The 57,671-nt window shown below is 37.9% G+C and carries 40 protein-coding genes (1 of these 40 running past the window's edge); 16 read left to right on the forward strand and 24 right to left on the reverse strand.

Features of this window, described 5'->3' with window-relative positions:
- Positions 1 to 63: 63 nt before the first annotated feature.
- From BP549_RS10740 to BP549_RS10750, 3 genes are all read left to right on the forward strand, one after another.
- On the forward strand, positions 64 to 1,203 hold the full coding sequence (locus BP549_RS10740) for a radical SAM protein (RefSeq protein ID WP_292380490.1): 1,140 nt from the start codon (positions 64 to 66) through the stop codon (positions 1,201 to 1,203).
- A 464-nt stretch (positions 1,204 to 1,667) separates the two neighbouring features.
- Positions 1,668 to 2,147, forward strand: a complete 480-nt coding sequence (locus BP549_RS10745) for a hypothetical protein (protein ID WP_292380492.1) — start codon at positions 1,668 to 1,670, stop codon at positions 2,145 to 2,147.
- A 329-nt stretch (positions 2,148 to 2,476) separates the two neighbouring features.
- Positions 2,477 to 3,520: a hypothetical protein gene (locus BP549_RS10750; RefSeq protein WP_292380493.1), complete on the forward strand. Its 1,044-nt coding sequence runs from the start codon at positions 2,477 to 2,479 to the stop codon at positions 3,518 to 3,520.
- A gap of 961 nt (positions 3,521 to 4,481) precedes the next feature.
- Here the strand turns inward: BP549_RS10750 and BP549_RS10755 are convergent.
- Both BP549_RS10755 and serB read right to left on the reverse strand, forming a co-directional pair.
- Entirely contained in the window at positions 4,482 to 5,339 is an 858-nt protein-coding gene (locus BP549_RS10755) for a coiled-coil protein (protein WP_292376593.1), read from the reverse strand.
- Positions 5,340 to 5,388: 49 nt separating this feature from the next.
- Positions 5,389 to 6,093: a phosphoserine phosphatase SerB gene (serB, locus tag BP549_RS10760; RefSeq protein ID WP_292380495.1), complete on the reverse strand. Its 705-nt coding sequence runs from the start codon at positions 6,091 to 6,093 to the stop codon at positions 5,389 to 5,391.
- Positions 6,094 to 6,500: 407 nt separating this feature from the next.
- Here serB and BP549_RS10765 point away from each other — a divergent pair, with 407 nt between their 5' ends.
- Positions 6,501 to 7,331 (forward strand): F420-dependent methylenetetrahydromethanopterin dehydrogenase, encoded by an 831-nt coding sequence (locus BP549_RS10765; RefSeq protein ID WP_292376597.1) that lies wholly within the window; start codon positions 6,501 to 6,503, stop codon positions 7,329 to 7,331.
- Positions 7,332 to 7,467: 136 nt separating this feature from the next.
- On the opposite strand, the gene BP549_RS10770 is transcribed toward BP549_RS10765, so the two are convergent.
- Complete coding sequence (locus BP549_RS10770; RefSeq protein WP_292376599.1) at positions 7,468 to 7,893, reverse strand: DUF2111 domain-containing protein; 426 nt, start codon at positions 7,891 to 7,893, stop codon at positions 7,468 to 7,470.
- Between the two features lie 79 nt (positions 7,894 to 7,972).
- Positions 7,973 to 8,635, reverse strand: coding sequence for a DUF166 domain-containing protein (locus tag BP549_RS10775; protein WP_292380496.1), 663 nt, complete (start codon positions 8,633 to 8,635; stop codon positions 7,973 to 7,975).
- Positions 8,636 to 8,806: 171 nt separating this feature from the next.
- Between BP549_RS10775 and tmk the strand changes: the two genes are divergently transcribed.
- Positions 8,807 to 9,424 (forward strand): dTMP kinase, encoded by a 618-nt coding sequence (tmk, locus tag BP549_RS10780; RefSeq protein WP_292380498.1) that lies wholly within the window; start codon positions 8,807 to 8,809, stop codon positions 9,422 to 9,424.
- A 41-nt stretch (positions 9,425 to 9,465) separates the two neighbouring features.
- Here the strand turns inward: tmk and BP549_RS10785 are convergent, their stop codons facing one another.
- Positions 9,466 to 9,726 carry a hypothetical protein gene (locus BP549_RS10785; protein ID WP_292380500.1) on the reverse strand — a complete coding sequence of 87 codons (261 nt, stop codon included), beginning with the start codon at positions 9,724 to 9,726 and terminating at the stop codon, positions 9,466 to 9,468.
- Between the two features lie 113 nt (positions 9,727 to 9,839).
- The gene (locus tag BP549_RS10790; protein WP_292380503.1) at positions 9,840 to 10,574 is read right to left on the reverse strand and encodes a HisA/HisF-related TIM barrel protein; all 735 of its coding nucleotides are present in this window, start codon (positions 10,572 to 10,574) and stop codon (positions 9,840 to 9,842) included.
- A 112-nt stretch (positions 10,575 to 10,686) separates the two neighbouring features.
- On the opposite strand from BP549_RS10790, the gene BP549_RS10795 reads away from it, so the two are divergent.
- Both BP549_RS10795 and BP549_RS10800 read left to right on the forward strand, forming a co-directional pair.
- Positions 10,687 to 11,391, forward strand: a complete 705-nt coding sequence (locus BP549_RS10795; RefSeq protein ID WP_292376608.1) for a (5-formylfuran-3-yl)methyl phosphate synthase — start codon at positions 10,687 to 10,689, stop codon at positions 11,389 to 11,391.
- 96 nt (positions 11,392 to 11,487) lie between these two features.
- On the forward strand, positions 11,488 to 12,060 hold the full coding sequence (locus tag BP549_RS10800; protein WP_292380506.1) for a metal-dependent hydrolase: 573 nt from the start codon (positions 11,488 to 11,490) through the stop codon (positions 12,058 to 12,060).
- Between the two features lie 56 nt (positions 12,061 to 12,116).
- Here BP549_RS10800 and BP549_RS10805 read toward each other — a convergent pair whose 3' ends face one another.
- Both BP549_RS10805 and BP549_RS10810 read right to left on the reverse strand, forming a co-directional pair.
- The gene (locus tag BP549_RS10805) at positions 12,117 to 13,904 is read right to left on the reverse strand and encodes a hypothetical protein (RefSeq protein WP_292380509.1); all 1,788 of its coding nucleotides are present in this window, start codon (positions 13,902 to 13,904) and stop codon (positions 12,117 to 12,119) included.
- 666 nt (positions 13,905 to 14,570) lie between these two features.
- Complete coding sequence (locus BP549_RS10810; protein WP_292376614.1) at positions 14,571 to 15,467, reverse strand: polysaccharide deacetylase family protein; 897 nt, start codon at positions 15,465 to 15,467, stop codon at positions 14,571 to 14,573.
- Between the two features lie 942 nt (positions 15,468 to 16,409).
- Between BP549_RS10810 and BP549_RS10815 the strand changes: the two genes are divergently transcribed.
- Both BP549_RS10815 and BP549_RS10820 read left to right on the forward strand, forming a co-directional pair.
- Positions 16,410 to 17,915 carry a right-handed parallel beta-helix repeat-containing protein gene (locus BP549_RS10815; RefSeq protein WP_292380812.1) on the forward strand — a complete coding sequence of 502 codons (1,506 nt, stop codon included), beginning with the start codon at positions 16,410 to 16,412 and terminating at the stop codon, positions 17,913 to 17,915.
- A 617-nt stretch (positions 17,916 to 18,532) separates the two neighbouring features.
- Positions 18,533 to 20,620 carry a disaggregatase related repeat-containing protein gene (locus BP549_RS10820; RefSeq protein WP_292380510.1) on the forward strand — a complete coding sequence of 696 codons (2,088 nt, stop codon included), beginning with the start codon at positions 18,533 to 18,535 and terminating at the stop codon, positions 20,618 to 20,620.
- A gap of 221 nt (positions 20,621 to 20,841) precedes the next feature.
- On the opposite strand, the gene BP549_RS10825 is transcribed toward BP549_RS10820, so the two are convergent.
- Positions 20,842 to 22,443, reverse strand: a complete 1,602-nt coding sequence (locus BP549_RS10825) for a glycosyltransferase family 2 protein (protein ID WP_292376619.1) — start codon at positions 22,441 to 22,443, stop codon at positions 20,842 to 20,844.
- A 1,973-nt stretch (positions 22,444 to 24,416) separates the two neighbouring features.
- Here BP549_RS10825 and BP549_RS10830 point away from each other — a divergent pair.
- Both BP549_RS10830 and BP549_RS10835 read left to right on the forward strand, forming a co-directional pair.
- Positions 24,417 to 26,354: a hypothetical protein gene (locus BP549_RS10830; protein ID WP_292380512.1), complete on the forward strand. Its 1,938-nt coding sequence runs from the start codon at positions 24,417 to 24,419 to the stop codon at positions 26,352 to 26,354.
- A 105-nt stretch (positions 26,355 to 26,459) separates the two neighbouring features.
- Positions 26,460 to 27,905, forward strand: coding sequence for an oligosaccharide flippase family protein (locus BP549_RS10835; protein ID WP_292376623.1), 1,446 nt, complete (start codon positions 26,460 to 26,462; stop codon positions 27,903 to 27,905).
- Between the two features lie 174 nt (positions 27,906 to 28,079).
- On the opposite strand, the gene BP549_RS10840 is transcribed toward BP549_RS10835, so the two are convergent.
- From BP549_RS10840 to BP549_RS10865, 6 genes are all read right to left on the reverse strand, one after another.
- Positions 28,080 to 29,087 (reverse strand): GNAT family N-acetyltransferase, encoded by a 1,008-nt coding sequence (locus BP549_RS10840; RefSeq protein ID WP_292376624.1) that lies wholly within the window; start codon positions 29,085 to 29,087, stop codon positions 28,080 to 28,082.
- Between the two features lie 74 nt (positions 29,088 to 29,161).
- Positions 29,162 to 30,379 (reverse strand): glycosyltransferase family 4 protein, encoded by a 1,218-nt coding sequence (locus BP549_RS10845; protein ID WP_394339078.1) that lies wholly within the window; start codon positions 30,377 to 30,379, stop codon positions 29,162 to 29,164.
- Positions 30,380 to 30,425: 46 nt separating this feature from the next.
- The gene (locus BP549_RS10850; RefSeq protein ID WP_292376626.1) at positions 30,426 to 31,352 is read right to left on the reverse strand and encodes a glycosyltransferase; all 927 of its coding nucleotides are present in this window, start codon (positions 31,350 to 31,352) and stop codon (positions 30,426 to 30,428) included.
- Positions 31,342 to 32,391, reverse strand: a complete 1,050-nt coding sequence (locus BP549_RS10855; protein ID WP_292376628.1) for a polysaccharide deacetylase family protein — start codon at positions 32,389 to 32,391, stop codon at positions 31,342 to 31,344. The genes BP549_RS10850 and BP549_RS10855 overlap by 11 nt, the downstream gene beginning before the upstream one ends.
- Positions 32,375 to 33,448 carry a DUF354 domain-containing protein gene (locus BP549_RS10860; protein ID WP_292376630.1) on the reverse strand — a complete coding sequence of 358 codons (1,074 nt, stop codon included), beginning with the start codon at positions 33,446 to 33,448 and terminating at the stop codon, positions 32,375 to 32,377. The genes BP549_RS10855 and BP549_RS10860 overlap by 17 nt, the downstream gene beginning before the upstream one ends.
- A 597-nt stretch (positions 33,449 to 34,045) precedes the next feature.
- Positions 34,046 to 34,324: a hypothetical protein gene (locus BP549_RS10865; RefSeq protein WP_292376632.1), complete on the reverse strand. Its 279-nt coding sequence runs from the start codon at positions 34,322 to 34,324 to the stop codon at positions 34,046 to 34,048.
- Between the two features lie 263 nt (positions 34,325 to 34,587).
- Here BP549_RS10865 and BP549_RS10870 point away from each other — a divergent pair, with 263 nt between their 5' ends.
- The gene (locus BP549_RS10870) at positions 34,588 to 35,871 is read left to right on the forward strand and encodes a UDP-glucose dehydrogenase family protein (protein ID WP_292376635.1); all 1,284 of its coding nucleotides are present in this window, start codon (positions 34,588 to 34,590) and stop codon (positions 35,869 to 35,871) included.
- A gap of 91 nt (positions 35,872 to 35,962) precedes the next feature.
- Here the strand turns inward: BP549_RS10870 and galU are convergent, their stop codons facing one another.
- Positions 35,963 to 36,841 carry a UTP--glucose-1-phosphate uridylyltransferase GalU gene (gene galU, locus BP549_RS10875; RefSeq protein ID WP_292380514.1) on the reverse strand — a complete coding sequence of 293 codons (879 nt, stop codon included), beginning with the start codon at positions 36,839 to 36,841 and terminating at the stop codon, positions 35,963 to 35,965.
- A gap of 193 nt (positions 36,842 to 37,034) precedes the next feature.
- On the opposite strand from galU, the gene BP549_RS10880 reads away from it, so the two are divergent.
- Positions 37,035 to 37,994 (forward strand): NAD-dependent epimerase/dehydratase family protein, encoded by a 960-nt coding sequence (locus BP549_RS10880; protein ID WP_292380515.1) that lies wholly within the window; start codon positions 37,035 to 37,037, stop codon positions 37,992 to 37,994.
- Positions 37,995 to 38,052: 58 nt separating this feature from the next.
- Here BP549_RS10880 and BP549_RS10885 read toward each other — a convergent pair whose 3' ends face one another.
- The 5 genes from BP549_RS10885 to BP549_RS10905 all read right to left on the reverse strand — a co-directional run bounded on the left by BP549_RS10885 (position 38,053) and on the right by BP549_RS10905 (position 49,652).
- Positions 38,053 to 39,522, reverse strand: coding sequence for a flippase (locus BP549_RS10885; protein ID WP_292380518.1), 1,470 nt, complete (start codon positions 39,520 to 39,522; stop codon positions 38,053 to 38,055).
- A 776-nt stretch (positions 39,523 to 40,298) separates the two neighbouring features.
- Positions 40,299 to 42,356, reverse strand: a complete 2,058-nt coding sequence (locus BP549_RS10890) for a disaggregatase related repeat-containing protein (RefSeq protein WP_292380521.1) — start codon at positions 42,354 to 42,356, stop codon at positions 40,299 to 40,301.
- A gap of 945 nt (positions 42,357 to 43,301) precedes the next feature.
- The gene (locus tag BP549_RS10895; protein WP_292380523.1) at positions 43,302 to 45,278 is read right to left on the reverse strand and encodes a right-handed parallel beta-helix repeat-containing protein; all 1,977 of its coding nucleotides are present in this window, start codon (positions 45,276 to 45,278) and stop codon (positions 43,302 to 43,304) included.
- Between the two features lie 756 nt (positions 45,279 to 46,034).
- Entirely contained in the window at positions 46,035 to 47,483 is a 1,449-nt protein-coding gene (locus BP549_RS10900; RefSeq protein WP_292380526.1) for a right-handed parallel beta-helix repeat-containing protein, read from the reverse strand.
- A 984-nt stretch (positions 47,484 to 48,467) separates the two neighbouring features.
- A complete protein-coding gene (locus tag BP549_RS10905; RefSeq protein ID WP_292376649.1) occupies positions 48,468 to 49,652 on the reverse strand; it encodes a glycosyltransferase family 4 protein in 1,185 nt (394 codons plus the stop codon).
- 204 nt (positions 49,653 to 49,856) lie between these two features.
- On the opposite strand from BP549_RS10905, the gene BP549_RS10910 reads away from it, so the two are divergent.
- Complete coding sequence (locus BP549_RS10910; RefSeq protein WP_292380529.1) at positions 49,857 to 51,062, forward strand: glycosyltransferase; 1,206 nt, start codon at positions 49,857 to 49,859, stop codon at positions 51,060 to 51,062.
- A 183-nt stretch (positions 51,063 to 51,245) separates the two neighbouring features.
- Here BP549_RS10910 and BP549_RS10915 read toward each other — a convergent pair whose 3' ends face one another.
- From BP549_RS10915 to BP549_RS10925, 3 genes are all read right to left on the reverse strand, one after another.
- The gene (locus BP549_RS10915) at positions 51,246 to 53,279 is read right to left on the reverse strand and encodes a hypothetical protein (RefSeq protein WP_292380531.1); all 2,034 of its coding nucleotides are present in this window, start codon (positions 53,277 to 53,279) and stop codon (positions 51,246 to 51,248) included.
- Between the two features lie 187 nt (positions 53,280 to 53,466).
- The gene (locus BP549_RS10920) at positions 53,467 to 54,480 is read right to left on the reverse strand and encodes a glycosyltransferase family 2 protein (RefSeq protein WP_292376654.1); all 1,014 of its coding nucleotides are present in this window, start codon (positions 54,478 to 54,480) and stop codon (positions 53,467 to 53,469) included.
- Positions 54,481 to 54,505: 25 nt separating this feature from the next.
- Positions 54,506 to 55,402 carry a glycosyltransferase family 2 protein gene (locus BP549_RS10925; RefSeq protein WP_292380816.1) on the reverse strand — a complete coding sequence of 299 codons (897 nt, stop codon included), beginning with the start codon at positions 55,400 to 55,402 and terminating at the stop codon, positions 54,506 to 54,508.
- Positions 55,403 to 56,306: 904 nt separating this feature from the next.
- Between BP549_RS10925 and BP549_RS10930 the strand changes: the two genes are divergently transcribed.
- Positions 56,307 to 57,194 (forward strand): DUF1616 domain-containing protein, encoded by an 888-nt coding sequence (locus tag BP549_RS10930; protein WP_292380533.1) that lies wholly within the window; start codon positions 56,307 to 56,309, stop codon positions 57,192 to 57,194.
- A 2-nt stretch (positions 57,195 to 57,196) separates the two neighbouring features.
- Positions 57,197 to 57,671, forward strand: the 5' portion of a protein-coding gene (locus BP549_RS10935) for a CPBP family intramembrane glutamic endopeptidase (RefSeq protein ID WP_292376658.1). 368 nt of this gene lie beyond the right edge of the window; the window shows 475 of its 843 coding nt (coding positions 1-475); the start codon lies at positions 57,197 to 57,199; its stop codon lies beyond the right edge, outside the window.

Consider the following 57,671-nt stretch of genomic DNA (forward strand, 5'->3'; position numbering starts at 1 on the left):
TAAAAGAGTAAAAAAGAACGGAACCGACACGGATATTATCAAATGCTAGGTGCAGGAAACAATATGCAATACGATTTCTATAAAAGTCCCCTTTTCAGAGTTTATGCTGAGATCGAAGATGGACAGATGAAGATGAAAACCAGCGGGGCTGCGTCCATCCTTGTGAGAAAAACTCTTGAGAAAAACCTAACAATTTTTGAAGGCGAAAAGCCTGCAAAAGTCGAGGCTGACCAACTCATCTGTTCAACCTGGATGCCTCCTGTGCCAAGCTTGGGTTTTGACCGCCTGGTAAAAAGCCAGATTTATTCTATTCTAGGAAAAATGATTCCTGACCAGGTAACAATTTCCATTACTGAAGAGTGCCCGAATAACTGTATTCACTGCGCTTTGCCTGACACGAAAAATCGGGAAAAGCTTGACCCTGAAATCGTAAAATCTACAATTGACCAGGTGCTCGAAATGGGCACGACTTTCGTGATCTTTGACGGGGGCGAACCCCTGACCTATCCTGGCCTTGAAGACCTGATAAGATATGTAGACCCTGAAAAAGCCATTACAGGCATGTTCACCTCTGGGGTAGGACTGACCGAAGAAAGAGCCCGCCACCTGAAAGAAGCAGGCCTTCATTCCCTTACTGTTAGTTTTGACAGCGCGTATGAGGATAAACACGATCACGTAAGGGGCAGAAAAGGAGTTTTTAAAAGCGCCGTTGAAGCCGTCAAAAATGGAATTAAGGCAGGACTGCTTGTAAACATATATGTGGTGCTTTCCAGGGACAATGTGAACGAGCTTGAAGAACTGTATGCGCTTGCATCGGAGCTTGGAGTCCATGAACTCTCCTTCTACGAAATAGTTCCTACGGGCAGGTGGATGGATCACGCCTCTGAAATCATGACTCCAAAGGATCTGAGAAAATTTGAGAATTTCGTATCCGAAGCCAGGGAGAAAGAAGGTCCCAGAATTTTTCCTATCCCGCAGGTCATGAAAACTACAGGCTGCATGGCCGGCCGGAAGTGGCTCCATATTACCCCGGAAGGGAATATTCTTCCCTGTGCCTGTATCCCGATCCCCTATGGAAATGTTCATAGAGACAGGATAAAGGATGTGTGGAAAAAGATCAGGGAAGACCCTGCATATAATGCAAAGTGCTGCCTTATGAGAAATCCCGAGTTCAGGGAGAAATACCTGAAAATTTCAGAATAAACCAAGAACAAGTGAAGGTTTTAAGGTAATTTGGGGCAGTGTCCACGTACCAAAGACCTGTAATTGTATTAACTTCAAAAATAGGCCTGAACTTCATTGAAATGAAATTAACAAATCGATCGTATTCTGCTACTGTGAGAACCTTGGTTCCATCAAAGGTTACAAGTCCATTATTCATGAACAGCTCATACGAACCAAATATGTTAGGGTTCATATTTAAGGATGAATTTCATAAAAATTGACCGAAAAGTCAGTGATTTTTTGGTTAAAACCCGAACTTTGTATATCAAAAAGTTCGGATTTTAAGTATCTTGTAAAATCAAATTTTTAGTGATGATTATTGTGTTAATTATCTTGTTTTATTTAGAATTAGAGTGAAATCAAAGGTTTTTAAAGTTGTTATCACATCTAAGTATTAAAAGAATACGCTGATTTTTTAAGTAATCTCTTAAATATAAACTATAATGACAGAAAATACATTACTGCATTTTATAGGTATTTTAACATCTTTAGTAGGATTAAGTCTTTCATTTTATTTTGGTAGATCAACTAAGCGCATTCTTATAGAGGATATTTGCCATTTTAATGGCAAAAAACAAACAGATGAGTTTGATGTTCCTGTTAAATCCATTCTGAAGGTAAAATTGAGAGGTAAACGAAAACAAAAAGTTCGATTTACATTATTTAAAGTGAAAGTTACTCAATGGAGGGGAGGAGGGCAATATAGAGAGGTCACAACCATAAAAGAAAACATGAAGGGTAATAGTAAGTGTGAATTCGATTTAGAAGGTGATTTAAAGTATCATTTTGTTGTTCAGCCTGATCCTTATGTACCTATTACAGCTGAATTTAGTGTGATTGAATACAGATTCCATTCGGATCGAATTTTTCAGTTTGGCTTAGCTTTATTCACATCGGGACTTGTGATTTATTTTGCAAAATAGAAGGGTTTTTTAAAGGTCTATAGAGTTCAAAATCAGTTAAAAATTCATTATGTTCAGATAATTGCTTCTTTTTTCTGTTCTCCCTTTAATTCTATTTTTTACCATATTTATTAAGAATATTTTCTAATTCAGATTTAATATCTGTCATGAAAATCACCTGATAAAAAAGCGTTCAGTATAAAAACGCAAACTTTTTTTCCAGGCTGTTTCATATCCTACTTTTATTCATAAAAACAATAATTTGAATGTGAAGCTGTTACCGGAAATAATTGCACGAAATTTTTATGGAAAGTGTGATAATACTCAGAATTTATGGGTCGTAGAGTAACTTGGGAAGTAACAAAAAACCGCTTGAAAAAAGGCAGCAATTTTTCAAAACAAGATATGAACAGAAAGTACAGTTACTTGAAAAAGAACTTGAGAAAAGAGAACGTTTAATTCAAACATATCTCATTGTTTTTGGTTTGTATTTAGCTTATGATAAATCTCCCTCACTTCAAGTGACCGCTATGAGGCAGTTCTTAGGGTTCATATTTTTTGCTTTGATGTATTATACTGGCCTCACAAAATATACATATTATATGAAGAGTCGCCCAGAAAAACTTCTTTTCTATCTTATAAACGTATCATCGTTTTTTTGTTCACTGATTTTCAGTTGTACTTTGATTGATTACATTTATCAAATCGGTACTAATGGTCTTGGACTTCCATTGCCGAAGACATTTGTAGTTTTTGCACTAATTTGCATAACTTGGTTGCCATTGTATCTCTCAAGCGATCTTCAGATTCAATTCCCTGAAACTTTGCTGATAGAAGAATCGAGAATAATATATAATAATTATATTTCAAATGCCAAAAAGATTTTTAATTTTTTACTTTATTTGATATTAATTTTAATTTTTTCAACCATAGCCTATATAATTTTACTTGTAGCGTTAAACATAATAGGTGAGAGTTCAAATTTAAGTTTATTTAAGCTTATAATGTTATTATTTGCATTTTTTTTAAATTCAGTATTGTTGTCTAAAATTATATCAATCAGGTCTAATTGGCCCGGTCTAACATTTTCAATATCTGATAATGATCTTACGTTTTTTAAATATGATCACATTGTTTTTTGGAGAAAGATATTCAAAAAAGGTTTTCCGTACATCCTATTGTGCACTTTTTTAATTGTTTTCTTTATTAATACATCATCTACCATGATTTACACTGCTTATATGCAGTATCAATCTCAATTCTTTACTAATCAACAAAAAGCAATAATTTTTATTTTATATGCTATGATTGGCAGTGCACTTCATTTCGAAATATTGTTTTCTCTATCCCCACAGGTAGTTAATATTTTGCGAACCGAGCATTGGATAGATTAAACTTCAAATTCTATTTCCTCTAAAAACTGGATGGAATAAGGGGAGTTACCGTAACACTTCGTTCACTTAGAACTTCAATTCAGAAGCCTGAATAACGGAACTTATTAATTATTTTTTTAGCAAACGTTTTGAAAATTTTGTTCTGAGCATACAACCTATAAATCGTTATCCGTACACGTAATGAAATATTGGGTATGTTTTTCATAAGATTTTTGTATTTAATGATGGGTTAATCGAAGGAAATAAGCATATTCCTATATGATTTGAAACAATTGAGAAAACAAACACACAGGCAATTGTAGAAAAATCAGCCCGAAATTGGCAATTTTCATTATAATAATCAGAAGATAAAACCAAAATAACATTTTTTGTACTACAGCTTTTAGCAAAGTTCTGTCAGTTATGCATACTAGAGGTATTTTGTAATTTTTCAAAATCTGAAACTTTTAGAGCTGATCCCAAAACTCAAAATCGCGTATCTTAATCCTGTATTCCTAATAATAAATCAAGTTTCTGATCATGAAAACAACCCTGAAAATTTTTGATGATTAAGAACTAAATGGCTTTTGGGATAGGCTCTTAGAATATCCATAGGTTTCACCATGAAACCTATGAAAACTAGAAAGTAAATTTACAGAAGAATCAGTACATTACCGCATAGTGTATATTGAAAAATTATAGCAGGTCACCACTTTTCGGATAGGCTCTAAGTTACAATTCTGCTTATTCAATTTTCTAGTTTTATTGCTTTGATTTTTTGAAAAAATAAGAGCGGTAAGCTAACAAAGCTTAAGTTAACAGTAATACAGAGCAATAGAATATAGAACAGCCAATCAGACAAAAACAGAATGAGTAACAGTATAGAATGGGCTGAAATGAACCGAAAAATTGGGATGCAGGTTGAAATATACCTGCAACGGAAATTGAAGCCTTTCAGCTAAATTTTTGTTTGTGAGATGAATCAGACTAAACCCGACCTCTGAAGAGTCATCAGGTCTTCTGTTGTGAGTTTTGCTCCGCCCTTGAACTTTTCGAAGATGGACTTGGCATCTTTCTGAAGCTCGGACTTGACAACGCGGGATTTTCCTTCTTTGTCTTTCTTCTTGAGTTTGAAGATTTCTTTGTCAAGGTCCCGGATTTCTTTCTGGGCATTGATGAAAGCTTTGTGCTGTTCGTCAGCTGCTTCCTGGGCTTTTACAAATTCCCTGTGGGCAATGTCAGACTCTGCCCTGGTTCTGTCAGCCTCTTTGAAAGCGGTAATCATTTTCTCATGATATTCCTGAGCCTGTCTGGCATATTCGGCCAGCTCGTTGTGGAATTCTGAGGCTTCATCTCGGATTTTCTGGGCTTCGTCCAGAAGATCCTTCAGTTCGGAGTTACTCTCGAGCTGGACTTTTTTGACCTGATACTGTTTTTGAAGCTGAGTGATCTTCCCAACGAGTTCCCTTTCCTTGCTTGTGCTCAGAACCTCAGTCTGCTGGGCAAATTCAAGGCGATCAATATCTTTTCTCAGAGCTTTTATTGAAGGGCCACCCAGATTGCTCTGCTTCCTGATGGAATCGGCCTTTGCAAAGAGCTCGTTTGCCTTGGCATTGGTGTCATCGCGCTTATTCTTATATTCGCTGACCTTCTCATTAATTTCGTCCCTGAGAACTTTTAATTCCTGGGCTTCGTTGATAAGGTCTTTCGTCTTCTTGTTCAGGTCGTTACGCTTTGCAGCTAGGGCACTGGCCTCTGCGTTTAAAGCATTCCTTTTTTCCTTAGCTTCTTCAGAAATGTCCTTCAAATCTGATCTTTTTTTCTGCAGTTCCTTTAGCATCTCTTATTGAGCCTCCCGATCCAGCAAAAAAGCTGGCATTTTAGTAGTTCTATTGTTCGATGTCGACATGCTGTGCCTGATTACAACATTGATAAGAAAGAGATTCAAGAACAGGGATAACGGCTCTAAGGTCTTTTTTTGTTATGACCACGTCCGCATATTCCCTTAGGATGGGCTTGGGATTGAAAGCTATGGCAAAACCTGCTCTCTCAAAGACACAGGCATCGTTTGCGCCGTCCCCAACAACTACACATTGCTCTGGCCGAACCCCGTTGAGCTGGGTAAGTTCTTCGAACGCCTTTGCTTTGGAGTCGCTTTGTGTGATTGGGCCTACAACTTTGCCTGTAAGGCAGCCGTCTTCCACAAGCAGTTCGTTGGAAACAATGAAATCAATGCCAAGCGCTTTGCCTATTGTATCGGCAGAGATTGTAAATCCGCCAGAAATCATTGCAGTTTTATAGCCCCTACTTTTGACATAGAGGATAAGTTCTGCCGCTCCCGGCATCAAATCGATCTTGTTTACCGCATCAAGGGCAGTTTCGAAGGGAAGTCCCTTAAGAAGCTTGACCCTTTCAATAAGCGCTTGCTCAAAATCAAAGTCTCCATACATCGCTTTCTTCGTAATCTCCTCAACTTTGCTTACAACACCTGCAGCCCTGGCGAGCTCATCGATAGTCTCAGCGTCTATAAGGGTGCTATCCATATCAAAAACAATCATTTTGTTTCTAGTAAAATTATGTATAGGACAGTTCACTCAATCAAAACCTGGACCTGAATAACTATTAGATATAGCGGGATAATTTCCCGAAAAAGGGCATGCTGCTTGGTGTACCTTCTTCAGGGGTACCCCCCCGCAACTTAATATAATACATTTGCCCTGACATTAAAAGCCCACCAACGGATAAAGTTTTCAAATTATAATACGAGTTCTGTGAAACAAGACCACAAAACAACAGCATTGATGTCAACGTTTTTGAGTGAGATAAATCACATCCTTTTTAAGCTTTTCGGAGGGGGAGTGAAACATATTGAATAATAGTTATAGATATATCTAATATTTATAAAATAAAGGTGATAAGGAAAGAGACTCGCCAAAAGGATTATAAACCCATTAGGAATTCCATTATTGAATAAATTGGTTAACAAAGGATTTAGAGAAAAATGGTCAACATAGGTTTTATAAAAATGGGCAACCTGGGAATGAGCCAGGTTATTAATTTGATCCAGGATGAAATTGCAGCCAGAGAAGGAATTACAGTACGTGTATTTGGCACAGGTGCCAAGATGAGCCCTGCCGAGGCTGCAGATACTGAAAGTTTCAAGCAGTGGAATGCAGACTTCGTGATAATTATCAGCCCTAACGCAGCAGCTCCAGGTCCCACAGCAGCTCGTGAGCTATGGAAGGGCGTTCCATGCATTGTAGTCTCAGATGGCCCAACAAAGAAAGAAGCCAGAGAAGCTCTTGAGCAGGAAGGCTTCGGATATATGATCCTCCCAGTAGATCCCCTCATTGGAGCCAAGAGAGAGTTTCTTGACCCCGTAGAGATGGCATCATTTAACTCCGATGCAATGAAAGTGTTATCTATTTGTGGTGTTGTTAGACTTATCCAGGAAGAGTTGGACAAGGTAACTGACCAGGTTGCTTCCGGAAGATCAGGAAAGGAACTGGAGCTTCCACATATTTTTGCAAAACCTGAAAAATGTGTAGAGCACGCAGGCTTCGCAAACCCTTACGCAAAAGCAAAGGCTCTTGCCGCCCTTCATATGGCTGAAAAAGTAGCACAGGTTAACTTCCCTGCATGTTTCATGTTAAAGGAAATCGACCAGGTATGCCTGACAGCTGCAGCTGGACACGAAATAATGGGAGCTGCTGCACAGCTTGCAATACAGGCAAGAGAAATTGAGAAATCCAATGATACTGTATTCAGGCAGCCCCATGCAAAGAATGGTACTCTGCTGAAAAAGGTAAAATTATACCAGAAACCAGAGTAAACCTTGGAAAACCTTAAGGTTTAAAACCGGAAGGTTAATTGGAGGAACAAAGAATATCCCTAGAAAATAAGCGGGAACAGATCCTCCAATAATCACTTTTTTAATTTATCATTATGAATATCAGGTCATTTTTTGTTTATTTTTTTGCATCTTCAACTTCTTCCAGTACAGATGTATATTCCTGAAAAACAGAGTGGAGATCTATAGTAGCTAGTATATCCACGACCCCAAGAGCTGCAATAGCTTTCCCGTCTTTTGAGTGAATGGGAGCAACAACCACAGGTTTTCCACTGTACACACCTTCCGTAGGGACCTCGTGGATGACTTTGTTTGTTTTTAAGACTTCTTCGAGCACAGGCCCTGTGTAGTCTCTGTCAACGATTTGACCCTTTTCCAAGCGAAGTCCCTTCCGCTTGAGACTGCGAATGGTTGTAGGAAGTCCAATGACCGAGTGTACTGCGACTGCTAGTGCCTCAAGATCTTCGGGCCCTGAATCTTCTGAGATAGTTAGGGAAGTAATTTTTTCACCCCCGTAAATTACTTGAGACCGGGCAGGACACAAAGCAAGGGCTTCTCAGAAATGAAAAGCTGGATCCCACTTTCCGGCCATATTTAGAATATCTTTTTCAAAGAATATATAATCACTCCTCATTTTCAAGGGCTTTTATAAACGCCTGTTTATGTAATTCCCCTGACTCGTGGATTCCCCCAAGGTCGCCGCGTGCCGCCCTACACGGATAATGCTGAATATACAGTCCGGCTCTGGGAGGTGCATCTTTTACCTGCATTCCAACAATTTCTTTTGCCATATGCCAGGTACTCCCACATGGAGCTCCTTTTATTACCTCCACGTTGGCAATTTTTCCATCTTTTGTCTTTATTCTCAAGATAGGAGACCCAAAGATATCCGTAAATGGTCTGTTGAAAGCATTGGGCTCAAGACTGCAGCATATCTCATCTACCTCGATATCCATACCTGAAACTTCGGATAGCTTTTTGAGTTCGGAAACCGAAGCCCTGGATGGTCCCCCTGGAACTATAAGAGAGCGCACACCAGCTTCTGCCGCAAGCTTCGCAATTGCAGATGTCAGATCAGGATGTAAAGAGTAAGTAATTATAATTTCTGCAGAAAAAACATGCTTATCGAAATTAAGAGCTTCCAGAAACTCATCAGGCTCTTCAATAAATACAGGTACGAACTCAGGCAAATCAGCAGTTACGATCGAAAAATTGCTGTGTTCCCTGACAGTCTCAATCAGACGGTGCCCGTATTTGCCCCGCGTAATAACTCCTATTACAGTCATTACTCTAAGCTATTTTTAATATTGCATAAATAGATGCTTATTTTATCTGAAATCTGCCCTGACTCGCCAGCTATACAGGGAATTGGGATTTTACCATGAATCCAGAAAGCCTGTAGAGTATAAATACAGATAAAACATTTCACTAAAAATCTCTAAAAAAAGACGATATTTATGAGAGGAAAACTAATCACACTTGAGGGCATTGACGGCTCAGGCAAAAGCACGGTTGCAGAAAAGCTTCAGAAGAATCCTGAAATTAAGGCCTTTAATCCTGTTTTTACCCGGGAACCGACAAGGGGCACTCTGACTGGAAATGCCGTGGAAAAAGCAATTCAGTCGGATACCGACCAGCTTGCTGAGCTCTTCCTTTTTACAGCGGACCATGCGGAACATCTGTCAAAGATTATAAAGCCTGCGCTTAAAAGTGGAAGACTAGTGATTTCTGATCGCTATTCCGACAGTCGATATGCTTACCAGGGAGTGACCCTGAAAACTCGCTTGGAAAATCCTCTTGAGTGGGTAAAGGACCTGCACCGAGGATGGACCATTGTTCCGGACCTGACCTTTCTTTTTGATATCAGGCCAGAAGTTTCAGTTGAACGTTGTGGGAAGCGAGGAGAACAAAGCAAATTCGAAAAATTAGAGTTTTTACGGAAAGTCAGGGAGATTTTCCTCAGGCTTGCGGCAGAAGATCCAGAACGTTTTATTGTAATCAATGCCTCCCGCTCCTCTGAATACGTAGAAAAAGAAGTCACCGAAAAAATTCTGGAGTTCCTGAACAGGAACTGACCAGATATAAAGATTTAACCGGAAAATTAAACCAATATCCGTTAGAGGCCGTTGTCATCAGCAAATTTTATCAGGGCTTCACCTAACATCCTGACATGAGTGGGGTTAAGGTTGAACCTGGCCTTCTTTACGCCTCCACGCTCCTTTGCAAGCTCGACGTATTCCTTCTCAAAACGCTCACTGTGTGCAAGGGAGATCGTCATGTACCAGCCTCCTCCCATCTTAATCTCCACATATCCGTCTCCACTTATCTCCTCAGCGTTTTCTTCAATACTCTCTTCAGATGTATTCTTCTTAACCATATTGTAAACCTCATAATCTCCTGGTTTAAAGTGAAATTTGCAGATTTAATACTAAATACTCGATTATATACAAGACATATCGGAGCTGAGATAAAAGGATTCCCAAGTGAGAGTTATTTTTTGTTATCGGATTTAATCCCTAAACTCAGAACGGCCGGAGGAACCAATCCCGAATGAACAGCAGTTGCGACCAGGGCTCCTTTTATCCCAAGCTTATCAAGAGTAAAAAGATCTTCCATATCCTTGACGCCTCCGGCAAGTAGCACACTATGCCTGGAACACTCAACCAGTTTTTGAAGGAATTCAGGATCAAAGCCTGAAGCCGTTCCAACCCTGTCAAGGTCAAGGAAAATAAGGTCTTTTAAGGGCAAATCATTTAACAGCTTTACTATTTCAAAAGGGGATTCAGGAAGCTCAGGATCGTTTTTCAGAACTTTGCCGTGCTTTATATCAATGCTGACACTGATCCTTCCGGAATTTCGATAGGCGGCATCCTTTATTGCCGAAAGCGTTCCTGTCTCTGTACCGATCACGGCAGTTCCTGCAATGGAAAGAGCCTTGTCCACGTCTTGTGGAGACGAAATCCCGAAATCAAGCATTGTGTCTGCCTTTAAGCTTACTTCTCGAATTACTCCAGCATTCGTTTCGCGAGGGCCTTTGCCCTGAAGCACGTTAAGGTCGGCAATATAAACTTCTCTGGGACGCAGGAGTTCTACTATGTCTACAGGATCCGAGCTGCTGCATACAGTACTTGAATCTGAAACAGGGCGGTATTTTTCCCTGTCCCCGCCCTTGGCAAGAACTACGCTACGGTTAAATATATCCATCACAAAAATTACTCGGAACATACTTATTCAATAGCTACATCATCCTATAAAAAAATATAAAATAAAACATATTGTATAAAAGAAATAATATTCATTGAAAGATTTTAATTCGATGTTTAGTTAGAGGATTTTTATGAAACTGCTTATAAGTCCAATCAATAGAGAGGAAGCAATAATCGCTTCCAGAGGCGGCGCGGACATTGTAGATGTCAAAAACCCGAAAGAAGGCTCCCTTGGTGCTAATTTCCCATGGGTAATAAGGGATGTAAAAGAAGCTGTGGAAGGCAGACAGCCTATAAGCGCAACCATAGGAGATTTTAATTACAAGCCAGGAACTGCTTCCCTTGCCGCATTTGGAGCAGCCGTTGCAGGAGCAGACTATATTAAAGTTGGCCTTTACGATATCCAGACTGAAGATCAAGCTTTAGAGCTTATTACAAAGATAACACAGGCTGTAAAGGACTACGACTCTACAAAAAAAGTTGTTGCCTCGGGATATTCGGACTACAAGCGCATCAATTCGATCTCTCCATTACTGCTTCCCTCAATCGCCGCAAAAGCTGGGGCAGATGTGGTGATGGTCGATACGGCAATTAAGGATGGGAAATCTACCTTCGAATTCATGGACGAGAAAGAACTTAAGAAGTTCACTGATCTTGCCCACGAGTCTGGACTTGAAAACGCAATTGCAGGTTCGTTGAAATTTGATGATCTTCCGGTGCTTGAAAGGATCGGACCAGATATTATTGGAGTCCGCGGCATGGTCTGCGGGGGGGACAGAACAACTGCGATCCGGCAGGAACTGGTAGAAAAACTCGTAGCTGAATGCCAGGCTTGAGAAATTCTTTTTGAGTGAATCTAAAAATTTGTGCCGGCCGGCTATTAGGCAGGCCGGCCGAAAGATAAATATAAACAGATAACTATTTTTAGTCTGATGTTTGTTTTTGGACATATTGGGATTACTCTGGGAATCTTTTATTGCCTAAGCCGCATATCTTCAAAAAAGAGCTTCTGGGTAAATGCTCCGTGGATTGCGCTCGGGGCGCTCCTTCCGGACTTTATTGATAAGCCTCTTGGAAGGATAATTCTTGCTGACACTATAGGAAGCGGGAGAATTTATGCTCATACTTTGCTTTTTGGCCTTCTGCTGGGCTTAGCAGGATACTATCTCTATAGCCAAGGGAAACCTGAACTCCTGATTATTGCAGGAGCATCTTTTTGCCACATTCTTGAAGATCAGATATGGAATAGCCCTACAGTATTTTTTTGGCCGCTCTTAGGCTGGGAATTTCCAAAGGATACGATTTCAGGAAACTTTATTGAGTATCTTATGATAATTTTTAGTAGATCATATGATCCCGGATTTACAGAAGTTTTTATCTCAGAAATCGTCGGACTGCTCATTATAATTGTCCTTCTTATTGTCAAATACATTAACGAAAATCATAAAGAAAAGAAAAAAGAGAATTCTCTGGTACAACAAAAAAGAAAAAATTCAAATTTTTAAAAACTGGAAGTTCCTTCCTCAGAAGCCTGACCTCCAGACGAAACTGAGGAGGGAATTTAAGGCATATGCTCATAAATTTCTATGTTAAGGGAATCATAGATCTTATACACAGGATAAGCGGTCTGAGCCTTGGAGGCGCTTCCCGTAGAAACTGATGTTTCATCCGATTCCCGTTCACTGGCAGTCAAAGCCTCAGAAAAAGTAGTTTTGATAACATAGAAAGGTTCGTTTTCCACCGCTGTTTCTACAGATATGCCGTTTTTCAAATCATTTTTGTATATATAAAGAGGTTTTTTGGGAACATCAGCAAGCCCAGTAGTCCAGTTCATATTGCTACTAAGGATCCCAGACGTTCTGCTTAAATCTGTATCTACATCAGATGTAAAATATAGATAAGGTTCTCTTACACCGGATAACCACTGAATACCGTCTACCTCATTTTCCGAAATTGATTCAGAAATTCCACCTGTATATGGCGAGCTGAAACAGGTGAAGAATCCTAGTGTCCATAGAAGACAAAGAACCAGCACTGCAGAGCCAAGGCCAAGAGTATACCCTTTTCTAAGAAAAATAATGTAAAGGGAATACCCCAGCAAAGGAATCTGGGCAAAAATAATGAAGCTCAAATTTGCAAACCTATCTGGAGAGTAAGGAATGAAGGGATTTAAAAGGAAAACAAGCTCCAGGCAGAAGGTTACGATATAAAGGCCCAGAAAGCGTGGGTATCTGCGAACGAAATGGTGACAAAACCTTTTACGGTTTTGCCATACAATTACGGAATTGATCAGGATAAAAACTAAAGGAATATAGTATTTGCCGTAATAAAGATTCAAAAGATGCACAAAATCGAGAAATCCATTTTCAGTCGATGGTATCGTAGAAAAGCCTGCAGCTACTAACGTTTTAGCGCGCAGGATGACATTCGAAATAGATGTATCAAAGAACTGAGAGATATATTTGGTACAAAGCAGGAAGCCTACTAAAGTAAGTGACAAGACAAACACGGGCATTTTCCTTCCTGCAGAGTGTGAAGCGTCAGAGAAGAGAAATTTGAGACTCAGGATATTACGGAGAAATCCAGGCTTCAGTACTTTGCTCGAACATAAGAGGAGCAGGGAGAAACAGGCAAGATATGCAAAAATGAAAGGATGAGCTAAAGGAATCAACGGCATCATAAAAAGAAGGCAAACAGCCATTGCCCTGTTTTTATCCGAAATTGCACTTCTCAGCACAAGAAGATATAGAGGTATCAGACAAAAACAAAGATAATAAGGAACTGATGAGGTCTGGAAATGACCAAAATATGGAATAAGCGAGGAGAGAAAAGTTGTTAAGACTAATTTTTCCCTGCTCATGAAAATGCGATAGAACAGGTACATTCCGATGATAAACAGTATTGAAAAAAATACTGGCAAAAAGTATGAAAGCGCCGATGTTTTCAGACCTGAAACCTGAGCTAGGGCTGAAACGAGCAGAGGACCCGTGGGAGAAAGGTCTGAGAAGCTCAAAAGGTTACAAAGTGAAACCTGTCTTGCAAGATCGAAGTACGAAAATCCCCCCCTGCATATTGAAACATAGCCAAGCATGTGAGGAGTTATTAGTACTGTAATGTGAACAAGAAGCAGTATAAAAACTGCACTCATTTTTCTGTATGCAAGGAGAAGAACGCAGGCTGAAAGGTAGCAAAGGAGCAGAGTAAGGTAAAAGTGAAAAGGAAGCTGCTCATAAATATTAACTGTATACCCTTCGGGCTGAATTCCCCTGAGAATAAAGAGACTGTAAACCAGTAGTAATAGAGAAATCGAAGTTATAAGGTTTAATATGTTATTAGTGATTTTAGACAATGTGTCCCCCATCCTTTTTGAAAGTTGCAGAGTCCAGTTTCAGCACCTAAATATGAATTATCCCTGAGAACGTGGTTTCACTCTTAAAGAGTTGTTACAGGCCGCGCACAGGCCCAAAAACTTTCGTTCGTTAGATTTTGTTTATTTGTTTCTCCTCTTTCGCATTATTCTTATATCCAATCGGCCAACAAATAATTAATAGTTGCGCCCGAAGTGCAGTTTGATATATTGTCTCGACCTAAATAATGTTTTTATGAATTAAAAATTTTCAACAATTAAAGGCTTTCGGGTACTATCTCGCTGTCCAGAGACTTTTAGCATTTCTGTTACAATAACTCACGGAACATAAATAATATTCCTCTTAAATACAAATCCTGCTGATATTAATACATACGGTCTGAACCTTACAGGGAAAATATTTATTAAATTCACTGTTGATTCCTGCTGGTGTTGGGATAATCCCGAATTAACCCTCCAGGAGAAAACAAGCATTTAAGATATGGATAAAAAGATGTTTCCTCTTAGAATAAAGGAAATGGAAGAGATTATGGAACACTAGCCATAAAACTATGTAACTCAGACTTAAACGTTTAGATTATCAAAAAATTTCAGCTTACCACATAAATCTATGAAACTTTCCTCCTACAGTACTATATTTCAGGGTAATCATATTCCTTGATAATCTCTCAGGCACACTTTTTTAACATTACTTAGTGTTTTCAGAATATGACGAATTCTACGTTCCACAGACTTTCCTTTTATGCACCAGTAAAATGGCCTGTTGTTTCCTATAGAAGGAAATTTGGTATAGGAAATGTCGAGAGGGTGGAAATAGAAGATGGTATGTCCTCTTTTCAAACTCTGGACAAGCCCATTCAATACTAAAGGGGTTCCTAAAAAGCGGAGTATTGGACCTCCAGACGTTGGAATTTTCAGTATATTCTGATAATAGGCCCAGGGAAATTCAACAAAATTTCTATCATCACCTGCTTCAAGGCCGCTCTTTAAGGGATAGTAAGGAAAAGAAGAAACTGTCTTAAGGGACGAGTCCGTTTTATTATAAAGAGAATTTACTGATACTGAAGAGTCATATTTGAAACCAATACGTTCAAGTGAATCAACCATCCATCCACCTATCAGGGCATTTGGTGCTCTGTAGCCTACTACTCTCTCCCCGCTAATTTTTTCAAGAATTCTTTTTGCAAGCAATGTTTTCTGCTCGAATTCCTCAATACTCATTAACCGCTCCTTTGTCTCAGGATCAATTTTGCAGGCGTGATGAAGGCCATGACATGCAAGTTCGTGTCCTCTTTCCGCAACTGATTCAACAAGTCCAGGATAATGGTCTATAATATCTGCAACTACAAAGAAAGTAGCAGTCACATTGAATTCATCGAGAATGTCCAGTACCCTGTTTGTAGGTTCAGTCAGGAAATCATACCTGCCTTCCCATTTTTCAAAGAATTCATTCACAGTCCTGTAAACAGCATAAGGAGAACCGCAAACTGAAGGAATATGATACCAATCTTCAAGATCCACTGTAACCGAGAAACTACCCCTCATAAGACCCCCCTTCACGACCAACTTCACTTACAACCACATAAGAAATTCCTGACCTGTACTGAAATTATATGATTGCAAATAATGAAAATTTGCACATGTTCAAAAATTTCTGATATAGTAGAGGACTACAGAGTATAAAAAATTTTTTAATGATTTGATTAAGATAAAATATTCCTAAAAAATGTTATCTATATAATGTTTGAAAGTAAATATTAAATTAAAAAATAAAGATAGATATAAATAGAGGATCGTTAGGCAAATTGCTCTATCATAGAATCTCTAAAGATTTCTTTAAATTAATAAGAAAGATCCATTACCTCTTAATAGATTACCCAATAAATTCAGAAGACTCGCATTTTCAGTGTTTCTGAGTCATGCCAGTGCTAACTGTATAAATCTGATAATTAGTTGTACTGGCTGGAAAAAAGGCTCTTTGAATAAGCCTTAACTTATTTATTCCTTAGTACTTTACAAAGTGTGGTTGTTTTTCTGTTATTCTCATCATTTAATTGAACGATTTAGGATTTATTATGACTTTAAAAAGAAGGTTCAATCGTCCGGACGCCCTTAGTTTTCAATAGAACTTAAATAAATGATAGAAACATTAAAACATAAACTTTTTGTACACTCCTGCAATCAATGAATATTGTTTTTTGTTTTCTAGAAAATTTAAGAAAAACTGGGAAATGTTTACTTAAGTTAACAGTAAAATTCACGAAATTAGAAAAACTAGGCTGTCCTAAACTAAATTTAGCATAATGGTATACCCTGCATATAGCTTTTTCGCGTCTGGAGATTTACAACAAAAAGTATAGGGATAGAAAGAAGGGAAAAGGTCTGAAACATAGATGGCAACACTGGAAAAAAAACGGATCTTACCTTGCAATTTTAATTTTTTTGATTATAGTTGGAACAAACGCTCTTTCCACTACAGCGCCCAATATGACTGTTTATGTTGCTGCCGATGGGAGAGGGAATTTCAATTGCGATGGAAGTGACGATCAGGTAGAGATAAATCAAGCTCTTAAATATGCTGCAGAAAATCCACAGTTTTCAACTGTTTATTTGAAAGGTCCAAATACATACATTATCTCGGACAGTATTTTAATTGGAAGCGAAACCATTTTGGAAGGAGATCCTACAGCCGTCATTAAACTTAAAGATCAAGCGGACTGGCCGAGAAATAAACCTCTGATTACTCAGATGGACAGTTCCGGAGTCGATAGAGTCACTATAAAGGGATTTGAAATTAACGGAAACCATGACAAGAATGAAGATAAAATGAAAGGGCAAGGATACTACAATATGATCAGTTTCCTTGACTCTCAAAATATAGATGTTCATGGTATGTATCTGCATGACGGACATGGTGATGGTTTAAGAGTCGAGAGAAGTTCGAATATTAAGTTTTACAATAATAAAGTGTACAAATTAGGACATGACGGTTTTTATTCTATTGATTGCCAGAATGTAGAAGCCTGGAAAAACAGAATAACTTGCAGAACTAACGGTGGGCTTCGAGTCTGGAATTCCAATTACGTAAAATTCTATGATAACGTAATAGACTCCTTTTACCACTGGAGTGCAGGTGGCTCCGCAATTCTGATTGAGAAAACGACAGGTGTCGTTAACGATGTAGAAGTATACAATAACACCATTCATCACACTTATGGCCCTGGAATCTGGCTGATAGGTTACGGAGCGTCTTATCCCAAGGAAGAGGCACAGAATGTCCACATTCACAATAATATCTTCTACAGCACTGGTACGAACCCCAGTATCGACTGGGTAGGAGGTATTGTAACAAGTGGATTTTATGATACCCTTATTGAGAATAATGTGTTTGATAATGTGTATCATGCAGCAATTATCCAGATGTATCCTTCTTCCACAAGCGCAGGTAATTCCGTTGATCTTTCACCTCAAGGTACAGGATTCACAACAATCGTCCGCAATAACATAATAGTAAATACCCAGAATCGCACAAAAGACCCTGATGGAACAGGATATGGAGTGATCAATTGCCTGCCTTCAACACATACCATTGTGATGGAAAATAACTGTCTCTACAATAACATAGCAGGAGACTACATGAATGCTAGGTCAACAAGCGACATCCATGTAGATCCTCAATTTGCAAACGAAAAAGAACATGATTATCACCTGAAATCAACCGGTGGAAGGTGGAACGGAAAAACGTGGGTAAAGGATCCTGTAAGTTCTCCCTGCATTGATGCCGGCCATCCGGACTCCGATTATTCAAAGGAGCCAGGGAACAATGGAGGTAGGATCAATATAGGCAGGTATGGAAATACAGAATGTGCTTCGATCTCAGGTAATATACCCGGGTATGTTGTATGGTGGAACCAAATATTTTCGCCAGAATGGAAAACTTTCAGGCTACTGCTGAGGATATTTTCCCTATTTTGCTTTAATGTCTTATATTAAAACTTTCCAGCTTATTTTTTAATAGAGCATTCAGCTACTTAGAAAAAAATATAAATGAACGATTCAGCGTCCATTTAATGAACTGTGTTTATCAAAGATTATTTTTTGCAATTTGCGTAGCTGTGACCATATGTCATCCGATCCTTTGGCATTTATTTATTAGCAGGAACACCTAAAATCGAAAGCATTTTTCATAAAATGATTTGTTTACAACGGAGTTGACGACTCTGAATTTCCAATTAGTGAATTAACCTGAAGATAAACACCTCGGGGCTTCTTAGTTCATTTTTTTGTCTTTTGAGAACAAGTTCTCAGAGCTCTCCCCCACTTTCTGTAAGTACAAAAAAGAGTATGCTTCATCATATACAAAAGTATACATTATTTGCCAACATATATCTTTTTTAATAAATCGTTAGAGTGCATACAAAAGTTCTGGATTCCAATGAATGCGCTTTAATAAATATTACAATTTAAGAAGTTCTTCACATAGTTTGAGTAGTAATATATTCAAGCAGCGAAAATAATCCAGATGTTTCAAGAGGAGTTTATTTGCAGTATTAAATAGACAACTTCTTTTAATCTTAAAGAATTATAGTTTAATGTATTGGGGATTTAAAATGAGCGGAAAAGGGCAACATTATAAATGGGGAGACAAAAAAAAAATATTACTTTTTAGCATAATTTTTATTTTTTTAATCGCAAGTATAACCCTTACTCTATCAAAGCCATCCGGTAAAATTGTTTATGTTACTACCAATGGGAGTGGAGACTTTAACTGTGATGGAAGTGACGACCAGGTAGAGATAAACCAAGCTCTTGAATACATTGCGGAAAATCCAAGATTCACAACCGTTCATCTGGAAGGCCCTAATACCTACGTCATTTCCGACAGTATATACATTGGAAGTGACAACATTCTTGAGGGAGACCCAACAGCTGTAATCAAACTTGAAGATAAGGTAGGCTGGCCACTAGAAAAACCTCTGATTACGCAGATGGACAGCGCCGGAAATCATGATATTACCATAAAGGGGTTTGAGATTGACGGAAATCATGATAAAAACAATGGAAAAAATAGGGGAAAGGGATATCACAACCTGATCCATTTCCTTAATTGTAAGAATATACAAGTTCACGACATGTATATGCACGACAGCCATGGCGATGGGCTTAAAGTCACAAAATGTTCAGATATTAAGTTTTACAATAACAGGGTGTATAAGTTAGGGCATGATGTCCTCTACTCCATATATTCTTCGAATATAGAAGCTTGGAATAATAAAATAACATGTAGAACAAATAGCGGTCTGAGAATTTACAATACAAATCACGTAAAATTCTATAACAATATCATTGACTCAGAAGGAGAAGGCGGGGCAGGAATTGAAATCCAAAAAATTGGCCCGTCAACTGTGATGAACGATATCGAGATTTACAATAATCTGTTATATGAGACGAACGCAGCAGGTATATGGATTACAGGCTATGGATCCGAATATATTAAAGATTCTGCAAAAGATATCTATATTCATCATAATAAATTCTACAAAACAGGTATTAACCCGAGTGCGAACTGGGCAGGGGGAATAGTGCTCAATGGTTTTCAAAATACTTTAATAGAGAATAATAAATTTGATGGGTGTTATGGAGCTGCTATTGCCCATAAACAGGTTACTGACGAATTTGCAGCTCCAAACTCAGGATATACAACTATTGTGAAAAATAATGTGATAATTAATACACAGTCAAGTCCTGCTGCCGGAAAAGGATATGCTGTATACAACAAACTGAAAAGCACCCATTCCTTTATTCTGCAAAATAACTGCCTTTCTAGCAACGCCGGGGGGAACTATCTAGGTGTAAATTCTACCTCAGATTTTGAAGCGGACTCTGAAATTGCGGCAAAGTTGAGCAACAATGAGTCATTGGGGGAAGATTTTCCCTGGAGTGAGGCTATGTCTGCTGGACCTCAGACACCTTATAAGAGAGATGAAAGCGGAGTCCAGACGGGACAGGAAGAAAGTTTTGAGTCCAACCTTAAGAAAGCTTTTGCAGATTTTATAAGATCGTTGGAAAGATTCATATTAAGTTTTTTTATGCAGCCTGACGAAGTAGAAAATTTCAAAATTGCTTTGCCTTTCATTATTTCGGATAATAGGTTGAGAGAAGAGGCTCCAAATATCACTTTTAGTGACAGTGAATATATCGATGTAGGAAAAAGGTCAGAGAGAGGTACTTATAGAGGGGTTATAATCTTTGAACTGAGTTCACTTAATCAGACTGATCGAATCGAAAAGGCAACTCTATCTTTATTCTGGTATTACCCGGAGAATCAAATGAGATCGAAGGATACTATACTGGAAGTATACAGACCTGTAAAATGGTGCGAAGAACACGTTACGTGGCAGCAAAAAGAAATCAATGATCCCTGGAAAAATCCCGGGGGAGACTGGTATGATCGGAATGGAGTCTTCCAAGGCAATACTCCATATGCCACAATAACTATCAGTGGAGAGGAAACTCCTGACAACCGTTATTACGAATTGAATATAACAGAACTTGTGCAGGAATATGTAAGCGGAAAGTATGAAAATACAGGTTTCCTTATAAAGGCCCGCGAGGAAGATGAGAATTACATCGCTTTTTATAGTTCCAACTGGAAAAATAAAGATCAAAGGCCAAAACTCACTATAGAATATGTCTAAATATAGATAAAAGTAATTATCAATATTTCGCTATTGGAGCTCCCTACTGGATTAAATAGACAAAACATTGGGAAAAGTTGTCTGTGATTCCGTTTTTACAAACTAAAGGGCAATAAATAAAAAAACAAGGAAGCAAGAAACAATAAATGAAAAAAATGAACCCAAAAAGAAATAAAAAAGAAGGGGTAGATTGAAAATTAAGAAGAATAATCTTCCTAACCTTAACGAGCAAGTCCTACTCTTTCATTCTTTTTCTTCTCAACCTGCATATCGAAAAGCATTCCGAAAAGAAGCATCTGAAGCCCCGTACCTAGTACAAGAAAACCAAGCAGAGGATAGTAGGAAGGGAGAGGATTTTGCAACAAGATCTGCAAAAAGCCCCACAATCCTAAAAGAACACTAACAGGCAAGGAAATCATTCCAAGGAAATAGAATAGTACGAGTGGATGGAAGTCCAGTACCGTATATTTGACCCTCAGCCTCCAGAGAAAACCTCTAAAGATCATGGGAGCTACTTTGCGGATAAACTTTCCGTATCGAATCTTCGATCTCTCTCTACCGTAGCGGGCAGGCATTACCACATCCATTACTCTCATTCCAAAGGCATTAAGTTTGATCAACAGATCGTTACAATAGCCATAATAAGGATAGACTGAATCCAGATCAATAAGCTCCAGTGCCTGCCTGGAAATAGCTGTATATCCATTCTGAGGATCCATAACCTGCCAGTAACCACTGCCTATTTTTGTGATAAAACTAAGGAGAAGGTTTCCAAAAGATCTCCATCTGCTCATCCCGGTCATAAAATCGTCAGTGAGTAATCTATTGCCCTTTGTATAATCGGCTCTTCCCTCAATGATTGGAAAAATCAACCTGGGAAGCTGAGAAGGATCCATTTGATTATCTCCAGCCATAACCGCAACAATATCCATCTCATCTCTAAGGGCAAGTTTATACCCGTCAATTATTCCTGCACCTACTCCTTTATTTACTTCATGACGCAAATACACGATCCTTGGGTCTCCAAATTTTTTTACAATTTCACCTGTTCGATCTGTACTGCCATCATCAATTACATAAATCCTGTTCACATATTCAGGGATCCCACATAGAGTCTCACCGATAAGTAATTCTTCATTATAAGCAGGCACGACAACTCCTATACGGGTGCTCTCAAATTTCCTGAATACAGGATCCACATCAAAACTTAGATAGTTAATCTTGAGTTCTTCGGTTTTTGCCACCGAAAGCAGGGATTTCAAAGATAAATGATCTTTTCCTGAACTGATTTTCTGTAGTGAGGCCGCTGTTATTGCAAGAAAGCCTATTTTTTCCTTGAAGGTACTTTTTCCATTAAAAAGCATTACTGTTTCCTGCTCACAGGAGATACGGCAGGGCCAAGAACCCACAGATAGGTCAAACCCCTGTCTTAACGGCTCAAGGACATGGGAAAGCAAATCTATGTCCTGCATGCATTCCGGATAAATGAGAACCACAAGCTCTGAATCAAGAGATGCTTTGTAGAGGACATCGAGTAATGCTTCCTCCCCCCCTGAGATAGGAACAACCCGTGCCCCTCCCAGAGCAGCTACTTCCATAGTTCTATCAGTGGAACCTTCGTCAAGAACAAGTACACGATCAGCGTAACTTGCCGCAATCAAAACTTTGCTTCCAATGGAAGTTTCCTCATTCTGAGCTGGAATTAAGACCGTAAACTCATGCCTGAGCAACTTATCGGTAAGTTGAGATGGCGAAGATACTATGCTAATAGGATCAGAGATTAGAGAATTAAGACTAAGTGTAAGGGCTGAAAACAAACCCAATCTACCCCCTTATACATATGCATGTGCTATAACCCCTCTTTATGTGTATAAGTGCAAAAATATTAAAGGCTATCATACTAAAAATTATTAGACTAAGATATATATAAGGTTAACATGTAGATTAGATATACACATAAAAATATTAATAAGGAAAAATAATCCTTACAAAAGATATCTATGAATAAAATAAAGAAATATATTAACTGACTAAGATCTTCTATGCCTTTAATATTAAAAATCAGATCCATTTCTAAGAAATTAAAACTTAAGACAATAAATGAACATATTCGCTATTTTTGTAATTAATTAAATCACGAAACGTAAATCAATTGTGATAAAGAAACCTACATTCTTGCAAGTTTGGATTTCTATTTTAAAAAGGAAATCTTGAAGAGATAAAAAGTTAAAAAAGAAATAGAAGGATGATCTGAATAAAAGATTAAAGATTTCATAATTGAAGCAGATGCTGAAATAAGCATAGTAATTGCAAGATTGATAATTATATTTATCAAGAATTTGCTGCCACGCCTACACGCTATGAATTTTCAATCTTGATAAGCCTGGAATTAACGGCGGCTTTCCAGAGGGTAGCTGCCACATATGCCAGTGATGTTTGACTGATAATGGATAAATGACAAGAAGGATAATGTCTCAGGGAGTATCAGTAGCAAAAAAGTATGCAAGGAAGGGCTTTTCTTGTCACCACAGAGAATTGAGAGAAATAGACTAATTAGAAACTTGAATACTATAAATAAGGCCTGGAAATATTGAACAACGTTTATAATCAAAGGCAACATAAATAAAATGTTATAACAGACATGAGACACTGGAAAAAGAATTTTAATTTAATATTAAAACAAACATCCAAAAAATAATTAGATAAATAATGCAAAACATTAAGAAATAGCACATACTGTTAACCTTGACTTATGAAGAGGCTACGAGATCTTTCTGGCTATCTTGTTGCCGATATATTAAGTCCATTAGCTGCCGGAATGATTGTGTTTTATTAAGTACGAGTCTTTACCGTAAAGAAGATACGCCTTCTGGCTTCGATTAATAAACGGTTAAATAAAGAATCTACGGAGAATAGTAAAATATAGGTTTCTATTTGCTGAGAACCAGATACTTGCATTAAAGCTATGTTTTTCATTCAGGAAATGCTAGGTCTGGGAAAAACCTAGATAGAAGAGAGTTAGGGGGAATAAGAGAATTGGGAGTAGAATCACCCATTAGATAAGGCACTCTAACTTTTTGCGATCTAAAGGATCATTTGTAAACCAGATTTCATAGTTGCAGGACTACTTTAGCAGAACAAAAGAGACTAGGATTCTTCAGCAATAATCTGAAAGATATAGACAACCTGTGAGAAAAGTACATTCGGAGTTTCAACGGAGATAGATTGCTACCAGGCTCAGCAAGATAGGCTTCTAAAAGAAGATAAAAAACAAAAGGAACTAAATATTTAATAAAGTTGAAGATCCAAGAAGTAAGAATAAGGGGAATACTTTGATTAAAGAGGTGAAACAAAACAGAGAGCTGTGGAGCTATTTACAAAAAAGAAAAGTACAATCCTATTATTTTAGATAAATAAGGAAGATTTTCCTATTACCTAAACAGTCAAAGAAATATTTTTTAAGCATCAGGCGTGGAAGCTTACGGAAAAGCTGATTGATACAGTTGAATTCCATAGAGGTATACTTAATGTCTTTTGGCGTATAATACATATATGCAGGAGGGTTATATCTGGAGTTCTACAAAAATTCACCAGTACTGCACTAAAAAGGTGCCTGGACGACATTGGGAGCTGAAATATACAGACGGCGGAAGGAAAATAATAAAAGACAGATTCGGGGATAAAAGGAAAAGGATCTGAATAAAGGGAACAGTTTATAAAAAAATCGTCCAGACTTGCAGGAAAAATATTTTAACCTAAAACGCACTTTATTAATATTATTATGTTGTGGGGTTGTATGGAAACTGCAAATGGATACGCTGAGAAATTATCAACAAATCTAGATGTGATTCTCAGCGTCATGGGATTTGGCTTAGGGTTATTAATTGTTTCTTTATATTATATCATCAACCTAAACCAGAAAGATATAGGAATCGCCGTTCTCTCCTCCTGTTTTATCTACTTTATATTTAGAAATAAATTTAGGAGTGAGGCTGCAATATCTGCTAGAGAAGGTAGATTTAAAAGTATAATGAGTATCTCGTTTTATCTAATATTCTTAGCATGCGTCATTATATACAGCGCAAATCTGTATTACAGGCCTATATCTTCCTTTATATTGATATGCATCCTTGCAGCTATTATCGCCTCCCAGATACTTTACGTAAGAGAAGGGGACGGAGTGACCTCTTTATTATTGCAGATATTCCTGCTATCAATTCTCATCAGAGTCGGGATATTTTATAACTTTCCAAGCCTAATGGGCTATGATGCATATTTTCATGCCAATATGGCAAGGGTAATTACTGATACCGGGTTTGTTGCTCCGATTGAAATAAGCAGTAAATATTTCTATTACCCACTTGCACATATTTTTGTATCAGTTATTCAAATAATGGGCGAAACCGATATCAAAGACGCAATGTTTTATTCCATAGGGCTTGCAAGTATTTTCAGCACTGTAGGAGTTTACTTGGTAGGAAAGAAACTTGAAGGCCCTCAGATGGGTTTGCTAGCTACTTTATTAATAAACTTAAATAACCATAACATCGTTGCAGGAATTACAAATATAACTCCTGGATCTCTTGTTCTTTGCTATTTTATATTCATTATATACGCAATCTTTAGCGAGAAACAAAACTTGAGATATACAGGATTTATCCTGCTAGTTACCATTCTAATGGTTCTGACTCATCAGTTGACAACTTTTGTAGTATTTCTGGCTTTAGTCTCAATTTGCGCAGGCAAATATCTGCACAGTCATGTATACAAAAGTCTTTCCATTAAAACAAACAGTTTTAATTATATTCTATTTTTTATTATTAGTTTACAAACATACTGGATGTTCACGTATGTCAATCAGGACACTTCGTTTCTTGAAATGGTTCTCAGTCCTCTTATGGATGTTCTTCAAATAGGATCAAGCTACTCAGGCAATGAACTTATTGTAGGTTCCGTAAATAATCAGGATACACTGGAAACACTCTTACTTCACATAAGCTACCTTGCTCTACCATTTTTCTCAATAGGAGGGGTATTAGCATGGTTTTCTGGCAGAGATATAAAAAAAGTCAATAAATTCTCTATTGCCTTAGTTGTTACAGTCCTGTACAGCCTTGCTTATGGAATTCCTTTACTTGGGATGAGGAATTTCCTGACAAGTCGATGGTTCCCACTGATAGCAGTGTTTCTCGTACTTGTATCCGCCTCCTATATGTTGAAATTAGTGAGTCTCCTTAACTCAAAAAAAGCAAAGATCCCTGTGATGTTCACAATCATTCTTCTATTTTCGTTTATAATGGTTACAACACCAGGCATAAATAAAGACAATCCACTTGTGGCAAAGGACACGACCGTAAGAAACCAATTCAAAAGTATTGAAATAGAGGCTATTAAAACTGTAACCGCAAAATACTCCGAAAACATCCTGATGGACTCCCCCTATGACAGTTGTCTTTTTTACAGGGACAGAGGATATGATTCCAGTAACGCAACATATTTTAATATTCAACATATACAGACTGGAGAGATTGATGGCAGTCCGATGATTTTGCTGAGAAAGTCAACTGTTAAAGAACCTGTATCTATTAATGATCCTGAACGTTATGGCGTGAATATCATCCAGACAGTGCCAGATGGATTCTTCAACAGATTCGAAGCATATGATTACGCCCGGGTTTACGATAATGAAGAGGTATTTGCTTATATGAAGGAAGATAAAACGTCAAGAAAATAAGAACCCAGGATAGTCTCCGTGTACTATTGCGGAATGAAAAAAGAACCCACAATCTAGGGTTTACATTTTAAAGTTGGAAATAGCATGTCAAACTTTATCAGTAATGTGTTAAAACTTGTATCAGGAAGTGTTGCTTCACAGATTCTGGGTGTACTTCTTGTACCAATAGTCACTAGAATTTATAGCGCTGATGATATAGGAGTTTTTCAAATTTTTGTAGCGGTATCAGGCGTACTGGTAATTTTCTCTACTTTTTCATACCAGTATGCTATAATGTTACCAAAAGACGAAGAAGATTCCGCAAACGTAGTTTTCCTTTGCTCCATGTTAGTAACCATTATATCTTTAATCATAGCTGTAGTAGTAATAATTTTTCCGGAAGATATTGAGTACATTCTTGAGTACATATTTCATACGCAGGGATCTTCAAAATATTTAATTTATCTACCTGCAATAGTATTCTTTAACGGTATTTTTTTCGTGCAGAACTACTGGCTTTCAAGAAGACTACGTTTTGGAGTTATTGCAGGATCCAAAGTCTTAAACACTTTATCAACCAAAGCATTTCAGTTAGTGACTCCTATCTGGAATGTATCTCCTTTAGGTCTGATAGGGGGTTATACCGTTGGGTACGGATTTGCAGATTTATTAATGCTTAAGGGCGCAAAAGAAGACTTAAAGGTCTTCAGGAAAGTTTCCGTAAAAAAAATGAAAGAAATGGCGATCCGGTATAAAAATTTCCCTTTATTTAGTTCCTGGTCTACACTCGCAAATACGATTTCACCACAAGTGCCTACTTTTTTGCTTGCATATTTTTACAATACAAGCGTTGTCGGATATTATTCAATTGCGAACCAAGTAGTAAATATGCCCATGTCACTTATTGGGACAGCTATACAACAGGTCTTCTTCCAGAAAGTCAGTGAGGTGAAAAATCAGAATGGAGATCTGAAAACCGTCGTTAGTGAAGTTTATAAAAAGCTGATTCTAATAGGAATATTCCCGATGATACTTCTGATAATCCTGGGAGAAGAGATATTTACATTTGCTTTCGGAGAAGGCTGGGATGTATCAGGAACATACGTAAAAATTCTTGTGCCCTGGATATTCCTTGTGTTCCTCTCCTCACCTATCTCAACTCTCTACAGCATCTTCGACAAACAGAAGGTTTGGCTTACCTTCAGTATGATTCTTTTAGTCTCTAGGTTCGTCGCACTTGCTATAGGGGGAATGTATGGAAGTCCGGAATTTGCCCTCGGGCTGTTCAGCCTTACGGGAGTTATATTCTGGCTCTGGAATAATGCATATTTGCTTAATCTTGCAGGAATTAATAAAAGGGAAAGTGTAGAAATCCTTGCTAAGTATGCATCAATCGGAATTATTGTTTCGGTCCCATTAATTCTGCTTGAAGTACTCTCCGCTAACTTTTATATTATCCTCCTTGCAGCCATCGTCATAACTCCTATCTATTATGGAGTAACCCTTCGTGATGATCCTACATTCAGGAAGATATTTTCGGCTTTTCTCTTGAATATAAAAAACAAAACCTGAGAGAAGTTAAGTATTCTAAAAGAACTTAACTAAAAAAATTTCTCCTGCACCGCATTTACAGAAGAGAAATAAAGTTTAAGTCTAGAATAAAAAGAGGAAAATCCCAATTAAAAAAATAATAAAAAATAATTATGGGATTCTTCCGGCTTCTTTATTTATAAGGTCTCATTTCTGTCAGTAGGTTTCCTTGTGAGTGGTTTTATACAGAGTTTTTGCGATTGAATACTTTTTGCTCTCTAAAGTCACACTATAATAGGGAATTAGCTCGGGAGAAAAGCCCATAATAAAATCCGCAAACCTAGAAATGTTTGCTGCCATTACGTTCATGTATTCGAAATTTCGGGACTTCAAGTCAAGGAACTCATTATAATATAGAAGAGCATTTGGACCTAAACGGCCAAAATCCGGGTTCAGAGCTGAAGTCCAGGTTACGGTACATTTCTTCCCGTACAGATTCAAGTGAGCCGCAACAGCTTCACCCTCAGGAGTCTCTGTGACAAACATGTAGCCAATATCTTTTTCCTGAATTAGCTTAAATACTCTTTCAAAGAACCCTCTAGGAAGGGGAGGGGCTAAATTCTGCTTTTCATAGACCATTGAGAGCAAATGGTAATATGTTTCAGGATCGTTCCATGTTCTGGTTTTAAGTCCTGCCTCATTTGCAGCTTTAAGTTCCCTTCGAATTTTTCTTGAGATGTTGTCATCTACATTTTCGTTTAGATTTAAGTGATGGGTATAATGCACAGTTGAATCCCATCCGTACCATGTGAAGGGTCTTACATCTTTAAAACCTGGGGCAAAAGTGAGATGAATACTGTCAAATCCTTGCTTGCAGAGGAATTCCCTGAGAGGATTAAGAATATCGTGAACTTCCTGTACCTGTTTACTTGCTTTAGAGCTGGCACTCTCTTTAATAAGAGGCCCACTGTAGCTGGTCATATCACAGGTAGAAGTCGCTACCCTCAAAGCTCCCTTAATATTTTTAACGAAAAGAGGACATCCTCCCACAAGTTCTCCTTTTCTGAAACAACCATAAATTCTAAGATCTTTTGACAGGACATCCCTGCAAATTCCAAGCCACTCACTGGTATGAAAAAGTGTACCAGGTTGAGCTTTTTCTACAAGCAAATCCCATTCTTTGTATTCAGATGGCGCTAATTCTCTAACTTCAATTTCGTCCATTTTAAACCCCGTGCAAATAGCTAATTATTCTTATCCGTGAGATGATAGGAAAATATGAGATTGAATTCATTACTTCAGTTCTCAGCCTCGAGTCCTGATTTGCAGATATCATTAACCTTTTTCGCAACGCTGCACCAGCTGTAATGTTCAGTAACATAACTTAAACCTTTTGAACCCAGTTTCGTTCTCAAACCTGGATTTTCAAGCAGCTTTAAGATACTTTCTGCAAGAGCTTCCGGGTTTTCAGGAAGAACAAGAATTCCCCCTCCGGATGCCTCAAGTACGTCAGAGACGCCGCTGATATTACTTGCAACTACAGGTTTTCCACAAGCCATGTACTCGTATAATTTCAAAGGAGACAGGCCTATCTTTGCGTTTCTGGCAAATATAAAGGGAGCGGTACAGGTATCGCTTGCATTAATGTAGAGAGGCACGCGATCGTACGCAATCACACCTGTAAAAATGAACCTGTCCTCAACTCCAAGTTCCCTGGAAAGCTTGAAAAGGTTATCTTTCATGACCCCATCTCCGACAATTAAGAAGCGACATTCCGGAAATTTGGAAAGTATATACGGAGCCGCCTTTACCAAATACTCGACCCCTTGCCAGGGAGCAAGATTACCCACAAAACAAATATAGGGAATTTCAAGATTCAGACCGAGCATTTTTCTGCAGGTTTCCTGTTCCAATGGCTTGAACAGAGAAGTATTTGCTCCATTGGAAACTACGACTATTTTTTCGTCAGGGATGTTATAGACCTTCTCAAGATTTGTTTTTATTCCGGGTGTGACAGCAATAATTTTATCCGAAAATCTGAGAGCTTTTTTGAGAATAAACAGTTTAAACCTAGCTTGTGCAGAGAAATATCGATTTGAGAACCTATTTTCTCTTGACTGCGAAACATTGCTCCCTTCGTATTTTTCCCTGAAGAGGTTCTTTTCATCCTCAGGAATTCCATTTAATTCATAAACTATTTTTTTACATCTGCTTTTACAGAAGAGTCCAGCAAGAAAGCCAAAATTGGGATTGCGGGTATATAGCACGTCAAAAGTCTCGGAACCCAGAAGGTGTATAGAACTTATGAAATAATTAATAGTAAGTGAGAGAAAGTTTCCAGGAGGAACATAATGGCCGTGAACATTAGCTATATTCAAAAAGGAGGTTGAGCCAGTAGTAAAAATATGGATATCATTATTGAGTCTGGCGAGATTACTAACAAGCTCGTACCTGTGGATAAGCGAGCCATCAGCAAGAGAAAGAGGCCTTACCATATCCAGAAAAAGCATCTTCAAATTATCACCTTTAAGTAAACCGCCTTTTTGAGATATTCGTTAATATTCACTGTTCTCCCTTCCTTACGCCTTTTGAGTTTCGGTTAAAAGTCCCAGAGAATCTGGATAACAGTCCTCCAAGCCCTTGATTCCTGTAGTAAGCCCGTATTTCAGAATCCTGAATTTTCTTCTCCCTTCTAATCGCCGAGCCAAAATACCCCAAGAAATAAGCAGCACCTGTATAATATGGGGACTTCACGGAATAATAAAGCGCGTTTAGAAGAGCCATGAAAGAATTTTTACCAAGATAATAAGCCATCCAACCGTTCTTTATGTATCCACTCCAGAGCCCATTAGCTGCACTCGTTTTACGTTTTTGAATTTGGACTACATCGGCATACTGCATTAGCCGCCAGCCTCTCAAGAGAGCTCTTATATTGGAAATCGAATCTGGAGATGGCTCAACCTCATATCCCCCAGTCTCGAGGAAACACTCTTTCTTCCATATTCTTCCTGTGCCACGAGGAAGGCTTTTTTTAGTCACTTCCAAGGAAAGTTTCCCATCATTCTCATAATAGATTCCCCCACTTACTATTCCGAGAGAATTGTCCTTTTCAAACTCAGCCAGAAGTTTTCCAAAATAGTTTTCTTCAAGAACCGTATCAGCATCAAGAAGACCTATATACTCAAATTCGATATTTTTTTTCCTACAATACTCAAGTGCATAGTCAAAGCCTTGTTTACAGACATAACTATAGTGAAAAGTAATATCCCTTGGCCTTGGAGGTAATCTTATGCTCTGGATCCAGGAACAATTTGCCTTCAGATCTTCGAGAATACGTGGCGTCCCATCTGTACTCCCATCATCGACTATAATCCATAACTCAGGTTTTAATTTCTGTCCTATTACAGATTTTGAGACTTCGGTCAGATTTTTTTCTTCATTCTTTGCAGGAGTAATCAGCAAATATTTCTCTTTTAATTCAGGCCCCATCTGCCCACCACCTGTAAATTTCTTCCCCGCTTGTCATCCAGGCCCCTTTTCTGGAGCAGTACTGAAGCACCTTCTCGTAAAGCCTCACCCAATCTTTTCGGAAGTCGCAGCTGAATACGAAATTATGCCACAGCAGGGTAATAACACCGTTGAGACTTGCTGTAGTGTCAATCAAATTTCTTGTGCGCTCCCAAGCTTCGTCAAAAGATTTAGAAGTAGAAAAGAGAGCAGTATCCATAACGACAAGTGGAACTTCGAGAATGTCAATCTCTTTTCCTGTGTTAAGGTTATATGGAATGAAAGGATGGCACATTCCGTTCCTGAAACCAACTGAGTATCTGTGCCCAAAAGTGGAATCATAGCTAAAACCAGCATCTGCAAGTATTTCCCAAGAGTCAGGAGTTTTGAACCTTAGGTAGTGATTGCGAAAACCTATGATTTTTTTACCCAGAATTGCTTCAAGGCTTTCTTTTTCTTTTTTTATTTTTTCTGGATTATCATATGAATAGTAGCCTCCGTGGAGACCAATTTCCCACCCCCTATCGGAAACCTCTCCAAGATGGTGTTGTATGTCATCTATATTATACCTAAATCGTACTGGATCTGCTTCTGCAGTAATGAAATAAAAAGAGGACTTTGCTTCAAAACTGGCTTCAAGATCCATAATTTTAGAAAAATTAAGGTAAGGGGAGTAGTCTATTCCTCTCAATTTCCAGAGTGATTGAGCTAAAAATTCTTGAAAATTCAACTGCTTAAGGCAATAAGCTGACGACAATAAGCTATGGGAAAGAGGTGGGTAAATATCGTCTACGTCGTGAGTCAAACAAACGGCAAATGATTTATTTTCAGGAAATTCGACCTGCATCCCATTTTCTATAAGATATCTTGAGACCTCAGGTTCAGAAGCATTTCGTAGATCTTTTTCAGAGAAAAGAAAACGATGGTGCTCATCCAGCTTCTCGGGAGAATATTCTTCTTTTCGAGTGAAAAGATCCCATATTTCTTGGTTGTTCATCAGTAATTCATGCATAAGACTCATCCGAAACCGAAGATAAAGAAAATCCAGATTTTTTATCAGGAAGACTTTCTATAAGCTTGACCATGAAATCGGTAACATTGATTTTATCCCTGAGAAGAGCATCCTTTTTCAGACTCCAGGTTTTCTTAAGTTCCGAATCGTTAAGAAGTTCTATAATTTTTGTCAGAGCAGATTTCGAATCATTGTAATTAAAAAGCAAACCGTACTTCTTCTCAAGTTCGGAAAAGTTCCCCATAGTTCCCGCGAGAGTGGAAATATAAATTGATGGAGTTCCCAGGATTGCACTCTCAACAGCCATCGTTGCCCCTTCACCCACATACAGAGTAGCATAATAGAGCAAATGATGAATTTTTTCTGGGGAGACCCGAATTCTATACTTTTCAAATTCTTTATCTAGAGGCCCTTCTGAGGTTATGAATACTTTTCCGAATTTTTCGGCTTCCTGGACAAGTGACACTTTATTTTTGATTCCATGTTGGCCTACATCATGATGTGCACCCCATGAAACGAAACGAAGGATTGTAAAAGGCTCCCCCTCCTCTACCCCGAGGTCTTTCAGGATCTCAGGATTGGGAGTAAAATAAGCTGGGTGAAGATAAGCTAGTTCATGATATCCACTATACCTTATCTGTTTTTGTCCTTCATTTTTTAGATAGCATGAAGGAGTACAAATTATGTCACAGAAGGGATAGGTTAACTTCTGGGCCAGTACTGCGTGTTCGGTGTCGTTAAAAATTATGGATTTTTTCCGCTGTATCCAGGATATCTGAGCAACAGCTGGAGAAAGTATACCCATAAAAAGGTCAGGATCAAATTGCTGGGTAATTTTAAAAGTTTTGAATTCTCTTATGAACCATTCTTCAACCAAATTAATCTTTCCTGGTTTTACTTTGCTCAAAACCGTATGCGGAATTCTGTAGGCGTTTAAGAGCTCTATTACTACGTCCTTATCCCGCGAGACTACCATTACCTGATGTCCTTTTTTCTCAAGACTCCATATAATGTTTTTAAAAAAATGAACATGGGCTGGATGCCCTATATCAATAAGAACTCTCAACTTTTTCACTCCCCAATTAATATTTCCTAAAACTGTAATAACTAAAAGAGATAAACAGTCTGTCTGTACGAATATCCTTCGAGACTGAGGATAGGAAATTAACTTCAAACCAAGTTTGAAAGCAAATTAGGCAAATGAATATAACAATAAACAAATCAAGAAATCTTCCTGCCTTTTTCTGCCTTACTAAAAGTATGCAGTCAAATCCTGGTATTCACTCTGCCCCGATTCCGAACCGTTCTGTCAGATAGACTTATCCCACCTCACTCTACCTTAAAAGATAGTAACTATCCTGTTCCAGCGGTTAGAGTGACCCCCTTAATAGCGTCCTTGAGAAAATTAATTTTTTACTACAGATATAGTTACTAACAAACAATATTATGACTAGAAGATAAATGGCTCAAAAATAAATAATTATGGAAACAGAGTTACTGAACTAAGATAACTAGAATTATCAGTGTGGAAATTTATAGTCATTTTAACCTAGGAAATAGGAAAATAAGTATTATTCAACCTCTGATATTTGGGCAGAAAAATACACTTGCTAGAAGGAATAGAAGAATTACTGGATAAATAAATTAATTAACTTTCGGCCAGTTAGTTTGCAAATATTATTTTAAAGCTTGCAAAGAGGAAACTAGCAATAAAGCATATTATAAGAGGATAAATTCCCATATCCATTGAATCTACCGAAAACTCGTCTTCTTCCTTGGAGACCAGCAGCATTTCCTTCATACCTATAAGGGCGATTAATCCTATGACCGTAATTTGATAATATGTAGGGATTCCAAAATCCGTTGAGAGAAAACAGATACCTAAATCTGGGAGAGAACTTCCCATTGCAAAATCTGTACCCATGCCAAGTATTGAAATCATTATAAATCCCCCAAAATTTCTGTAAAGGAATTATCTAGACATGTACTAAATTCTAGCTATACGGTATAAACGTTAAACTATATAAACATATGAAAAGAGATTGAGAGATTTACTACACAATTATAAAAAGAGATAAAGAAATTTACTACATAAGACAGGATAAATTACCGAGTTCCAAAGTAGACTTGGAAGGATGTCCTATCAAAAAATAAATAAGAATTGGGATTGATTACTCTCCAATTCTCAATGAAGAGGTTTAATTTATGAAAATTTCCGTTATAGGGTCAGGATATGTGGGCTCAGTCACAGCCGCGTGTTTTGCAGAAGTAGGGCATGAGGTTGTCTGTGTAGATATCGACAAGAAAAAAATGGATCAGATAAATTCAGGCATCCCCCCCATATATGAAGAGGGACTTGGAGAGCTTTTGCAAAAACATGCCGGAAAATGTCTCACTGCAACTACTGACTATGAATCTGCCATCAGGAATACGGACATTTCCTTTATCTGCGTAGGGACTCCTTCCGCAGAAGATGGAAGCATAGACCTTTCAATTGTCCGTGCGGCAGCAGCAAGCATAGGGGCAGTGCTAGCAAAGAAAAATGGATACCATGTAGTGGTTGTTAAAAGCACAGTTGTGCCCGAAACAACTGAAAAATTTGTTCTTCCTATCCTTGAAGAAGCCTCAGGAAAGACAGCAGGGAAAGACTTTGGAGTTGCAATGAACCCTGAGTTCCTTAGAGAAGGAAAAGCCGTCTACGACTTCATGAATCCTGATAAAATAGTTGTTGGAGCAATTGACCAGAAATCTGGGGATTGTGTCTCGGAACTCTATCGAACTTTTAAATGTGAAGTCACCCGCACTAATCTATCAACAGCAGAAATGATCAAATACGCAAATAATTCCCTTTTGGCAACCAAAATATCCTTTGTAAATGAAATTGGAAATATTTGTAAGAAGTTAAAAGTTGACACTTATGAGGTTATGGAAGCAGTTGGTAAGGATTCCAGAATATCCCCAAGATTTTTGAATTCAGGAGCTGGATTTGGAGGTTCCTGTTTCCCAAAAGATGTAAAAGCACTTATAGGAAAAGCAAAAGAAATAGGATATTCTCCAGTGCTTCTGGAATCCGTAATCGGTGTAAACGAAAAACAACCAATTATAATGACAGAAATACTCCAGAGTAAAATAGGAAACCTTGCGGGCAAAAAGGTTGCAGTCCTTGGGCTTGCCTTTAAGAACGAGACTGATGATATAAGGGAGTCCAGATCCACCCCTGTCATTGCTGAGCTTCTAAGATTAGGAGCAGAGGTTTCGGCTTATGATCCAATGGCAACCGAGAATATGAAGCGGATCTTCCCGACAATTGAATACTTCGGGAAAGCTAAAGATGCTCTTGAGGGTGCTGACGCCTGCCTTGTAATGACAGAATGGGATGAGTTCAAGCAGCTTGATTCTGAATTTGAAGTCATGAAAGAAAAGATAGTAATTGACGGAAGGCGGGTAATTAAAGCGAAAAATATAGATTATGAGGGGCTCTGCTGGTAAAAACCAGCAGAAATTATTTCCCCTTTTTATTTAAATTAGGCAGTTTAACTTTGCTGGCCTTTAATTTCCTTATTTATAGATCTTATTTGCCTTAAGGTTCCTTTACCGCTGCTAAAATTTCCCTTAGGTATTCGAGTACGTCATCTCTGAGGTTTTCATTTTCAAGAGCAAAATCCACTATTGATTTTACGTATCCTAATCTGTCGCCGGTATCGAACCTTTTTCCCTTGAACCTGCAGGCGTAGATCATCTGTGACTTACTAAGAACCCGGATACCATCAGTCAGCTGGATTTCGTTTCCAACTCCGGTTCCAGCTTCTTTTATACAATCAAAAATTTCAGGGGTGAAAACGTAGCGGCCTATTGCTCCAAGATTGGAAGGAGCATTTTCAGGTGACGGTTTTTCAACGATATCCTCCATTTCATAGAGAGAATCATTGAGTGGTTTTCCCTTTATAATCCCGTAGCTGCTCAATTTTTCATAAGGAACTTCTTCAACTGCAAGCGTGGACCTGCCATATTTTTCGAAATTTTCAATGAGCTGGGCAGTGCAGGGCTTATCATTCACAATAATATCGTCTCCGAGAAGAACGGCGAAAGGCTCGTCTCCAATATGGTTTTCTGCCCTGAGAACTGCGTCTCCAAGACCATTGGGCTCTTTCTGGCGGATATAGTGAATATCAACAAGTGAAGAAACGTCCCTGACAAGCTTAAGAAGTTCAGTGTTGTGCTTTTTCGCAAGGTGCATCTCGAGTTCAGGAGAATCATCAAAATAGTCCTCAATTGCTCGTTTGCCCCTGCCTGTGATAATGATAATATCCTCAATTCCAGAGGCAATAGCTTCCTCAACAACGTACTGTATTACAGGTGTGTCAATTATAGGAAGCATTTCTTTTGGCATTGACTTGGTAGCAGGCAGGAAACGGGTTCCAAGGCCGGCAGCCGGAATAAGTGCTTTTTTAACGGTCAAAATAAACTCTCCGGTAAAAGGAATTCTGGGAAAAGATTATTCATACAGTTGAATAAAAATACTATCCAACCATAACATCTTTAATTTTTCCCTTATTATTTACTCCCATATAGGGAATGAAATAAAAGCATTTTCTGATTACTTCAAGAAACTATAAAGCATTAATATAGAAAGATTGTCTGGAGAGTTTTTCATGCCTGTAAAGAATAAAATACTTGTGACAGGAGGAGCCGGTTTTATAGGAAGCCACCTCGTAGATCGCTTTGTAGAAAAAGGAAATAAAGTTATTGTTTTTGATAACCTGAGTTCAGGAAAATTGGGATTTATAGAAAGTCATCTTGAAGACCCAGATTTTACCCTGATAAAAGGAGATCTTCTCAACCAGGAGGCGATAGAGGAGGCCTGTAAAGATATTGACTTTGTTTGTCATGTGGCTGCAAATCCTGATGTCAGGCTTGGAGCTTTAGATACCAGAGTTCATCTAGATCAGAATATTCTGACGACCTATAACCTTCTGGAAGCGATGAGGAAAAATAATATAAAAAAAATTGCTTTTACTTCCACTTCAACAGTTTATGGGGAAGCGAGTGTTATGCCTACTCCGGAAGATTACGGCCCTCTTATTCCTATATCGCTTTATGGTGCCTCTAAACTGGCCTGTGAAGCTTTTATTACTTCGTACTCTCATACTTTCGATATGCAGGCATGGATATTTCGCTTCGCAAATATCGTTGGCCCACGCAGCACACATGGAATTACGGTTGATTTCATAAAAAAGCTGCGAAAAAACTCCAATCTACTAGAAATCCTGGGAGATGGCAAGCAAGAAAAATCCTACCTCCATGTGTCGGAATGCGTTGATGCGATATTGTTTTTAATCGAGAATAGCCAAGAAAAGGTAAATATCTTCAACATTGGCTCCGAGGATACTATCAGTTCCACAGAAATAGGAAAGGCTGTTATAGAAGAAATGGGGCTTTCTAATGTCGAATTTACCTATACAGGAGGGAACAGAGGCTGGAAAGGCGATGTGCCAAAAATGAGACTAGGGATTGAAAAAATGAAGAGTTTGGGCTGGAAGCCGGCCTATACATCAGAGAGAAGCGTGAGAGAAACAGCTAGAGCGTTACTTGAGGAAAAATTAGTAGAATAATTTAAGTTCAGTTTTTCCTAAATTAATATTTTTTGGCCAGTATAACAATAAAGATAAATTATTGCTTAAATTCGCTTTTGACCCTGAATAAATATCTTCTTATTAAAGAAAGCTCGTGGTCGCTGAATCCGCCTATCAACAACATTACAACAAAATATATAATTACACCCATACCTGAAATCTCGAAAAGCTCAAGGATGCTGGAGATAGCAAAGTAGGAAACAAAGAAATACATAGCTATCGAGGACAGAATGCTTTTTGCAATATCATAAAGATAAAAATCAAGTTTAAAGTGTTTTAAGGAAATATGCATGCAAAGCACAGCCATTAAAAAGTAAGAAAATAACGTTGACAGTGAAGCCCCAACAATTCCAATAGAAGGTATCAGCAGAAGGTTAATTAATACATTCGAAACTGCTGCAATAATGTTGATATAGGTCGTAGTTTTTGTTTGCTTGATGAGGAGCATTGTGTTGACAAATATCTGGAAGATTCCTGCCAGGAGGCCAGAGAAGGCAATAACGGGAATTACAAACCAACCCGAAAGAAAATCTTCAGTGGTAAGGATTCCAAGCAAAGGTTTTGCAAGAGCTGAAAGCCCGAAGACTGCAGGAATCGAAATAAGAAGGAAATATCTCAGAGAATGAGACATATAAATTCTTACTTCATCCATTTTATTTTCATCGAACAGCTTTGATAACTCGGGAAGAAGAATGATCTGAAGAGAGCTTACAAAAAGCTGTATAAGACTACCAATTGAACAGGCTGCCGAATATACGCCCACACTTCTAAGGCCCAGAAAGTAGGTAACCATATATCGGTCACTTGATTCTGTAATCCATCTGATGAGTGAATTGGGGGTTAACGGTAGAGAAAATTGCAAATATTCTTTTATGTAAGTAAATCGAGGGATGATGAATCCTATTTGTGAGATTATCATCACAAGAGAAATTAGAAAAATAGAGCCTTGTACAAGTAAAGTAGCCGCGATTACACCAAGAAGTCCATATCCCATTTTGAGAAGAAAGAGAATGAAAAGTAATTTTCCAAATGTTTCAAAAAGGGTTAAGTAAGAATATGTCTGAATCTGTCTGAAAACCCTGAAATAAAAAAGAGATACAGACTCGATCACACTGAGAAGAATTAAAAGGGAACCTGCCTGGATAAAATAAGTTGCGTGAGGATCTTTGAAACCAAAGGTTGCAAGAGGCTCTGCAAACGCATAGAGCAGAAATGAGGCCAGTAGACCGGATACAGTTACAAAAAAGAGAATTGAATACACAGCTTCCCTTATTATTTTGGTTTCCGTTTCAGAAGATAAAAATCGGACAAAACCCATAGAAAGGCCCATCAGTGCAAGGGGAGAGATAAGAGATACAGTGGTATTAATTTGAGCCCAGAGTCCGTAGTCGTATGTTCCAAGGGTTTTTGTGATTATCGGGAGTAGGAAGAAAGTCCCCAGGCTTGTAAGTACCTGAACTATCCCGATAAAACCAACATCCTTTGCAAATTTTAGATATGACACCATATCACCTTAAAAAAATTCCGTTTTTAAGAATTTTTATTGAAGAAATTTATGAAAATAGATTTACAGTAAAGTTTTTCTTACGACTTGACCCGACTTACTATCCAGAGCTTGATATTTAAATCCTTTTGAATACAGATCATCTTGCTAAGGTTTCAACCTTTCAGTAGAGGTCCTATATATAATTATATTATAAGTTTCATTCATGCAAAATACCTTTAGTTTTGAATTAGAAAATATTAAGATCTCATATATCGTCAGCGTTAACTTTAAGTTTTTTGTTAGTAGTTTTTTCAACAAAAACTAATCTCTAACTACTAACCCCAATAAGAGAATTCTACAAAAGATAAAAGCCTTTGCGTTTAGATTAATTTTATTAGAAGTTAAATGAGCATCTGGATATTACCTCATGAAAAACAGAAGTATAAGGTAAAAATAATTTAGAATTTAAAAAGGAAGTAAACTCTGGTTTATTGGAAAATAAAATTAAAAATCTTATCGATGTAGACGTAGATCTAAAAAGTGTCTGACTTGAAAATAAAACTTTAAAAACATTAGTTAGTCTGATTGAAAAAATTAAGAAACGAATCCTGAAGAGAAGATCTAGAAACTAGACTAATTTGAATAAAAAGATTCCTTTAGAAGATCATAAATTCTTGCGTTTTTAGCGGATTAAAAAGAAGAATTTCCAAAACATCCGACACTCAGAAACATGCCCTCAAGTCGGAAGTGATGGAAATTTTCCTCGAGAATATAAAAACCTTACTTGTACACTAGATTCAGTTCTTGTACACTAGATTCAGTTTTGGCACTTGACTTGTGTTTCCACAGTCAGCACTGTAGAAAGCGATATAGTTATCACTCTCATTGCGGGCTTTTATAAAGAAACCCGTATTTGCAGATTTGCCACTGACATACTCTTTCACGAGATCAGTTACATTAAGCTCATAGTATCTGTTATCTGGAAGATCATCAGCCTTCAGGGTTAGTGTAGCATATGGAGTATTGCCCTGGAGAACACCATTTTTATCATACCAATCTCCTCCGGCGTTATTCCAAGAAATATCTTTATCCTTTTTATTCCAGCTAACATAATCAGGATTCCAGGAAACAGGTCTGTAAACTTCAATAACAGTATTATTTGGGCGTGTGCTGGAAGGATAATACCAGAAAAGGGACAGAGTTGCACTGCTGATTTCAGTAGCATTGGTGTATTCGCTTACATTAAACCATATAAGATCTCTGTATCTACCAACACCACTCATTCCTCCAACGTCGAGGAATGATTTATCTGAAAAAACATCTTCAGGAGACGCCTCGCGCATGCGGTTGTCGTACATATCTCTAGAGAGATTCACAGGGGTCCATGAAAGAGATGCATAGATCGTGTTTCCATATCTTCCAATATTAATCCTATTTCCATTGTCTTCGGGCTCGTTAGAGTAATCCGAGAAAGAACATCCAGCATCAATGCAGGGAGAGCTCACCGTATCTTGAACCCATGTTCCTCCGTTCCAACGACCTGAGACCGATTGAAGGTGATAATCATGGTTTTCCGGATTTGCAAAAAGAGGATTTACATAGATATCAGTTTTCGAGGTACAGTTATTATAGTTACCTGCTGAGTTATTGTAAAGGCAGTTATTTTCTAGCACAAAAGAATGTGTTTCAGGCAGATAATTGACAATTCCATACCCTGTTCCACTAGGGGACTTTGTGCGCGGCTTGGTATTTACAATTATGTTGTTGCGGACGATTGTTGTGAATCCGTCACCTTGTGGTATATAGGCTGGAGAATAATCATTGATATACATGTTAGCGATTGCAGTGTGATATATTCCGTCAAAGACATTATTTTCAATAACGGTGTCTTCAAATCCGCCTGTTATGATGCCACCTACCCAGGTAATGCTAGGATTGGTACCTGTGTCATAGAAAATATTGTGATGAATATAGACATTTTTCGCCTGGTCTCTGGTAGCAGAAGAGGTATCGTAGTTGAACATCCAGATGCCAGGACAATAAGTATTATGGATAGTATTGTTGTAAATTTCTACGTCATCCATAATACCAGCAGACTTTTCGATTTGGATACCTGGCCCGCCTGCACTCCAGTGATAGAAAGAATCGATTAAATTGTCATGGAATTTTACGTGGTTCGAGTTCCAGATTCTAAGACCACTGTTAGTCCTGCAAGTTATTGTATTATTCCAAGCCTCTACGTTCTCACACTGAATAGCAAACAACCCATCGTGCCCGAGCTTGTAAATAGTATTGTTGTAAAACTGGATGTTGTCACTGTATTTTATCCTCAGCCCGTCTCCATGCCCGTCATGCATATACATATCGCATACGGTTACGTTCTCACAATAAAGGAAATAAATTATGTTATAGTATCCTTTACCCTTAGCGAACTCAGTATTACCGTCATGATTCACATTAACCTCAAACCCTCTTATTACAATGTTATTATTTCCGGAACTGTTCATCTGCTGGATCAGTGGTTTCATTGTAACCCAGCCTGCATTATCAACCAATTTGATCACAGCAGTCGAATCACCTTCAAGAATAGTATCGCTGCCGATTAGAAGAGTTTCGTTAATAACATAAGTAAAAGGACCTTTGAGGTGAACAGTAGTATATTCAGAATTATCTGCCACAAACTTAAGGGCCTGATTTATCTGTACGTGATCATCTTTTCCATCGCAATTAAAATCCCCACTGCCATCTCCTGAAACGTAAACGGTTGGTGCAGGACTTCTACATGAAGCGGTAGGAACGTTTATAAGAATAAGGCAACCCACAAGAAGAAATACCCCAAATTCTCTTTTTAGCATATATATCACCTAAGATAACTATAAGAGTTTTATTCATGTGTTGGCAGAGTAAACTTAAGTAGGAAAGTCCACCCTACAAAACTTCAGATATTCTGCCAAATTAATTGACAAATTTATTGCTCTGTCCTTGAGTGTTGGAAAGATTTTTAAATAGTATCCACTCTCCGGTATTCAAGGCTATAGAAATCGCGGGAGAAGTTATTCATGGTAATTGTTATTGAATCCAATAAAGATACAATAAATAAGAAATTCAGAACAAATCTCCCTGTTTTGCAGGCCAATTCCTCAAATTCACATAGTTCCCCCCATGAAACCTAGCGAATAAATTACTTTTTAGACTAGAATTAATTTCTATAGTTAACATTACAAAGTACACAATAATGTTATAAAAGTATTTGTGTAATCTTTTGAAATATTTAGAGAGTTTTTAAATATTAGGGAGAATAAACAAGGGGGTGATCCACCAATAATCAGTTGGTATTTTCCGGAGTATTCACACATTAGCATTCTGCTCTCATTTTTTGCTTTATGTGCACTCAATTTTCCTGTACACAGGTAAGCTTAGAAAACAGATGTAACTAAGCAAAAATATCAACCAGATACTAATGCACCACCTTCATAGCTAGACACTTTTAAAAATAGTTTTATAAATTATAAAAAGTCAAGAGCTATATATTAAGAGTTTATAAAGATAGAAAATTAACTAGGGAAAAATGCACGGAAAATAGAAAAGGAGTAGGAAAGTTAGGCGTAAACCTCTGCGCAGTAATTATAATGAAAATACTGTCAGATTATATTGCTCTAGTACCTTCCTTGAAACTCCACTCCAGCCACATTTTTAAGATATTCCGACATATTTCTCCCCAATAATCTTGTTTTTATCTAAAACTAAATTTACCATAAGCTGCGAGTTTTTTGGGATTATTAGAACCTACTGAGCATCGATTATTTCTCCAATTCGAGAGATAAATTATTCGAACAAAGATCTTGAGGAGAAACGTCGTAAAGGTAGCTGTCATACACGTTAGAAAGGTTCAACGAAGCTTCTTCAACCACATTTATTATTGCAACTTCAGAATCATTGGCCATCCCATCACTTGCCTCAAAAGATATTGTGTAAAGCCCTTCCTGTCCATCTGAAGGCGTCCAGTTAAAAACCCCGATCTCGTCAAAATTTGCGCCTTCAGGGAGCTCAGATGCTGAAAATGTAAGGTTGCCTCCGTTCACATCAGAAGCTTTCACTGTAAAGTTCAAATTTTCTCCAATCTTAACTGTAGCTTCAGGAATAGGTTCAATCACAAGATCCTGTTCAAAGTCAACAGAAAGATTTTCGGAATGTGTGAAATTATCTTCGTTCGCATCAAAAACTTCCTCAGTAAAGTTAATATTTTCACAAGTATCATTCGTAGCTCCTGTGATCGAGTACATTAATGAAGACTGTACAGTTTTTACTCGTGAAGGCGATGACAGTGAAGCATAGATTGTATTTCCGTATCTCCCTATGTTGATCCTATTCCCATTATCCTCAGGTTCCTTAGAATAGTCAGAAGATAGATAACCGGCATCAATACAGGGAGAATTCACCTTGTCCTTTACCCATTTTTTTCCATTCCAGTGACCTGCAACTGACTGGAGATGGTAATCATGGTTTTTCTGGTTTACAAATAGCGGGTTTAAGTAGATGTCAGTTTTAGAGGTGCAGCCTTTATAATTACCTGCTGCATTGTTATAGAGGCAGTTATTTTCCAGCAAAAAGTTATGGTTCTTGGTGAGGTAACTGATCACCCCATATCCTGTCCCACTCGGGGACTTTGTACGTTTCTGAGTGTTTACAATTATGTTGTTACGGATAATTGTTGTATATTTGGACGAGTGACGTGGGGAATAAACTTCTGGATACATGTGAATAACAGCAGCATGGTATACACCATCAAAAACATTATTTTCAATTAGAGTATCATGGAATCCGCTCGCTACAATACCTCCAACCCAGGTAATGCTAGGATTAGTGCCTGTGCCGTAGAAGACATTATGGTGGATGTGGACGTTTTTTCCCTTATCCTTGGTAGAAGAGGTATCATAGTTGAAAATCCAAATGCCAGGTCCATAGGTGTTAGATATAGCATTATTGTAGATTTCTATGTCATCCATAATACCAGCAGACTTTTCGACCTGAATACCTGGCCCGCCTGCACTCCAGTGATAGAAAGAATCGATTACATTATCATGGAATTTTACATGGTTTGAGTTCCAGATTCTAAGCCCACTGTTAGTCCTGCAGGTTATTTTGTTATTCCAGGCCTCTACGTTCTCACACTGAATTGCAAACAACCCATCGTGACCAAGCTTGTATATCTTGTTGTTATAAAATTGAATATTTTTGCCTGATTTTATCCTCAGTCCATCTCCGAGCCCATCGTGCATATACATATTGTATACTTTTATGTTATTACAGTTAGTAAAATAAATTACATTATAGTACCCTTTGCCCTTAGAAATTTTGGGATTACCATCATGGTTTCCGTTAACCTCAAACCCTCTTATTACAATGTTATTATTTCCGGATTTGCTCATCTGCTGGATCATAGGTTTCATTGTGACCCAGCCTGCGTTATTAGCCAGTTTGATCACAGCATTTGAATCACCTTCAAGAATAGTATTGCTGCCGATTAGAAGGGTATCATCAATAACATAAGTAAAAGGACCTTTGAGGTGGACAGTAGTATATTTGGAGTTACTTGCCACAAATTTAAGGGCCTGATTTATCTGTACGTGATCATCTTTTCCATCGCAATTAAAATCCCCAGTACCATCTCCTGAAACGTAAACGGTTGGTGCAGGACTTCTACATGAAGCGGTAGGAGCGCTTATAAGAATAAGGCAACCCACAAGAAGAAATACCCCAAATTCTCTTTTTAGCATATATATCACCTAAGATAACTATAAGAGTTTTATTCACATGTTGGCAGAGTAAACTTAGGTAGGAAAGTCTCCTCCCCTTACAAAACTTCAGATATTCTGCCAAAGTATTTGACAAATTTATTACTCTATCCTTGAATGTTGGAAAGATTTTTTAAATAGTATCCACTCTCCGGCATTCAAGGCTATAGAAATCGCGGGAGAAGTTATCCATGGTAATTGTTATTGAATTCAATAAAATACAATAAATAAGAAATTCAGAATAAATCTCCCTGTTTTGTAGGCCAATTCCTCAAATTCACATAGTTCCCCCCATGAAACCTAGCGAATAAATTACTTTTTAGCCTAGAATTAATTTCTATAGTCAAGATTGTAAATTATATAATGGTGTTATAAAAGTATTTGTGCAGCCTTTTGAAATATTTAGAGAGTTATGAGAATTGTAAGAAGAAATAATGAAAATTTTGGATAAATTCTCAAGTTAGAATCGTCTTATTAAAAATTTATGAATAAGTGTTACCGCAGATAAACTAAAACCTAATTCATAAAAGTATTTGACATTATTTTGTTGAAAAATTAATTTCTGTTTTCTGTGCCAGAAGAATAAACTTACTAATTAAAAAATAGATCCATATAGGCTGCCTCAAATGAGGCAGCCTGTATCAATATCGTTTTCGGTTACTTATATCGATCGCTGTTAACTTACTAGAGCAACCTCAGGTTCTCTGGGATCGCGATATAAGTAACAAGATCTACGCATTAATGCTTTGATTTTGATGCATAAATTGTATTCCCATATCTTCCTATGTTGATCCTGTTACCATTATCTTCAGGTTCTTTGGAATAGTCAGAAGACGGATAACCGGCATCAATACAAGGAGAACTCACTTTGTATTTAACCCAAGTTTTCCCATTCCAAGTTCCTCCTCTTGATTGAAGGTGATAATCATGGTTTTTCTGGTTTACAAATAGTGGGTTTACATGGATATCAGTGTTTGAGGTACAGCTCTTATAATTGCCTACTACGTTGTTATAAAGGCAATTATACGAAATCGAAAAGGAATGTGTTTCAGGCAGATAATTGACGATTCCATACCCTGTTCCACTAGGGGACTTTGTACGCTTCTGGGTATCCACAATTATATTGTTACGGACAATTGTTGTGAATCCGTCACCTTGTGGTACATAGGCTGGAGAATAAGTATTGATATACATGTTAGCGATTGCAGTGTGATATATTCCGTCAAAGATATTGTTTTCGATAACGGTGTCTTCAAATCCGCCTGTTATGATGCCACCTACCCAGGTAATGCTAGGATTGGTGCCTGTGTTATAGAAAATATTATGATGAATATGGATGTTTTTTTCCTTGTCTTTGGTAGCAGAAGAGGTATCGTAGTTGAACATCCAGATACCAGGTCCATAAGTGTTATGGATAACATTGTTATAGATCTCTACGTCATCCATAATACCTGCAGATTTTTCGACCTGAATACCTGGCCCACCTGCACTCCAGTGATAAAAAGAATCAATTAAATTGTCATGGAATTTTACATGGTTTGAGTTCCAGATTCTAAGGGCGCTGTTAGTCCTGCAGGTTATTGTATTATTCCAAGCCTCTACGTTCTCACACTGAATAGCAAACAACCCATCGTGCCCGAGCTTGTAAATAGTATTGTCATAAAACTTGATATTCTCGCCATATTTTATCCTCAACCCATCTCCGAGCCCGTCATGCATATACATATCGCATACAGTTACACTCTTGCAGTTAGTAAAATAAATTATATTATAGTATCCTTTACCCTTAGCAACACTGGGATTACCATCATGGTTTCCGTTAACCTCAAACCCTCTTATTACAATGTTATTATTTCCGGAACTGCTCATCTGCTGGATCATAGGTTTCATTGTAACCCAACCTGCGTTATTAGCCAGTTTGAGAACAGCATTTGAATCCCCTTCAAGAATAGTATTGCTGCCGATTAGAAGGGTATCATCAATAACATAAGTAAAAGGACCTTTGAGGTGGACAGTAGTATATTTAGAGTTACCTGCCACAAACTTAAGAGCCTGATTTATCTGTACGTGATCATCTTTTCCATCGCAATTAAAATCCCCACTACCATCTCCTGAAACGTAAACGGTTGGTGCAGGACTTTGGCACAAAGCGACTGGAACACTTGCAAGGATAAGGCAACTTACCAATAAAAGAATTACTAATTCTTGTTTTAGCATCGACATCATCTGAGGTCGATAATAACAACTCTCATTAGTATCTTTGTTAGATAGATGTTTTTTTAGTGACGTGTCAATATCTCCGCAAAATTTATAGACTTTTATTAGTTTTTCAGATGAATTGGATAAGATTTTGCAGATTGTATCTACTCCTCCAATCTCCAGAGTTACATCGTGAACATAAAGAATAAAGCTATAGAGACGCTTACAAGAACATAAGCAACCTATTAAATAGAAAAACTCCTAATTTCTCGTTTTAACCTCGATATTATCTGGGGGCATCAAAATAAAATTCATCAATGTTTTTGATAAACAGATGCTTTTCTTATAGTGACGTATCAATATATCCATAATATTTATAAATATTTGCTAAATATCTATAAATGGTACTAATTTTTAGTCTATTAGACAAGATATGGTAAGCGATACCTACTCTCCGACTTTTAAGACTATAAAAGTGTTCCAGAGTGATTATTCACAGTGAAAACTGTTGAATTCAACTAAAATAGTAAATTCAGAATAAGTTCGCCTTTTTCTAGGTCATTTTTTTCAATTTGCATGAATTACGTCGTGAACATAAAGAACAAACTTATTTTTATTTCTTATTTAAATTTGTGTAGTTAACATTGTGATAAAACAGCATCATACAAAAGCGTTCAACTAAAACAATAATGAATAATAGATCTGTGCTCAAATACAACTTCTCTGAGCTCACAAATTGATTAATAAAAAACAGATTATTCTCTGCTCTTTACAGATAGAAAATGTGGAAAACTTGCCAGGTTCTGATATAGCAGGCTGTTAGAGATTAAACGGATTGAAAAAAGTAAGAGTAGAGTTAGTAGCTATTCAAGCAGGGAAATGCCGTAAGTTACAAGGCTACCTCCTATCTACGTCTAGAATGCAATTATAAAATAAAGCTGCTTATTCCTCTATGAGTTACAGAGAACTTAATTAGATGATATCTTTGCACATGTCGAGAATCCTTCTTGCAACTCCATCCCAACTATGATTCTCAACTACGTATCTGCGCCCTTTCTTTCCCATAGCAGCCCGAGTTTCTTCATCGGAAAGTAATCTTACTACAGCATCCGCAAGTTCCTCAGGACTTTCGGGAGTTACTGAGATTCCGCCTCCAGAAGACTCGATTAACTCTTCAACTCCAGAAATACTACTTGCCACAATCGGCTTCCCACAGGCCAGATATTCATATGTTTTCAAGGCTGAAAGGCCTATTTTCGAGTTTCTATCCTTGATGAAAGGAGCAACGCAGACATCAGCCGCATTAATGTAGAGAGGAACCCGTTCATATGGGATTCTTCCAGTGAAAGTAAATTTATTCAAAAGCCCTAAACTGGAAGTTATTTCCAGCAGCTTATCTTTCATAACTCCATCCCCGACGACAAGGAAATGAGTATCAGGACATTTTTTCAGGATTAAAGGAGCAGCATGAATTAGAAACTCAACTCCCTGCCAGCCAGCAAGGTGCCCGACAAAGCATACGTACTTTTTTGAGTTTTCGAGCTGCAGTTCTGTTTTTGTCTGTCCTGGGTCAAGAGGCTTGAATACATCGGTATTTGCCCCATTGTTGATTACACAGATTTTATTCTCAGGAATAGAGTATAATCTCACTAGTTCATCCCTTAACTTATCCGTGACAGAAACAATTCTGTCACAATGCTTGTAGTTGAATTTCTCTGAGCGGAGTGCCAGAGAAGAGAAAACTCTATATGCAAAAGACTGTGAATTTGGATTGACCTTTAACTCATCCAGAACTATCCCATTAACTTCTACTATTGAAGGAATTTTTAAAATTTTACACAGCAATATGGGAAAGAACGGGAAAGAATTCTGGCGAAGATAAAGCACGTCAGGCCTGTTTTTTATACATGAATAAAGAAGGTAAAAGGAAAGCATAAATTCGTAAGATGGCTGTACAAGATATTTATTGTCTATTACAGGTACATATTTTATCCCGGGAATTGCACGATCTACGCTCTTCTGTCCGGGTGCAAACATAACTATATTAGTATATTTTTTCAAATTTCTTAGAAGCTCAAGAATGTGGATATTCGAACCCGATTTAGTATTGAAGGAGCCGTAATAGACTAGGAAAATATTATTTACTTTTTTAAACATAGTGGGATCCGGTTATCAGAATAGTAAAAGTAGTTAATTAGTTTATCCCATAAATTTATTTATTTTTTTTCGAGTTAAAGAATAAAGGTTTAGTACGAACTCAAGAACAAGGGTTTAATACATTTTGGAAGAGAAGTATTTATAGGATTAACTCTCTCCTCTGTCTGCTTTTGAGGCATCCGAAGCGAAAAAGAGCAAAAGATTATGAAAGTACTTGAAGTATGTCAGGAATTTCCAAACAGGTATTATCCTCAACTTGGGACATTCATAAAGCAGAGTATCGACTCAATTGCAAACCAGGGCGTAGATGTCACAGTTATTTCTCCAAAACCATTCGTCCTTCCTTTCTCTGCGTTTCCGTATCATAACTTTTCTAAACTGCCGCGGATTGAGCATACTGAAAAATACGACCTTCATTATCCACACTACATATATGCCGTTCCCAAAAAGTATTTTTATCCGGTAACAGGGTTTTCATACTCTCACTTCGTGTTCGAATATGCGATCAAAAACATAAAGCCAGAACCAGACCTTATCCACGCACACTTTTCATATCCTGACGGATATGGAATGATGAAGCTTGCAAAGAAATGGAAAGTTCCTCTTGTAATAAGTGCTCTCGGTACCATAGAAAGAAAAGTTGCTTATGAGGGTTCCTATACCTCAAGACAGATTATAGAGGCGATGAATTTTGCAGATAAGGTTCTTTCTGTCAGCGAGGATCTCAAGCTCCACATAGTAAATCTGGGAATAGACGAAGAGAAAGTTCATGTAGTTCCCAATGGTGTTGATATCGAGGAGTTCAAACCTGCAGGAAAAGCACATGCAAGGAAGCTGTTAAATTTGCCGCAGGATAAGAATATTGTTCTATTCGTAGGAGCCCTTAGAAAAATAAAAGGTGTGGACTACCTTATTGAAGCTGCAAAGGATTTTGTGAACACAAATACCGATCTTTTTATGGTAGGTAGGGACGACGGCTTGAGAAAAAGTCTGGAAAAAAGGGCACAAGAGCTTAAAATTGCAGATCACATTAGATTCACCGGGCCAGTAAACCATGAGGATGTCCCGCTCTGGATCTCAGCTTCGGATATCCTGGTATTGCCTTCCCTTTCAGAGGGCAGACCAAATGTAGTACTCGAAGCGCTTGCCTGTGAAGTCCCGGTTGTGGCAACTGATGTAGGCGGGATACCTGAACTTATGGTTGATGGAGAAACAGGCTACCTGGTACCTGCAAAAAACCCTCTAGAATTATCCAGAAAAATTAATAAACTGCTTGAGAATAAAAACCAGAGAGAAAGTATGGGAAAACTCGGGCGTAAAAGCATAATTCAGAGAGGACTAACCTGGAAAGCTCATGGAAAAAAGACTGTGGATATGTACTCAGAGCTTTTGGGGAAGACTTCGAAATAAATCTGAGTCCCTTAGCTTATACTTTTTTAAATTCCTGAGTTTGGCTAAATAACAGACCTTGAAGTCCACAGAATAGCAGCTCAAACCCCACAAAAGCTTTTACTCATGTAAAGATGCTGCTTATACTATTTTACCTAGGAATAAAAACGGACATTGGAATAAAGTATCTGTAAAAAATAAACTTCAGAAGTTATTTAACTCCTGATCATTTACTCTCTGGTTATTTAACCCCTGATTATTTAATCCCTTATGGGGAATAAAAATATCTACCGATGGATTTGAATAAATTTTACCAAGCCCTTCAAGATTGCTTTCAAGCTCGAGTTTATTTTCAGGCATCCCCGAATAGAAATAGTTTGCAGTATCTTTCAGAGTGCTTTCCTCACTGCCAAAGTATAATCCACTCCTGAGAAATTCGTTGGTTCTGAGAAGTACATAACCCTTGTATTCTGGGAGTTTATTTACATCACCGATTCTATAATTATCATAAGATAAAATATTCAATTCCGCGGATTTTTGAGGGATCAACGGGGCGTAAAAGAACCTTGAAGCATAATAATCGGTATAAATTGACTTAGTTGAGGAATCAACAGGAACATATTTGAAAATATGATTAAAGCCACTTAACTCTTCGGAAGTAAAGTATTCGTGTTTTGCTTCTTGACCAAGAAAATCCGAATCTGCAATACTGAAGACAGAAGAGATTAAAACGAAAGTAGAGAATAACAAAATCACTAAGAAAGCAGAATTTACTTTCTTGGAGGATTTATTAGCAATATAATTCCAGAATATATACAGTCCGTACCCCATTGCAAAAGCCATAAAGGGACTGACAAATAGCATAAACCGATCAACCCTGAAGAGGACTCTGAACTGCCAGATTGTGTTGAGGGGATTGGGAATATAAAATACTAGAGTTAATAGAGCAAATAACCCCAGCACAGAAGCATAATTTTTCTTGTAATTTTTCAGGAGAAAACCTATTCCTATTAAGGCAAAGAACAAAAATACTGATTTATCCAGAAGCCCTACTAAACTACTCAAGCTCTCCTGAAGAACTTCTGAACCTCCAGCAGTCAGAACCATAGAATCCAAGAACTGGCTCTGCAAACGGGGAGCCAGGCTCCTCTGTACAAATACATATGCTACAAAGAACCAGTAAGCAGTAAAAATGACATTAAGCAGTATAAAAAAGGGCTTGCTGATGTAGTTGCCGTTCCCTACCATATATTCCGATGCAAGAAGAATAACCAGTAATAAGGCAAGCTGTGGAAGAGAGACGTTGTGAACTAGGGTTAAAAAAACTGCAACAATTACTGAGAGGATTTTTAAGGAAAGTTTATCCTTTTTGAAATTGACACTATAAACTAGGTACAATAGTATAATGAACATTATAAATGCCATTGTACGGGTGATTACATTTGTACCATAGTAGAGTACAGTAGAACTCACGGAGAACAGCAAGCATGAGAGGAGTGAAATCTGCCTGTTGTTAGTTATGTAATTAAAAAGGTAATAAAGGAAAACTATGGTTATTGCATAGATAGGTGCAGTTACCAGAAAAAGTGAATTCTTTGCGCCTATATGTAAGATCTCGGAAGCCTCTGCAATAAACACGTGATAAAGAGGGAAGTAAGCATAATCACTTAAGGAAGTTGGGATTGTTTTCCCGGCCATTGCAGTAACTTCTGAAATAAAGATGTGAGGCAGGATGTCTGTGGTACCAACATAGAAAGCGTGATTTAAAGTTACACTGAAAATTAAATTACATGCAATTAAGACAGATTCTGCCAGAATGAGGGGAGGGTTTACATCTTTAGAGAAAATTTGGAAGAATACCGATAGATAAACCCCTAAAATAAAGAAGAAATAATATAGTGGCCTATTTCCTGGAGACAGCAAAAGTACAACTATGGAACCAATATAAAATATCCCGAACAGATAAGTAAGGGATTTTGTACTCAATGATGGAAAGAGATCTATATCGTGCAAACTTACATCTTTTTTGTAAATGAACAGTATGAAAAGACAGGAAAGTATTGCAGGTATTCCTGTAAATAGACCTCGAAGTGCATAACCGAACTTTCCGGCTGCAAACATCCATAAGAAAGCGAATATTACTGCGAAAATTACAGCTAGCGGAAACAGGAAAGAAATTAATCTCATTAAACGGTTATTGTCCAATTTGAATCCTGCTTCATTACTTACTCCTAACATACTATCTCCATGACCTTAAATACTCATAATTTCATAGATTGAATAAACATACAATCCAAAATTCTGTGTTTGAAAATTAATGAGAGTTCATCAGGGCCTTATTGATTAAGAAGATTTTGCCCCAAAAAGACTCCCAAAATTCAAGTGTTTCGGTCGCTTTTTCAATGTAGTAAAATAAATATCATTATTAAGTGTCCGAGCAGGAACTGACTTTTGAGATAAGAGGAGAATTTGTGAAGCTGTACAAAAATCCCAATCCATAGGCAATGTGCTGCACAGGAATAATAACTAGGGAAAAAAGGCCATATTTTGATTTCATTTTAGAGGTGACCTGGATTGAGGTAATAAAGACTAGAATAAAATACATGGCCATGAGTGCAAGAAGAAGCAGGATTGAAGCGGGATATTTGATAGAAGCAACAAGCAAAAGGGCTGCAAATACGATGGCAATTGAAGGCAGAAAAGCATACCAACGGACAAATTCTCCATGCTTCTTGAAAAGTTCTGCCATCCACATACCATATTTAAACATCCTTACGGAAAAGGATTTGAGCGTTCCTCTTCTATGATGCAGGACCTGCGCTTCTGGAATGTACAAAAACTTGTTACCTTTCTTACCAATTCTGTAGTTCAGGTCACAATCCTGGCCCACTATAAACCGCTCGTCAAAACCCCCAGCTTCCTGAATTGCTACTTTTTTGTACATTGCATTACAGTTAGGGAGAGAGCCGACATAATGCTTTTTTATGGAGTTTTTGGACTGAGCTGAGCCTCCTGACCCCAAGAAAGATTCCTGGGCATATCCCACCACCCTGCCAAATATAGGATCAGTATCAAAGATCAGGTTAGGCCCCCCAAAACACACAGCTTCATCTGGAGAGTCTTGCATTTCATGGACAAGAACTTTCAACCACTGAGGATCGACTTTACAGTCTCCATCAGTAAACGCGACAAGTTCTCCCCTGGAATTCTTCACACCAAGGTTTCTTGCAGCTGCAACATTTTTCTTTTCATTCAAAAGGAGTTTGACAGGATATTTCTGTACTATATCGCGCGTTTTGTCTGTGGACATGCCATCAACGATAATAATCTCGTAAGAATCTTGTGGGTAGTCTAGATTAATAAGTGATTCAATACATTCTTCAATGAATTTTTCTTCGTTACGAATACCTACTACGACTGAAACGAAAGGGTATTTCATACAAATTGACCCCGTTTTGACATTATTATTTTCGGATATTCTCGTTTAGAAATATCATCCTTGAGATGGCATGCAGTATTATTCCGGTAAATACCATAAAGGCTCCTATAACCGTCAGCATTACCATAAGGAGTGTTGGCCCGAAGCGCAGAGATCCTCCCTGAAGAAAATCCTGTAAAAATATCAGTCCCATAAGAAAGCCTGTAGATGTCATAATCAGACCAGGAACGGAGAAATAATACAGAGGGCGTCTGTACTCCATATCTTTAAGGATGCGGAACAGGACTCTGGGCCCATGTATGAAAGGATGCTCACTTGAGCAGTCCTCAAGATCATACCTGCAATGGATTTCTACCTCAGTAAACTTCAGTTTGTGATCTTTGGCCTGAATGAGAATTTCAGAGCCTGCAGACATATCTGTACCATTCAAATTTATGTTTTCAATAGCTTTTTTTCCATAAGCTCGAAAGCCACTTTGAGAATCCGTTACATTCAGACCGCCTGCAATATAGGTTGCGATATCAAGGACTTTCATCCCAAATTTACGATAAACAGGGACATTTTTACCGTTACCATTGACAAATCTTGAGCCAATTACCAGGTCAAACCCATCTTGTAAGGGTTCAAGAAGCTTGGGAATTTCGGAGGGGTCATGTTGACCATCAGAGTCAATTATGACCATAGCACCTGCATCGAGCTTACGGGCGGTTTCAAAGCAATTCCTTAGGGCTGCTCCATATCCCTTATTTGTTTCGTGACGAACTACATAAGCGCCAAGAGATTCGGCAATGTCGACAGTATTATCAGTGCTTCCGTCATCTACAACTACCACTCTGTCGACGTATTTTTTGCAACCATTGATAACATCTGCAATGGCATGAGCTTCGTTATAGGCAGGCATGGCTGCAATCGTAATGGCCATACGCAATCATCTACCTCTTTGAAGATAAAAGCAAGAAGTGCCCTTAGTAACATAGTTAATTAGAGAAGAATCAGTAAAAATTCCAAATTTGACTAATATATTTTTCAGAGTCATCGCTCCATAATTTTTAGAGGGTTTCAAAAGGTCTTTTACGGTTACATTTACAGAGAATCAAATGGGGGAGTTTTTTTCCTCCTTTTACCCAAAAGGAGGAATATAAATACTCTGTAAGTGTGTCACGGCATTTATTATAAGACCAGTATCTGTTTTAATATACGAGCTATATAAGCATTTAGACACAAAAAATAATTAATCAGTAATCCCGATGGCGAAAAAGAATTAAACTCATATAAAAGCTTTTTAGCCTTAATAATAGCTCAACAGGTATTTATTATTCACATGACATAAAGAAAAAATTGAAGAAAAAATTACGCAGATATAAAAATCAAAGACTTTATTGTGATATTGTCAAACCTTTACAAACCTGCTGAGTAAACTCGGAAACTTTAGATAAAAAGTTACATAACTTTAAACTTAAAAGGCAAGAACTTCTTTCAAGAAGATAGAAAAAAAGGGAAAAGTATTTTAGATATAACAAGCAGGAAAAGGGAAAGATATTTTATACAACGAGGTAATTGAGTAGATCGGGTTAAAACATTCTTGAAAACGAATACAATTTCAGGAAAATATATTCTGCTAAATCAGAAGAAAACCGGGATTAAAGCCCGGATAGTTTTCACCTTTCCGGCGTAATTCTTCATAATTGAAGATTAAAGCAGCTGGTGAAGAGGAATCGGAAGGTTTCCGAAAAACCTCATAGGGAACAAAGAAATTGGCAGATTAGCCCGAATAAAGAAAAGACTGGGAAGCCAAAAAAACATAAAACCGTGTTATGAGGAGTTATATGGCCGGAAACCAAAAGTTCCCATCTGACCTGTTTTTAGTAGCAGGCCTTGTAATTCTCACAGATATTTTCGTACTAATTCCTGAACTTAGCGGAAGTTTTATCCGCACAGCTCTTGGTCTACCCCTGATACTCTTCCTTCCAGGGTACGCCCTCATAGCCATGCTTTTTCCAGAAAAAAGCGGACTTGAAGGAATAGAGAGAATAGCTCTTTCTGTTGCAATGAGTGTCGCAGTTCTGCCTTTGATAGGGCTTGCACTTAATTTTACCCCCTGGGGAATCAAGGATATCCCTCTCATTACAACTGTCTCCGTATTTACTCTGCTCATGTTGGTAGCAGCATACGTTAGGAGAAGATATCTACCCGCAGACAGGACATTTGAGGTATCATTCAGAGCCCTTGCCCACACCCTGCTATCAGGAGTTACGGGAAAGCAAGGATCAAAAACTGAGAGAAACCTCAGGATAGTTCTAGCTCTTTCTTTTTTGATCTTGATCGGAACTGTAGCTTACGTTGTTATGGTGCCTCAGGACAGAGATCAATATACAGAGTTCTATATCCTTGGGACCAACGGAACAGCTAACAACTATACAACAGAGTATATACAGGGAGAAAGTGGGACCTACTTTATAGGAATAACAAATAAAGAGCACAGAACAATGGATTATACAATGGAAGTAAGGCTTGAGAATGAATCGTTACCTCTTCCGAAAAATTTGCAGCATATCAGGCTTGCCCATAATGCAACCTTGGTAGAACCTCTTGAGATTACGCCTTCTATTGAAGGAGAAAATATGAAGCTTGAGTTCCTGCTTTTTAATGAGACTGAAAAGAATATACCCTATAAAGACCTTCACCTCTGGATTAATGTTGGAGAGGAGGTGTGAAGATGGGAACGTTTGAGAGTCAGAATATAGAGACTCCAGAATATATAAGAACGAAGACGTCTGAGAATCTGAAGGAGAAAACACCTCAGATAAAAAATAAATGGGTTTACCTGACAATCCCGATTGTATCTATTGCTCTTGGAGAACTGATGATATTTTCGGGAAGGAAACTCGAAGCCATGGTAATATATGCACTGATTATGCTTGGGCTTTCCTTTTCCATGATATATATAAAAAATAAGGAAATTCAAAAAACATATCAGGCGCTCATCCTTTTGCCGATCCTGCGTCTGGTAGACTTTTCAATGCCCCTTTTCTATGAAGAGAAACTTTACAATCTTATTTTCACATACTGTCTTCTGGCGATTTCTGTAAGCATTGCAGCCATGAATCAGGGCTTTACTAGCACGCAGCTCGGGATAACCTTTAAAAAAATAGGGAGATATATTCCTCTATCAATATTGATGGGCCTTTTGT

Origin of the sequence: Methanosarcina sp. UBA289, assembly GCA_002496565.1 — an archaeon.
Classification (GTDB): Archaea; Halobacteriota; Methanosarcinia; order Methanosarcinales; family Methanosarcinaceae; genus Methanosarcina.

Excerpts from the sequence above, each read along its gene's own strand:
- BP549_RS10755 (WP_292376593.1), bottom strand. The coding sequence starts at position 5,339 with ATGCTAAAGGAACTGCAGAAAAAAAGATCAGATTTGAAGGACATTTCT.
- BP549_RS10795 (WP_292376608.1), top strand. The coding sequence starts at position 10,687 with ATGAAACTGCTTATAAGTCCAATCAATAGAGAGGAAGCAATAATCGCT.
- BP549_RS10895 (WP_292380523.1), bottom strand. The coding sequence starts at position 45,278 with ATGCTAAAAAGAGAATTTGGGGTATTTCTTCTTGTGGGTTGCCTTATT.
- BP549_RS10775 (WP_292380496.1), bottom strand. The coding sequence starts at position 8,635 with ATGACTGTAATAGGAGTTATTACGCGGGGCAAATACGGGCACCGTCTG.
- BP549_RS10850 (WP_292376626.1), bottom strand. The coding sequence starts at position 31,352 with ATGGGGCCTGAATTAAAAGAGAAATATTTGCTGATTACTCCTGCAAAG.
- BP549_RS10785 (WP_292380500.1), bottom strand. The coding sequence starts at position 9,726 with ATGGTTAAGAAGAATACATCTGAAGAGAGTATTGAAGAAAACGCTGAG.
- BP549_RS10915 (WP_292380531.1), bottom strand. The coding sequence starts at position 53,279 with ATGTTAGGAGTAAGTAATGAAGCAGGATTCAAATTGGACAATAACCGT.
- BP549_RS10820 (WP_292380510.1), top strand. The coding sequence starts at position 18,533 with ATGAGCGGAAAAGGGCAACATTATAAATGGGGAGACAAAAAAAAAATA.
- BP549_RS10790 (WP_292380503.1), bottom strand. The coding sequence starts at position 10,574 with ATGTTCCGAGTAATTTTTGTGATGGATATATTTAACCGTAGCGTAGTT.
- BP549_RS10890 (WP_292380521.1), bottom strand. The coding sequence starts at position 42,356 with ATGCTAAAAAGAGAATTTGGGGTATTTCTTCTTGTGGGTTGCCTTATT.
- BP549_RS10865 (WP_292376632.1), bottom strand. The coding sequence starts at position 34,324 with ATGATTTCAATACTTGGCATGGGTACAGATTTTGCAATGGGAAGTTCT.
- BP549_RS10870 (WP_292376635.1), top strand. The coding sequence starts at position 34,588 with ATGAAAATTTCCGTTATAGGGTCAGGATATGTGGGCTCAGTCACAGCC.
- BP549_RS10885 (WP_292380518.1), bottom strand. The coding sequence starts at position 39,522 with ATGGTGTCATATCTAAAATTTGCAAAGGATGTTGGTTTTATCGGGATA.
- BP549_RS10765 (WP_292376597.1), top strand. The coding sequence starts at position 6,501 with ATGGTCAACATAGGTTTTATAAAAATGGGCAACCTGGGAATGAGCCAG.
- tmk (WP_292380498.1), top strand. The coding sequence starts at position 8,807 with ATGAGAGGAAAACTAATCACACTTGAGGGCATTGACGGCTCAGGCAAA.
- BP549_RS10855 (WP_292376628.1), bottom strand. The coding sequence starts at position 32,391 with ATGAGTCTTATGCATGAATTACTGATGAACAACCAAGAAATATGGGAT.
- BP549_RS10810 (WP_292376614.1), bottom strand. The coding sequence starts at position 15,467 with ATGAGGGGTAGTTTCTCGGTTACAGTGGATCTTGAAGATTGGTATCAT.
- BP549_RS10740 (WP_292380490.1), top strand. The coding sequence starts at position 64 with ATGCAATACGATTTCTATAAAAGTCCCCTTTTCAGAGTTTATGCTGAG.
- BP549_RS10880 (WP_292380515.1), top strand. The coding sequence starts at position 37,035 with ATGCCTGTAAAGAATAAAATACTTGTGACAGGAGGAGCCGGTTTTATA.
- BP549_RS10905 (WP_292376649.1), bottom strand. The coding sequence starts at position 49,652 with ATGTTTAAAAAAGTAAATAATATTTTCCTAGTCTATTACGGCTCCTTC.
- BP549_RS10920 (WP_292376654.1), bottom strand. The coding sequence starts at position 54,480 with ATGAAATACCCTTTCGTTTCAGTCGTAGTAGGTATTCGTAACGAAGAA.
- BP549_RS10840 (WP_292376624.1), bottom strand. The coding sequence starts at position 29,087 with ATGGACGAAATTGAAGTTAGAGAATTAGCGCCATCTGAATACAAAGAA.
- BP549_RS10800 (WP_292380506.1), top strand. The coding sequence starts at position 11,488 with ATGTTTGTTTTTGGACATATTGGGATTACTCTGGGAATCTTTTATTGC.
- BP549_RS10910 (WP_292380529.1), top strand. The coding sequence starts at position 49,857 with ATGAAAGTACTTGAAGTATGTCAGGAATTTCCAAACAGGTATTATCCT.
- BP549_RS10745 (WP_292380492.1), top strand. The coding sequence starts at position 1,668 with ATGACAGAAAATACATTACTGCATTTTATAGGTATTTTAACATCTTTA.
- BP549_RS10815 (WP_292380812.1), top strand. The coding sequence starts at position 16,410 with ATGACTGTTTATGTTGCTGCCGATGGGAGAGGGAATTTCAATTGCGAT.
- BP549_RS10925 (WP_292380816.1), bottom strand. The coding sequence starts at position 55,402 with ATGGCCATTACGATTGCAGCCATGCCTGCCTATAACGAAGCTCATGCC.
- BP549_RS10930 (WP_292380533.1), top strand. The coding sequence starts at position 56,307 with ATGGCCGGAAACCAAAAGTTCCCATCTGACCTGTTTTTAGTAGCAGGC.
- BP549_RS10830 (WP_292380512.1), top strand. The coding sequence starts at position 24,417 with ATGGAAACTGCAAATGGATACGCTGAGAAATTATCAACAAATCTAGAT.